Source organism: Xanthomonas maliensis (assembly GCF_009192945.1).
Classification (GTDB): domain Bacteria; phylum Pseudomonadota; class Gammaproteobacteria; order Xanthomonadales; family Xanthomonadaceae; genus Xanthomonas; species Xanthomonas maliensis.
In genome coordinates, this window is record NZ_NSET01000047.1 from 57,672 (window position 1) to 107,612 (window position 49,941).

Genomic DNA, 49,941 nt, shown 5'->3' on the forward strand with positions numbered 1-49,941 from the left:
CGCGATCAGTTGTTGGCCAGCGCGCGTGGGGAATTGTTCGCCCCCGACAGCGGCCGGCTGCCCAGCGATCCGATGTTGATGTTCGACCGCATCACCGAGATCAGCCAGGATGGTGGCCCGCATGGCAAGGGCATGGTGCGCGCCGAACTGGAGATCCGACCGGACCTATGGTTTTTCGACTGCCACTTCATCGGCGACCCGGTGATGCCCGGCTGCCTGGGCCTGGATGCGATGTGGCAACTGACCGGCTTTTTCCTCACCTGGCTGGGCGCGCCCGGTCGCGGCCGCGCGCTCGGCTGTGGCGAGGTGAAGTTCACTGGCCAGGTCTTGCCCAGCGCGCGCTTGGTGCGCTACGAGATCGACATCAGCCGGGTGATCAACCGCAAGCTGGTGATGGCGCAGAGCGATGCACGCATGCTGGTGGATGGCCGCGAGATCTATACCGCCAAGGATCTGCGCGTGGGCCTGTTCACTTCCACGGAGAATTTCTGATGCGCCGTGTCGTCGTCACCGGAATGGGCATCACCTCGTGCCTGGGCAATGACCTGGACAGCGTCTCGGCTGCACTGCGCGAGGGTCGCTCGGGCATCACCGCCCTGCCCGATCACGCCGCGGCCGGACTGCGCAGCCAGGTGGGCGGTGCCGTCGCGCTGGATCTGGACAGCCTGATCGACCGCAAGCTCAAACGCTTCATGGGCGACGGGTCGGCATACGCCTACCTGGCGATGCGCGATGCGATCGCCGATGCGGGGCTGGACGAAGCCCAGGTCAGCGATCTGCGCACCGGCGTGATCGCCGGTTCCGGCGGTGGCTCCAGCCAGTGGCAGGTGGAGACCGTCGACCTGCTGCGCGCACGCGGTGTGCGCAAGGTCGGGCCCTACATGGTGCCGCGCACGATGTGCTCGGCAGTGTCGGCGTCGCTGGCGACGGCGTTCAAGATCCGCGGCCTGAGCTATTCGCTGTCGGCAGCCTGTGCGACCTCGGCCCATTGCATCGGTGCTGCCGCCGACCTCATCCGACATGGCGCGCAGGATGTGATGTTTGCCGGTGGCGGCGAAGAACTGCACTGGTCCATGAGCGTGATGTTCGACGCGATGGGCGCGCTATCCACCGCCTTCAACGATCGCCCGGCGGTCGCCTCGCGCCCCTACGACACACAGCGCGATGGCTTCGTCATCGCCAGCGGCGGCGGCATCCTGGTACTGGAAGACTACGCGCATGCGGTGGCACGCGGTGCACGCATCCATGCCGAATTACTCGGCTATGGGGTCACCTCCGATGGCGCCGACATGGTGGCGCCCAGCGGTGAAGGCGCAGTGCGCTGCATGCACATGGCCATGCAAGGGCTGCAGCGTCCGATCGACTACCTCAACACCCACGGCACCTCCACGCCGCTGGGCGATGTCACCGAGCTGGGCGCGGTGCGCGAGGTATTTGGCAACGAGATACCGCCGCTGTCCTCGACCAAGGCGCTCTCGGGCCATTCGCTGGGTGCCGCCAGCGTGCACGAGGCGATCTTCAGCCTGCTGATGCTGCGCGATGGCTTCATGGCCGGCTCGGCGCATATCGAGCAACTCGATCTGCGTGCGGAAGGCTTTCCTATCCTGCGGCAGACACAGGACGCGACCTTGAACACGGTGATGTCCAATAGTTTCGGCTTCGGTGGCACCAATGCGGCGCTGGTGTTCGGCCGGGTGTGACGATCAACCGTCATCGCTTCCACGGGGATCGCCCTGTTGAGGCGATGGCGACAGCACAGGGCTAGCCGGCGCAATGCAGCTATAGCGTGGCGCGCAGGCTGCTTATACGGCATGCCAGTTGCGGCACGCCCATGGTGCGCGGTTAATGCGCCGGCAGGTGGCGCGTCCAGTGCATGCGTTTGCCGGCAGCTTAGCGATCGTCCCGGTCATGCGACTCCCGGTCTCGAACCGCTGCGTCGTAATCCCTTTTCGCGTCAGAGATACAGCTCTGCACGGCACTGTCCTCACTTCCCGAGCGTTCGCATCTTTTTATCGTGTCATCCCGCCTGACGGCGTCCAGCCGGTTTAGCGCAGCCCGATCAATCTCGGCCCGCTCGCGTTGGGTGCGTTCGTTCTCTGCACGCGTTTCGCGCTTGGCGCGTCCTGCCATGGACTGCGCTCCGTCCGCCGGGAAGTCATCGCCAGGTGCCAGCAGCTCCAATGGCAGCGAGTCCCCCGGCGTGTGATCGCGCCAGAAGACGCGCTCGCTCTCGATGGTCCATTCGCGGCCGCGATAATGCGTGTCCCAATAGGCGTCCAGCGAAAACTTCACTTTCGGCACCACGCGACTCAGGGCGCCGTGATTCAGCACGATCGACGTCGCAGGAAGCCAACCGCGCGCCTCCGGTGAACGCACATCGCACCAAGTGCCGCTATCGAGACAACCATAGACCTGCAGCGCATGGCCGGGCTGGACTTCGCCCACGCGGCGGTACTCTTCAGAAGGCCCGGCACGCAGGCCAGCCAACCTGCTGGCGTGACCGGCGTGTTGTGCCGCAACCGGCAGGGCCACGGCCAGCAACCCAAGCATCATCCATGACGAACGTCGTTGCATTGCGCTCTCCTTGTGCCCTGCCATTCGCACGCTGCGCCTCGCAAGGAGGCGTCACGTCGCGGTTATGAGACTGCTCACCTCAATGCAATGCGAACGCCATCGCGACCGCCGGTCGGTGACGCTTGCGCAACGGGCACCATCAGCCCGCCATTCCGTTGTGCCGCAATAGCGCGTCGATGGTCGGCGCGCGTCCGCGGAACGCACGAAAGTTCTCTGCCGCCGGACGACTGCCGCCACGCGCAAGCACCTCGGCGCGGAAGCGCTCGCCAGTCTGTTCCAGTTGGTCCGGTGCTTCCTCGAATGCTGCATAGGCATCGGCGCTGAGCACTTCGGCCCATTTGTAGCTGTAGTAACCTGCGGCGTAACCGCCAGCGAAAATATGGCTGAATTGGTGCGGAAAGCGATTCCATGCCGGCGGCCGATTGACCGCCACTTCGTCGCGCACACGCTCTATCAATTGCAGCACGCTGTCCTGCGACGGGTCGTAGGTGCTGTGCAGTTGCATGTCGAACAAGGCGAATTCCAGCTGACGCACGGTGAACATGCCGCTCTGGAAGTTGCGCGCCGCCAGCAGACGATCGAATAGATTGCGCGGCAAGGGATCGCCGGTCTGCACGTGCGCCGTCATCGACTGCACGCGCTCCCATTCCCAGCAGAAGTTCTCCATGAACTGGCTGGGCAACTCCACTGCGTCCCATTCCACACCATTGATGCCGGCCACGCCCAGCTCGCCGACCTGGGTCAGCAGCTGATGCAGGCCATGGCCCATTTCATGGAACAACGTGGTCACCTCGCCATGGCGGAACGTCGCCGGCGCATCACCACTGCCGCGACCGAAGTTGCACACCAGATAGACCAACGGCGTCTGCACGCCACGCGCGGTCTGACGGCGATTGCGGCAATCATCCATCCAGGCACCGCCGCGCTTACCCTCGCGCGCGTACAGGTCCAGATAGAACTGCCCCACCAGCGTGCCTTGCGCATCCTGCAATCGGTAGAAGCGCACGTCCGGATGCCAGACCGGGGCACGGTCCTCGCTTACCGTCAGTCCATACAGCCGCTGGATCACCTCGAACAAACCGGCCAGCACCTTGGGTTCGGTGAAGTATTGCTTCACCTCCTGCTCGGAAAAGCTGTAGCGCGCCTGCTTGAGTTTCTCGCTGGCATAGGCCAGATCCCAGGCTTGCAAGGTGTCCAGGCCCAGCGCATCGCGCGCGAACGCTTCCAATTCTGCACGGTCGCGCTGGGCGTAGGGCTTGGCACGCGCCGCCAGATCGCGCAGGAATCCCAGCACCTCGTCCGGACCCTGCGCCATCTTGGTGGCCACCGAGTACTCCGCATAGCTGGCAAAGCCGAGCAATTGCGCCAGTTCGGCACGCAAGGCCAGGATGCGGTCGATGTTGCCGCTGTTGTCCAAGGCCGGATCGCCGAACTCCGAGGCGCGCTCGGCATTGGCGCGGTACAGCCGCTCGCGCAACGCGCGGTTGTCGGCATCGCTCTGCACCGGCAGGTAGCACGGCATCTGCAAGGTGAACTTCCATCCCGGTACGCCGTCTTTCTCGGCAGCGGCGCGCGCGGCGGCGACGACCTCGGTCGGCAGGCCGGACAATTCCTCGGCGTTCTCGGTGACATAAGACCAGGCATCGGTGGCATCGAGCACGTTCTGCGAGAACTTGGCCGCCAGCGCAGACAGTTCTTCCTGGATCTGCGCGAAGCGTGCCTTGGCAGGCGCGTCCAGTTCGGCACCGCCGAGGCGGAAGTCACGCAATGCGTTGTCCAGCACCTTGCGCCGGGCGGCATCGTAATGCGCAGCCTCCGGCGAGGCGGCCAAGGCCTTGTACTGCGCATACAGCGCCAGATTCTGCGCCAACGCGCTGCCGAAGCGGCTCAGCTTGGGCAGGTTGCGGTTATAGGCCTCGCGCAGTTCCGGCGTGTTCATCACCGCCTGCAGATGCCCGACCTGGCCCCAGGCACGCCACAGCCGCTCGGTGGCGTCGTCCAGCGGCACCACGAAGCTGTCCCAGCTGACCGGCGCGACCTGCTCGGCATGTGCGACCGCCGCTTCGGCCTCGGCCAGCAACTGGTCGATCGCCGGCTCGATGTGTTCTGGGCGGATCGCATCGAAGGACGGTAGTCCGGAAAGGTCGAGCAACGGGTTGGTCATGCAAGGCTCCGACGGTGGACGGGATCGGGTGATGGGTACGATATGGCGATCATTCCAGCGCGGCACAAGGCAGCGCCGGCAACGCGGCACCGGCCACGGCCGCGGCAATCGCGGCATCGCTCGCCTCCACATCGATGTCCCGCGCGCGGTACCACGCCGGGTCGTAGTAGCTATGCGCGTAACGCTCGCCGGCATCGCACAGGATGGTCACGATCGAGCCCTGGCGACCTTCATCGCGCATGCGCTGCGCGGCCTGCAGCACGCCGACGAAGTTGGTACCGGTGGAGCCGCCGACACGGCGCCCCAGGGTGGCGCTCACATGCCGCATCGCCGCCAGGCTGAGGGCATCGGGCACCTTGACCATCGCATCCACGCAGCTGGCGATGAAGCTCGACTCCACCCGCGGACGGCCGATGCCTTCGATCCGCGAGCCGCCGGTGATGGCCAGCTCCTTGGGACACTGCCCGTCCACCGCACGGCAATACCCATCGAAGAACACCGACACTTCCGGGTCCGCGCACAGGATGCGCGTGGCGTAGCGCCGATAGCGCACATAACGGCCGAGCGTGGCGCTGGTACCGCCGGTACCGGGGCTGCAGACGATCCACTCCGGAATCGGATGCGGCTCTTCGGCCAGCTGCTTGAAGATCGATTCGGCGATGTTGTTGTTGGCGCGCCAGTCGGTGGCGCGCTCGGCGTAGGTGAACTGGTCCATGAAATGCCCGCCGGTCTCGCGCGCAAGCTGGTGCGAAGCGCTGTCCAGATCGCAGGCACGCTCGACCAGGTGGCAGCGCCCGCCCTGGAATTCGATCGCGGCGATCTTTTCCGGCGAGGTCGATGCCGGCATCACCGCAATGAAGGGCAGGCCGAGCAACCGGGCGAAATAGGCTTCCGAGACCGCGGTCGAGCCGCTGGAGGCCTCGATCACCGGGCGGCCCGGGTGCAGCCAGCCATTGGCCAGCGCGTACAGGAACAACGAGCGCGCCAGCCGGTGCTTGAGGCTGCCGGTGGGATGGCTGGATTCGTCCTTGAAATACAGGTCGATACCGGGATAGCCGGGCAAGGCCATCGGGATCAGGTGGGTGTCGGCCGAACGGTTGAAATCGGCTTCGATCTTCTGGATGGCGGCGGCCACCCACTGACGGTGCGACATGTTGGCAGGGATGCGACTCAGGGAGGTCGATTCTACCGCCCAGGCGCTGCTGGACTGGCCGTACCCCGCCAGCGGGCAGTCGCGACCGCCGGTGGTATGCTGGGGTCTGCCCTCGCCCGCTTCCCGGTCGCCCGTGTCGCATCGCCTGCTCCGCCTGCTGCTGTGCCTGTGCCTGATCGCCAATACGGCGGTCGGCGCGTGGGCGTCGGTCGGCATGGCAATGGCGGGATCGATGGCCTCCGCGCACGCCGCGCCAGCGGGTGCACACGCGCCTTGCCATCACATGGACGCGCACGCGAGCCCGCACGCGGCGGCACATGCGGGGCATGCCGCACACCCTGCGCCGGATTGCTGCGCCCTCGGCAGCTGCGAGTGCCTGCAACACGCCAGTCTGGCGCTGTTGAGCCTGCCGATGGTGCCGGCCACCCCGCAGGGCCGACCACTGCTGCCCCGCCCACTGACGGCCGGACGCAGCAGCCCGCCCCCCGAACAACCGGTCCGACCTCCCATCGCCTGATGCCGGGCGGCGCATGCCGCATCGGCCCCGCGCTTGGCGCGGGCGTGTTCATGACGCGTCACCGTGGATCGGTCGCGCGCTGGAGGTCCCATGTCCCTGGATTCCCCGTCCCCCGTCGGCCTGGGCCGACGCCGTTTTGTGCACGGCCTGGCGCTGGGTGGCGTGGCCGCCGCCACCGGCCTGTGGCGCCCCAACGCGCACGCCGCCGTCCCTGCGTTGGAGTTGCGCGGCAGCCGCCACACGCTGCAGATCGGCCGCCTGCCGGTGGCCATCACCGGCCGTGCGCGCACGGCCATCACCGTCAACCAGCGCCTGCCGGCGCCGATCCTGCGCTGGCGCGAAGGCGACACCGTGCGCATCCGGGTTCGCAACGCCTTGCCCGATCAAGCGACCTCGGTGCACTGGCATGGGCTGTTGTTGCCGGCCCGCATGGACGGCGTGCCCGGCCTGAGCTTCGATGGCATCGCGCCCGGCCAGGAGTATCTGTACGAATTCCCGCTGCGGCAGTCCGGCACCTACTGGTACCACAGCCACTCGCTGTTCCAGGAACAGTCCGGCCTGTACGGCGCGATCGTCATCGACCCGCTGTCGCCGCCGCCGTATCGCTACGACCGCGAGCATGTGTTGCTGCTGTCGGACTGGACCGACCTGGATCCGGCCGCGCTGTTCCGGCGTCTCAAGCAAATGCCCAGCCACGACAATTACGCCCAGCGCACGCTCGGCGACTTCGTGCGCGATGTGCGCCAGGACGGCTGGCGCGCCACCCTCGCCGACCGCGGCATGTGGGGGCGCATGCGCATGACGCCGACCGACCTGTCGGACGTCAATGCCAACACCTACACCTACCTGCTCAATGGCGTCGCACCGGCAGGCAACTGGACGGGTCTGTTCGTGCCCGGCGAAAAGGTCTTGCTGCGCATCATCAATGGCGCATCGATGAGCTACTTCGATCTGCGCATTCCCGGCCTGCGCCTGACCGTGGTGGCCGCCGATGGCCAATACGTGCATCCGGTCAGCGTCGATGAGCTGCGCATCGCCCCGGCCGAGACCTTCGACGTGCTGGTCGAGCCTACGGGGCAGGACGCCTTCCGCATTTTCGCCCAGGACATGGGCCGTACTGGCTTCGCCTGCGGCACGCTCGCGGTGCGCCACGGCCTGCAGGCGCCGCTGCCCGCGCTGGACCGGCGCCCGCTGCTGACGATGCAGGACATGGGCCATGGCACGGCTGGCGGACATGGCGGGATGCAGGGCACCCACGAGGGACATGACATGCAGGGCATGCAGCATGCGATGCCGATGCAGCACCAGCACGCGCAGGACGATGACGTGCAATCGTCTGCCAAGGCACCGCAGCACGCCGCCAGCGAACGCGGCAACCCGCTGATCGACATGCGCAGCGATGCCACCAGCCCGCGGTTGGATGATCCCGGCATCGGGTTGCGCGACAACGGCCGCCGCGTGCTGTGCTATGCCGATCTGCACAGCCTGTTCGACGATCCGGACGGACGCGAGCCGGGGCGCCAAATCGAATTGCACCTGACCGGGCATATGGAAAAGTTCGCCTGGTCGTTCGACGGCATCCCGTTCGCCTCGGCAGATCCGCTTCGTCTGCGCTACGGCGAACGTGTGCGCATCGTGCTGGTCAACGACACCATGATGCAGCATCCGATCCACCTGCACGGGCTGTGGAGCGATCTGGAAGACGCCGATGGCAGGTTCCAGGTGCGCAAGCACACCATCGACATGCCGCCGGGCACGCGCCGCAGCTATCGCGTTCGCGCCGATGCGCTAGGCCGTTGGGCCTACCACTGCCACCTGCTTTACCACATGGAAGCGGGCATGATGCGCGAAGTGCGGGTGGACGTATGAGCCGGCGCACCTCCCCCCTGACCTTGCTGGCGGCGCTGCTCACTTCCGGCGCAGCGGCCGCGCAGGACCATCCTCCCCCGCTGCCGGCATCGCAGGGCGTCGCGGTCGCGCCAGCGAGCGTCATCGGCACGCCGGCAGCGCCGCCCATCGCCGATCCGGACACCTCGGCGGACACATCCGCGATCGATGACGTCCATGCGCATACGGCGCAGATCCACACCCAGACCGATACGCCGACGGCGGCAACCGATCCCACCGACATGATGCACGCCGCGGACCACGGCGCGCAGGGGCATCCGCATGGCACCGCGATGGATGCGCCAGCCATCGATCACGCTGCGATGGGCCATGCCGGGCACGACATGCACGCGGCGGATACCTCCCCGCCGCAGTCCCCGGCGGCGATGGATCACGCAGCGATGGACCATTCCGACATGCAGCACGCGGGGATGGGCGAGGCTGCAATGGATCACGCCGCGCACGCGCATGCGGGGGCACACGGTAACGTATCGACAGCAGCCGAGGCACCGTCGTCGGCGCAGGCCTCACCGGCATCACCACTGCCCCCGCCCACCGCCGCGGACATTGCCGCCGCGTTCCCGCCGCTGCAACCACATGCGATGCATGCGCCCGCCATCAACCACTACGTGCTGCTGGATCGCCTGGAACATCATGACGATCGCGATGGCAGCGGCCAGGCGTGGGAAGCACGCGCCTGGATCGGTGGCGACATCGATCGTCTCTGGCTGCGCAGCGAAGGCGAACACCAGGCGGGAAGCGACACGGCAGGCTTCGTCGAAGCGTTCTACGGCCATGCCATTTCGCCGTGGTGGGATCTATTGATCGGCGGCCGCCAGGACGTCGGCGACGCTGCCCGCGGCCGTGCGGCCCTCGGCATACAAGGCCTGGCGCCCTACAAGTTCGAGACCGAAGCCACGCTCTATCTGGGCAGGGGCGGAGCCACCGCCCTGCGGCTGGAGGGCGAATATGATCTGTTGTTGACCAACCGGCTGATCCTGCAGCCGCGCGTGGAAGCCGATATCGCCGTGACCAACGACCGCCGACGCGGCATCGACAGCGGCCTGGAACAGGTCGAATTCGGGCTCAGGCTACGCTATGAGATCAATCGCCGTTTCGCGCCCTATGTGGGCTGGGTGCACCAGCGCGCTTACGGCGACAGCGCAAGGCGCGCAGCAGCACAGGGCGATGGACAACGCGACCAACAATGGCTCGTGGGGCTCAGACTCTGGTTCTGAACAGGGACTACCCACTGCAAGGTGGGTGTCCGTACCGCCTTGCGGTGTTGCCTTGCTCCGGCCACGCCGGGGCAGATCAAGGCAGTCCGTCGGCCACCGCCTCGCGCGGGCAGGCAGGCAGCGCGCGCTCGTTAGTGCTCGGCGCAGATGGTGGCCCCTTGCCTGGCCTGCAGCCGCGTCCTACGCCAGCGCTCCCGGATCAGTGCGTTGCAACGCGCAAACACGGCGATGACCGACGCCCGAGTAAACTGGGATGCAGGCGGGATCATGCCGCTTCTCTTCCCCTGTTTCAGGAGTTCCCCATGTCCTTGACCGAGCTGCAACACGTGCCCGGCGTCAGCCCCGCCCCCGCACAGACCCAGGGCTTCGTGTTCAACCACACCATGTTGCGCGTCAAGGATGCGCAACGTGCGCTGGACTTCTACACGCGCGTGCTGGGCTTCCGCCTGCTCGATGCGCGTCATTTCGAAGAAGCGAAGTTCAGCCTGTATTTCCTGGCCCTGCTACCGCCTGATGCCGCGGTGCCGGAGGACGATGCTCAGCGTCGTCTGTGGATGGCCGGCATCCCCGGTGTGCTGGAGCTCACCCACAACCATGGCACCGAGGCCCAGGAAGGCCCGGTGTACCACGACGGCAACAGCGATCCGCGCGGCTTCGGCCATATCTGCGTGTCGGTGCCGGACATCCACGCTGCCTGCGCACGCTTCGACAGCCTGGGCGTGTCGTACCAGAAGCGCCTGGAGGATGGCCGCATGAAGCATCTGGCCTTCATCAAGGATCCGGATGGCTATTGGGTGGAGATCATCTCCAATACGCCGTTGGCGTGACGCAAACGAAAGTGCCCGGGTTTCCCCCGGGCACTTTGATTCGACGCCGCATAGCATTGCAGAGACTCTATCCAGCTGTGCTGCCAGACCATCGCGGCAGCGGCGCACTCGTTGAAGGCAGCAACAGCGACCGGTACAGACGCATCTGGTGCCTGGGCGCGTTAGTTAGCCGCAACAGCTTCCTTGTCTGGGAACCACTGAGGCAGCTGCTCGGCGAATTTCGCTGCGCATTCGTCGCTATAGGCTTGTGCAGCTTCTTTGACCAACGCGTAGTCGTTAGCCTCCCATTCCTCGATCGACGCGGTGCGAGGAGTGGGCTGACAAGCCAAACTATACGGACTGGCTTTGCGCTTGAAGAACCCGCTTGACGACTCCCCACCGATATTGACTTGGTAGCGCAATTCGTAGGGAGACTTACCGTCGCTCAAGCTTTGATAGACCAGCCGCCATTCAGACATGAGCACCTGCATCGGAAAGCGATCGATCGGCATTGCGCCCGGCTTTGCGGTGAAATAACGCTTCAACTGCATGCTGATTGCATCGCGCTGCAATGCGTACCCAGGGTTGCGGATACTTTGTATCTCTTCGCCCTTCAACTGACGTTTGTCAAAGGTGAATCCACCCACCCTGCCGAAAATCGCGGCGGCCATCGCACTCCCAACCACCTGACCAGCGATGACTGCGCCGGTATGACCACGACGGATCACGTGCAACATTTCATCTCCGGCCGGCTGGCCGTTAGAGCTAACAATCATGCGTGTCTGTAATGGCAGCCGCAGGGCCCAGTCTGCAGGAAGCGACAGCGCAGCCGATGCAGCTCCGTCGGAGATGGCGGCCGGCTGTGCTGCAACCACAAGTGTTCCCGACTCAGCAGCAGCCGCATACGCAGTTGCCGTGGTGAAATCCCCGCCTGCAAACGCAGGTACCACCGTAGTGGCTTCCGTAACGCGAGCAGGCGTACAGAAGGTGCCCGCTGCCCGCATCTGTGCTTCATGGAAGCCGATGCCGGTTATCTGATGCACCAAGGGATCCTTGCCATACTGCGCGACCAGCTTGTCGATCACTGCATCGGATAGCGCTTGTTGTCCGCAGACCTTGGCGGCCGCGATACGCGACCAAGCGAATTGCAGCGCCGGATCCCAGCCCATGGCGTCTTCGCCAACGAAACCATGATCGTAGTGATAGGCGTAGATGGCAGGATCGATCTCCTGCAACGTCATGCCGCCGTGGCCGGCATAGCCGGGTGGTACATCTTGCGCGCTAGCGGCGCCGGACAGCGCCAACAGCGCTGCTGCAATCGAAACCTTCATTGATCCCTTCCGATGGATGATGGCGCCGCCAATGTCATTGCGCCGGGCGACGAAAAGCACCGCCCATCGCGAAGCGGATCGGCGGTCGACAGCGCAGTTCCTTGATGCAACGAGCAGCATGCTCCCCTGACACTTCGGCCTGCCCAGGCAGTGTGGCGGCCTGTCGCGCGGTTGACAGTCGGGTCGACCCCGACCTGCTGTCGCGGCCCACCCGGCCTACGCGCGCGCCACTCAAGCGTGCAAGATGCCGCCAGCGCCAGACTGCCAGGTTCTTGGCGGACGCAGCGCCGCCAAGGTGCGCACCAATTCGCGATAACTGCTGGCGAGGTCGGCGAATAATCCGGCATCGCTGCAGCGGGTGTCAGCGACTTCAGCGTAGGCGCCGCGCCCCAGATCGATGAAGTAGTCCAGGCTCAGCCGGCGGCGTTGCGCCACACCGGGAAACAAGCCGGCGATCAGCAGGCAACCATCGCCGACATCGCGCAAGGCATCGGCACGGACGCTACCGACCTGCTCCTGCGCATGCAGCCATGCCAGCGCCTGCGTACGCGAAAGCAGATGCGCATCGCGCTGAAAGCGCAGCAGCACGAACACCAGGTAGTGCTCGCGGGATTCGTCCAAAGGCCGGGCGATTCGCTGCCCTGCCTCGCGCACCAGCGCCTGCCACAATTCCGCCGGCGCCCCCTGTTTGAAAGACTCGTACATACGTCCTCCTGCGTGGTGTGACCCTCGCCAGGAGCTTATGCATATCGTGGGCCAATCGGTTGGCAGACCAACCCCGGGGCTGCCAATGCCCCGCTTATTCCACCGTCACCGACTTGGCCAGGTTGCGCGGCTTGTCCACATCGGTGCCGCGCGCCAGCGCGGTGTGATAGGCCAGCAACTGGACCGGGATGGTGTGGGTCACCGGCGAGAGTACGCCGGCATGGCGCGGCGTGCGGATCACGTGGACGCCGTCGGACTCGCTGAATTGACTGTCCTGGTCGGCGAAGACGAACAGCTCACCGCCGCGGGCGCGCACTTCCTGCATGTTCGACTTGACCTTCTCCAGCAAGCGATCGTTGGGCGCGATCACAACCACCGGCATGGTGGCATCGACCAGCGCGAGAGGGCCATGTTTCAACTCGCCGGCCGGGTAGGCCTCGGCATGGATGTAGGAGATTTCCTTGAGCTTGAGCGCGCCTTCCAAGGCGATCGGATAGTGCAGCCCGCGGCCGAGGAACAGCGCATTTTCCTTGCCGGCAAAGCGCTCGGCCCAGGCCGCGATTTGCGGCTCCAGGTTCAGTGCATGCTGCACGCTGCCAGGCAGGAAGCGCAGCTGCTCCAGATAATCGGCTTCAGTGTCTTCGTCAACCCGGCCATGCAGTTTGCCCAGTACCACGGTGAGCTGGAACAACACCGCCAGCTGGGTGGTAAAGGCCTTGGTCGACGCCACGCCGATCTCCGCGCCAGCGCGGGTGTAGCACACCAGCTGGCTGGCTCGCGGGATCGCACTCTCGGGGACGTTGCAGATCGACAGGCTGTGCCGGTGCCCCAGCGACTTGGCGTACTTGAGCGCTTCCATGGTGTCGAGCGTCTCGCCCGACTGCGAAATGGTGACGATCAGATGCCTGGGATTGGCATGCGCGGCGCGATAGCGATATTCGCTGGCGATCTCCACGCTGCAGGGCAGGCCGGCGATGGCCTCGATCCAGTAACGCGCAGTCATGCCGGCGTAGTAGCTGGTTCCGCACGCCAGGATCTGCACACCCTCGATGTCGCGCAACACCGCCTCGGCATGCGCACCGAACAATGTGGCCGGGAAGCCCTTGGCGTCGATGGCGGCCTCGATGGTGTCGGCCAGGGCACGCGGTTGCTCGTGGATTTCCTTCTGCATGAAATGGCGGAATGGCCCCAGCTCCAGCGACGCCAGCGACACGTCCGACAGATGCAGCGGCCGCTCCACGAGCGCATCGTTGCCATCGAAGAGGCGCACGCCGTCGCGCCGTATCTCGGCGGTATCGCCCTCTTCCAGAAAGATCACCTGACGCGTGGCCTGTACCACTGCCGACACGTCCGAGGCGACGAAGTTCTCGCCGTCGCCGATGCCGATCAGCAGCGGACACCCCATGCGTGCACACACCAAACGCTCCGGCTCGGCCTGGCTGACCACCGCCAGTGCGTAGGCACCGGTGAGTTCCTTGACGGTCCGCTGCAAGGCGGCCAGGAGATCGCCGGTGCTGCCGAGGTGGTGGTGGATCAGATGGGCGATGACTTCGGTGTCGGTCTGCGATTCGAACGTGTATCCCAGCGCGCGCAGGCTCTCGCGCTGCTCTTCGTGGTTTTCGATGATGCCGTTATGCACCAGCGCCACGCCGGCGCTGATATGCGGGTGCGCATTGGCCTCGGTGACTCCACCATGGGTGGCCCAGCGGGTGTGGCCGATGCCCAGCACCGCCTCGAACTGCTCGGCATGCGCCGCCTGCGCCATTTCGGCAACCCGTCCGGTGCGGCGTACGCGCCGGAGCTGGCTGCCGGCGAGCACGGCAATGCCGGAGGAATCGTAGCCCCGGTACTCCAGGCGCTTGAGCCCTTCGATCAGGACCGGGACCACATCGCGTCCGGCGATGGCGCCGACAATGCCGCACATAGGACACAACTCTCGCAAGGGAAGCTGTCCAGTCTAGCGATGTCCGTTCTTGTCCGCTGCATGACCGCGAGCGGACATGCTGTCCGCCAAGGTGTCCGCGGACACCGCGGACACTGCGTCGCCCTGAGAAAAACATTCAACATCAATGACTTAATAGTTGGCACGGGACCTGCTGTGATTCTCGCCATTCCACCCCGGCGACCCCGATGATCCGCGACACCTCCGCCCAGGACCAGATCCTTCGCCCCTCCTCCGGGACCGGCCGCGTCTGGCGCCGCTGGCTGCTGCCGGCGATCGGTACGCTTGCCCTGCTGGGCTGCATCGGCTGGGCCGTGTCCGCATGGAGCGCCGGCAGCCGATCCTTCGATGCCAGCCGCGTGCGGATCGGCACCGTGACCCGTGGCGATCTGGTGCGCGATATCGCCGCCGACGGCCGCGTCATCGCCGCCAACAGTCCGATCCTGTATGCCATCTCCGCCGGCAACGTGACCCTGAGCGTGGTCGCCGGCGACGTCGTCAAGCAGGGACAGGAGCTGGCGCGGATCGACAGCCCGGAACTGCGCAGCAAGCTGGCGCAGGAGCAGGCCACGCTGGCCGGCCTGGAGGCGGAAGCCAGCCGTACGGCGCTGGACGCCACCCTGGCGCGCGCCAATGCCAGCAAGCTTACCGACCAGGCCCAGATCGACCGGCAGGCCGCCGCCCGCGACCTGGAGCGGTATCAGCGCGGCTACGACGGCGGCGCGGTGCCGCAGGTGGAGCTGGCCAAGGCGCAGGACACCTTGCGCAAGACCGAGATCGAGCTGCAGCACGCCCAGCGCGATGCCGCCTTGAAGAGCGAGGGCGCGGATCTGGACGCACGCAACAAGCGCTTGCTCGCCGACCGCCAGCGCGCCGTGGTGACCGAGGTGCAACGGCAGGTGGATGCGCTGACCTTGCGCGCGCCCTTCGATGGACAGGTCGGCCAGGTCCAGGCTGTGCAGCACACTCAGGTCGCCGCCAATGCGCCCATTCTCGGCGTGGTCGACCTGTCCAAGTTCGAGGTGGAGATCAAGGTTCCGGAGAGCTTCGCCCGCGACCTGGCGATCGGCATGCCGGCCCAGCTGACCAGCGGCAGCGGCGAACCGTTCGCCGGTGCGATCTCGGCGGTATCGCCGGAAGTGGTCAACGGCGAGGTCAACGCACGCATCCGCTTCACCGACAGGCAGCCGCCTGGTCTGCGTCAAAGCCAGCGCATGAGCGCACGCGTGCTGCTGGATACGCGCCGCAATGTGCTCAAGCTCGAGCGCGGCCCCTTCGTCGAACAATCCGGCGGGCGCTACGCCTACGTCATGGACGGCAACACGGCGATCCGCCGCCCGGTCCAACTCGGCGTCACCAGCCTTGGCGAAGTCGAGGTCCGCTCGGGCCTGCAAGCTGGCGACCGCGTCGTGGTCTCCGGCAGCGATCTGTTCGCGGATGCTCCGCGTGTGACGGTGCATTAGGGCCGGGACCCGGGACCCGGGACCCGCAAAAGCAGTATCTGCACACGTTCACTGTTTGCTCCTGATCTACCGAGTCCCGCACAAACAACACCCACACACCTTTTGCCGTTTGCCTTTGATCTACCGGGTCCCGGGGCCCGGGTCCCGATTCCCGGCTCCACCATCCACAAGGAATTCCGCCATGCTCGAAATGCGCTCCGTCTCCAAGGTCTTCCGCACCGAACAGGTCGAGACGCATGCATTGCGCTCGTTGGACCTGCATGTCCGTGAAGGTGAATTCGTCGCCGTCACTGGCCCCTCCGGCTCCGGCAAGACCACCTTTCTCAACATCGCCGGTCTGTTGGAAACCTTCACCAGCGGCCAGTACCTGCTCGATGGGCAGGATGTCAGCCATCTCAACGACGACGCGCGCTCGCGCATGCGCAACCAGAAGATCGGCTTCATCTTCCAAGGCTTCAACCTGATTCCCGACCTCAACCTGTTCGACAACGTCGATGTGCCGCTGCGCTATCGCGGCATGGCGGCGGCCGAGCGCAAGCAACGCATCGAAGAGGCGCTGAGCCGGGTTGGGCTGGGCTCGCGTATGCGGCACTACCCGTCCGAACTCTCCGGTGGCCAACAACAGCGCGCGGCGATCGCGCGTGCGCTTGCCGGCAGCCCACGTCTGCTGCTGGCCGACGAACCGACTGGCAACCTCGACTCGCAGATGGCACGCGGCGTGCTCGAACTGCTGGAAGAGATCAACGCGCAAGGCTCGACCATCGTCATGGTGACCCACGATCCGGAATTGGCTGCGCGCGCGCAGCGTAACGTGCACATCGTCGACGGCCAGGCCACCGACCTGCAGCGCGAACCGGTACTGGCGCATGGCGGCAGCGATGCCGCAGCCGCGCGCTGACCGGCACGGCGACGGCATGCTCGGCTACTACCTCCAGCAAGCGTGGCGCAGCCTGCGCCGCAGCCCGGTGCTCACCGCGCTGATGGTGCTGTCCATCGCCGTGGGCATCGGCGCGGCGATGACCACGCTGACGGTGCTGCGACTGCTCTCCGGTGATCCATTGCCGGGGCGCAGCCAGCAGATCTTCTTCGCGCAACTGGATCCGCGCCCCAGCAACCGCGCCAACCAGAAGCCGTTCGACAAGCTCGACTACATCTCGGCCATGGACCTGTGGACGCGTGGGCGCGCCGATCGCCAGGCGATGGTCGCCGAGAGCCAGATCAAGGTGCACGCGCCGGACAGCGCCGCCCCGCCCTTGATGACCCAGTTGCTGATGACCCAGGCCGATTTCTTCCCGATGTTCCAGGTGCCGTTCGCCTACGGCAGCGGCTGGCGTGCACGCGAGGACGCGGACCGGGCGCGGGTGGCGGTGATCTCGTCCGATCTCAACGCCAAGCTGTTCCAGGGCCGCAACAGCGTCGGCCGCAGCCTGCTGGTGCGCGGCACCGCTGTGCGCATCGTCGGCGTGCTGGCGCCGTGGCGGCCCTCGCCGCTGTTCTACACCTTGGCCGGCGGCAGCTTTGCCCATGGCGATACCGCCAGCTTCTATGGTCGGACACAGGACGTGTTCATGCCGCTGTCCAGCAGCCTGGAGGTCAACGATGGCCACATCCAGCCGTGGACCTGCTTCAGCGAGGTAGCGTCCGCGATGGACCTGCGCAATGCGCCATGCGTTTGGCTGCAATTGTGGCTCCAGCTGGACACGCCTGCGAAGGTCGCCGACTACCGCCGGCTGCTGGCCGATTACGCGGCGCAGCAGCATGCCGCCGGGCGCATCGGCCGCGCCGACACCGCACGCCTGCTGTCGCTGCCGCAATGGCTGGACCACAACCGTGTGGTCCCCGGCGACGTGCGCCTGCAGAGCTGGCTGGCGCTGGCATTCCTGGGCCTGTGCCTGTTCAACAGCGTCGGTCTGCTGCTGGCCAAGTTCCTGCGCCGCGGCGGCGAGATCGGCGTGCGCCGCGCGCTGGGGGCATCGCGCCGCGCGATCTTCGCGCAGTGCCTGACCGAGGCCAGCGTGATCGGCTTGGTTGGTGGCACCGGCGGCTGGCTGCTGACCCTGCTGGGCCTATGGAGCGTGCGCCAGCAACCGACCGCGTACGCCGACTTGGCACACCTGGACCTGACGACGTTCGCCGGCACCTTCGCCTTGGCGATCGCCTGCAGCCTCGCGGCCGGCCTGTTCCCCGCCCTGCGCGCCAGCCGTATCGCGCCGGCCATGCAACTCAAGAGTCTGTAACCGGGGCCCGCGGCCATGCAAATCACGCCCATTCTCAGCGCGCTGTCGCGCCATCGCATTGCGGCCACGCTGATCGCGCTGGAAGTGGCGCTGGCCTGCGCGGTGCTGTGCAACGCCTTCTTCCTGATCGGTAACCGCCTGCAACTGGTGCACCTGCGCAGCGGCATCGACGAGGCCGCCCTCGGGCTGGTGTCGCTGTCCGGCTGCGACGGCTGCAACGCAACCGACGTCAACGCGCGCGCACTGGATGCGGTGCGCCGCACACCCGGCGTGCGTACGGCCGGCGTCGTCAACACCGTCCCGTTCGCACCGCCGGTGTTCAACAACGGGTTGTGCCTGGACCAGGACTGCAGCCAGATCGGCGGCGTGCCGCACTTCTACATGGTCAGCCCCGGTGCCGTGGCGGCGCTGGCGCTGAAGCCGGACAGCGGCCGCATGTTCGGAGATGCGGACTACCAGCCGCTGGACAATGGCATCCCGAGCGCGGCCGGCGTGTGGGTCACGCATGCGCTGGCCGCGCATCTGTGGCCGGGCCAAGATCCGCTGGGCAAGGAGTTCTGGGCCGGCGGGCACTTCCGCGTGATCGGCACGCTGGAGCACCTGGCGCGCCCCGATCCCGGCCGCAGCGAGGATGGCGTGATCGGCGGCGACTGGTCGGTGGTGATCCCGGTGCGCGAGGCCGCGCAGTCCGGAACCTACGTGCTGCGCGCCGATCCGCGCGAACTGCCGCGGGTGTTGGCGCAGGCGCGCGCCGCGGTGGCGCGTGCAGTGCCCGAAGCGGTGCTGGACAACGCCAACAGCAAGCCGCTGGACGAATTGCGCCAGACGTATTTTCAGAGCGACCGCGCGATGACCGGGCTGCTGCTCGCGGTGGTGGTGGCGATGCTGCTGGTGACTGCGCTGGGCATCATTGGCCTGGCCAGCTTCTGGGTGCAACAACGCACCAAGCAGATCGGCATCCGCCGCGCGCTCGGCGCCACCCGCCGCGACATTCTGGGTTACTTCCAGACCGAGAACCTGCTGCTGGTCGGCGCCGGCGTGGCCCTGGGCATGTTGCTGGCCTACGGCGGAAACCTGCTGCTGATGCAGGTGTTCGAACTGGAACGGCTGCCGGCCAGCTACCTGCCGGTCGGCGCGCTGCTGCTGTGCGCGCTGGGCCAGCTCGCCGTGCTCGCCCCGGCCCTGCGCGCCGCCGCCGTCCCTCCCGCCATCGCCACCCGTAGCGCCTGATCCGGAGTTCCCATGTTCGGCTATTACGTCCGCCTCGCCTTGCGCAGCTTTCGCCGCAACAAGATCCTGACCGCACTGATGGTGCTGGCGATCGCGTTGGGAATCGGCGCCAGCATGACCACCTTGACCGTGTTCTACGTACTCTCCGGCGATCCGATTCCGCACAAGAGCGATCGTCTGTTCTACGTGCAGGTGGATGCGCAGCCCAAGGCCGGCTATCAACCCGGTGAAGAGCCCGATAGCCAGAGCACGCGCTACGATGCCGAGGCCTTGCTGCGCGAAAAGCATGCCAAGCGTCAGGCGATGATGACCGGTGGCGAAGCCGCGATCCAACCCCTCTCAAGCGGCCTGAAACCCTTCAAGTCCCACGTCCGCTTCACCTCGGCCGACTTCTTTCCGATGTTCGAGGCGCCATTCCTGTATGGCCACGCCTGGACCGCCACGGAAGACCAGCGTCACGAGCGCGTCGTCGTCATCAGCAAGCAGCTCAACGAGAAGCTGTTCGACGGCGCCGACAGCGTCGGCCGCGAGCTGCGCATGGACAAGAACACTTTCCGCATCCTCGGCGTGCTCGACAGCTGGGAGCCCAGCCCGCGCTTCTACGATGTCACCGATACCTATGGGTCCGACGAGCAAGCCTATCTGCCGTTCTCGGTCGCAATGGATCTGCAGATGTCACGCAACGGCAGCATGAATTGCTTCGGCGATGCCAACGGCGATCAAACCGCGCTCAACGCGCCCTGTAGCTGGGTGCAGTATTGGGTAGAGCTGCAACAGCCATCGCAGGCCGCCGACTACCTGGCCTATCTGGAGAACTACTCCCAACAGCAGCGCACCGCCGGCCGCTTCCAGCGACCGAACAACGTGCGCCTGCGCAACGTGATGCAATGGCTGGATCATAACGAAGTGGTCCCCGGCGACGTCCGCCTGCAACTCTGGTTGGCGATGGGGTTTCTGTTGGTCTGCCTGCTCAATACCGTCGGCCTGCTGCTGGCCAAGTTCCTGCGCCGCAGCGGCGAAATCGGCGTGCGCCGGGCGTTGGGCGCCTCGCGCTGGGCGATCTTTGCGCAGTGCCTGGTGGAAGCCGGCGCCATTGGCCTGGCTGGCGGCATCGCCGGGCTCGGGCTGGCCATGGTCGGACTATGGGCGGTCCGCCAGCAGCCTGCCGACTACGCCAAGCTCGCCCATCTGGATCCGGCGATGCTGGTACTGACCTTCGTCATGGCCTTGGTCGCAAGCCTGCTCGCCGGTGTCCTGCCGGCCTGGCGCGCCATCCAGATCGCCCCGGCGCTGCAGCTCAAATCCTCTTGACGACCGTGCCCGCCGCGCCGCGGCGGGCGGACCGCAACCCAGGTTACGCACAAGGTTACCGCCATGGATATCCGACCCATCCTTTCCACCCTACGCCGGCACAAGACTGCTGCCGCGCTGATCGTGCTGGAAATCGCGCTGGCCTGCGCCATCGTCTGCAATGCCCTGTTCCTGATCGACAACCGCATCGAAACCCTGCACCGGCCCAGCGGCATCGCCGAATCGGAACTGGTGACGGTGTCGCTGGGCGGTATTGGCCAGCAGGTCAATGCTGCAGCACGTACCCGCGAAGACCTGGCCGCGTTGCGCGCGCTACCCGGCGTGCGCAACGCGACCGTGCTCAATCAAATGCCATTCGTGCGCTATTCCTGGAACACCAGCCTGGGACTGACGCCCAACCAGGAGCGACCCACGCTCAACGCCGCGCAATACATGGCCGACGAAGGCACGCTGAAGACTCTGGGATTGCGCTTGGTGGCCGGACGCGACTTCACGCCCGACGAATACATCGACCTGCAGGACGCACAGACCAGCCACAGCGTGCGGGAAAAAGGCACGGCGATCATTCTCAACCGCGCGACCGCCGAAAAGATGTTTCCTGGGCAAAACGCCTTGGGCAAGAACGTATACACCGGCTCGGTGGCCGCGCGCGTCGTGGGCATCGTCGAGCCGCTGGCGCGGCCGAATGCAAATGGCAACCTGGGCGAAATCGACTACGCCATGTTGCTGCCGCTGCGCATGACGTATGCCGATGGCCTGTACGTGCTGCGCGTCACCGATCCCGCACGGCGCCAGGAGGTGCTGAACGCCGCCGCAGCGGCGCTGATGAAGGTCGACAGCAGTCGCCTGGTGCTCAAGCAAGAAACCTACGAAGAGATCCGCGGCAACTATTTCCAGGGCGACCGCGCGATGGTGTGGCTGCTCGGCGCGGTCTGCATTGCGCTCTTGGTGGTGACGGCACTGGGCATCGTGGGACTGGCCAGCTTCTGGGTGCAGCAGCGCACCAAGCAAATCGGCATCCGCCGCGCACTCGGCGCCACCCGCGGGCAGATCCTGCGCTATTTCCAAACCGAGAACTTCCTGCTGGCCAGCACCGGCATCGTGCTCGGCATGCTGCTCGCCTACGCCATCAACCAATGGCTGATGGGCAAGTACGAGCTGCCGCGACTGCCGGTGTCCTACCTGCCGATCGGCGCAGTGACGCTGTGGCTGCTCGGGCAGATAGCCGTGTTGGCGCCGGCACGGCGCGCGGCCGCTGTCCCCCCGGCGGTGGCCACCCGCAGCACTTGAAGCCTCTGCTCGACCGGCATCATGCCGACCTTCTTCTCAGGACTCCTGCATGTTCGGCTATTACTGCAAACTGGCGCTGCACAGCTTCGGCCGCAACCGGCTGCTCACCACCTTGATGGTGCTGGCCATCGCCATCGGCATCGGCATCGGCGCATCGATGACCACGCTGACCGTGTTCCATGTCTTGGCCGCCGATCCGATCCCGGGCAAGAGCACGCGGCTGTTCTACGTGGAGATGAACGTCTATCCGGACGAAAGTTACGAACCCTCCAGCGAGGCGCCGTTGCAGCTGACCCGCCGCGATGCAGAGGCGTTGTTGCGCGACAGGCGCGGCGACCGCCAGGCGATGATGTCCGCCGGCGGCGTCACCGTGGTGCCGGCGCGCGCGACCCAGACTCCGTTTTCTGTCGAGGCGCGCTACACCAGCGCCGATTTCTTCCCGATGTTCGCCGTACCGATGCGTTACGGGCACGCCTGGACCGGCGAGGACGATCGCCGCCGCGCGCGGGTCGCAGTCATTTCGCGGCATCTGAACGAACAACTGTTCGGCGACATCGACAGTGTCGGCAAGGACCTGCAGATCGGCGACACGGCGCTGCGCATCGTCGGCGTGGTTGACGATTGGAGCATGAATCCGCGCTTCTACGACATGACCAACGAGACCTACGCCGACAGCGAGGACGTATTCGTCCCGTTTTCGACCTCGCGCGAACTGGAACTCGGCTCCCGCGGCACGATGGATTGCTGGGGAGACAGCCCGAATGGCCCGACTGGCGAAAACGCCCCCTGCGTGTGGATCCAGTACTGGGTCGAGCTGGGCGATGCCGGCAAGCAGGCCGCCTATCGCGACTACCTGGAAAGCTACGCCCGCCAGCAGCACGACAGCGGACGCTTCAGCCATTCGGCCGACAACCGGCTGAGCGACGTGATGACGTGGCTGGATAGAAATCACGCCGTTCCTGCCGACGTGCGCCTGCAACTTTGGCTGGCGTTGGTCTTCCTGGGCATCTGCCTGCTCAATACCGTCGGTCTGATGCTGGCCAAGTTCCTGCGCCATGGCGGCGAAATCGGCGTACGCCGCGCCCTCGGCGCCTCGCGCCGCGCGATCTTCGCCCAGCATCTGGTCGAGGCCGGAATGATCGGTGTGGCGGGCGGCGCGATCGGTCTGCTGTTCGCCTGGATCGGCCTGTGGCTGGTGCGGCGGCAACCGGCCGACTATGCCTCGCTGGCGCACATGGACGGCAGCATGCTGCTGGGCACGCTGCTGCTGGCCTTGTGCAGCAGCCTGCTCGCCGGCGCACTGCCGGCGTGGCAGGCCATGCGCGTGCAGACCGCGCTGCAACTCAAATCGCAATGACGCCCCGCGCCCGCCCTTTCCTTCAGGACCATCAGCCGTGCACATCCGCCCCATTCTCTCCAGCCTGCGCAAGCACAAGATCGCGGCACTGCTCATCGTGCTGGAGATCGCCTTCAGCTGCGCGGTGGTGTGCAACGCGCTGTTCCTGATCAACCTACGCCTGGAACGCATGCAACGCCCCACTGGCGCGGTCGAGCAGCAACTCGTGCAAGTGCGCATCCGCAGCGTGACCAAGAACGACAACAGCATCGCGCTGACGCGCGAAGATCTGGATGCCCTGCGTCGCATTCCCGGCGTGAGCCAGGCCAGCGTCGTCAATCAACCGATATTCGGCAGCACGGTCAGCTCTAGCGGTATCTCGCTGCGCGCCGACCAGCAACGCAGCACCCTGCGCGCCACCAACTACTTCGGCGACATGCAGCTGCTGGACACGCTCGGGCTGACCCTGGTCGCCGGCCGTCGGTTCCAACCTGACGAATTCCTCGACTACGCGCGGCTGCAGAACCCCAACGATACCGGCACGCTGCCGTCGGTCATCCTGAGCCAGGCGCTGGCGCAGCGCCTGTTCCCCGACGGTACCGCGCTGGGCCGCAGCATCCATGTGTTCGGCGAGCACCGCATCGTCGGCATCGTGCAGCGCCTGGTGCAGCCGCGCGACTTCGGCACGTCCGCCGACTACGAGGACGCGATGCTGTTCCCGGTCAACATGCCCTACACCAACGGTACCTACCTGCTGCGGGTGACCGATCCGGCACAGCGCGAAGCGGTGCTGCAGCAGGCGCGAACTGTGCTGTTGGCGCACGGGCCCAAGCGCATGATCCAGGACAACGGCACGATGACCGTGCAGCAGGCGCGCGCGGGCTACTACCGCAACGACCATGCGATGGCCTGGCTGTTGGTCGGGGTGTGCGCGATGCTGCTGCTGATCACCGCGCTGGGTATCGTCGGCCTGGCCAGCTTCTGGGTGCAGCAGCGCACCAAGCAGATCGGCGTGCGCCGCGCGCTCGGCGCCACCCGCGGCCAGGTGCTGCGCTATTTCCAGCTGGAAAACCTCCTGCTCGCCAGCGCCGGAATCGTCCTGGGCATGCTGCTGGCCTACGCCGCCAACCTGTATCTGATGAGCGCTTACGAACTGCCACGACTGCCACTGTGGTACTTGCCCGTCGGCGCACTGGCGTTGTGGCTGCTCGGCCAGCTCGCGGTACTCGGGCCGGCGCGGCGCGCCACCCGCGTGCCGCCGGCGGTCGCCACGCGCAGCGCCTGACTGTCCGGTGGGTGCACGACAAGCCGCGCGCGCGCTGCGATGATGCACCTGGTCCGCTTCCATTCGCTGGCACACCCACTCGCGCCCAAGGTCCCTGATGCCCTGCCTGCTGATCATCGACGACAACCCCGCCGTCGCCACCGCGCTGGAAGTCCTGTTCTCCCTGCACGACATCGACACCGTCCATGCCGACAGCCCGCAGGCTGGTCTGCAACGTCTGGCCGAGGGCGACATCGACCTGGTGCTGCAGGACATGAACTTCACCGCCGATACCACCTCCGGCGAGGAAGGCGTGGCCTTGTTTGCGGCGATCCGCGCGCAATACCCGGATCTGCCGGTGGTCCTGCTGACCGCCTGGACCCAGCTCAGCAGTGCGGTGGAGCTGGTCAAGGCCGGCGCCGCCGACTACCTGGCCAAGCCGTGGGACGACCGCAAGCTGCTGACCACCGTCAACAACCTGCTGGAATTGGCCGAGACACGTCACGAACTGGAGCGCCGCCGCGATGGCGAGCGCCGCCATCGCGCACAGTTGGCCCAGCGCTACGATCTGCGTGGCGCGGTGTTCGCCGACCCTGCCAGCGAACGCGCCATCGCCCTGGCCTGCCAGGTGGCCCGCTCGCCGCTGCCGGTGCTGATCACCGGCCCCAACGGCAGCGGCAAGGAGAAGATTGCCGAGATCATCCAGGCCAACTCGGCGGTGCGCCATGGTCCGTTCGTGGCCTTGAACTGCGGCGCAATTCCTGCCGACCTGATCGAGGCCGAGTTGTTCGGCGCCGAGGCCGGTGCCTATACCGGTGCCAACAAGCTACGTGAGGGCAAGTTCGAAGCCGCCGATGGCGGCACGCTGTTCCTGGACGAAATCGGCAACCTCTCGCTGAGCGGGCAAATGAAGTTGTTGCGCGTGCTGGAGACCGGACGCTTCGAGCGGCTGGGCTCCAATCGCGAACGTCAGGCCAAGGTGCGGGTGATCAGCGCCACCAACGCCGATCTCACTCAGATGATCCGCGAGGGCACGTTCCGCGAGGACTTGTACTACCGACTCAACGCGGTGGAGCTGTCGCTGCCCGCGCTGGCCGAGCGCCCCGGCGACATCGTGCCGCTGGCCGAGCATTTCCTGTCCGGCGACAAGCGGCTGTCCGCCGGCGCCCGGCAGGCGCTGCAGCGCCACAGCTGGCCAGGCAATGTGCGCGAACTGCGCAACGTGGTCCAGCGTGCGGAGTTGCTGGCCGACGGCCCGCAGATCGAGCCCACCGACTTCAACTTTCCCAGGTCCATGCCGGTCCGCAGTGTCAGCGTCGCGGTCGCCGAGCCCGACCGCGAGCGTATCGTCGCGGTGTTGGCACGTGCCAATGGCGTCATCGCGCAGGCCGCTTCGGAGTTGGGCATGAGCCGGCAAGCGCTATACCGACGCATGGACCGCTACGGTATCCCGCGCGAATGAAACTGCGCCGCTCCTTCACCGTGTCGCTGTTCCTGCGCCTGCTGCCGGTGCTGGCCCTGGCCGCCGCATTGCCGTGGCTGCTGGCCTACTGGATGGACCGCGGCTGGGAGGTGGTAACGGCATCGGCAGTCGTGCTGCTGGCGCTGATGTGGTGGACGCTGCGGCGTGCCACCGCGCCGATGCGGTCGCTGTTCCGGGCACTGGCTGGCACCGTCAGCAGTTACCGCGACGGCGAATACAACTTCGGTGTGCATTGGCGTGGCGACGATGAACTCGGCGAAATGGTCGCCGCCCACGCGCAATTGGGCGAGATCCTGCGCGAGCAGCGTCAGGGCCTGGCGCAGCGTGAATTGATGCTCGACACCATGGTGCAGAACACCCCGGTGGCGATGCTGCTGATCGCCAAGGGCGGCGACGGCTTGCGTCGGGTGGCGTTCTCCAACCTGGCCGCACGCAAGCTCCTGCACGGCGGCTGGAAGCTGGAAGGCCAGCGCCTGGACGATCTGTTGCTGAGTCTGCCGGCGCCCTTGCGCGAAGCGATCGCCCGTGGCGGCGACAGCCTCTTCGTCACCGAAGGCGACGATTCCGACCCGGAAGAAGAACAGATCTATCACCTGTCGCGGCGGCGCTTCCATCTCAATGGACGCCCGCATGAGTTGCTGTTGATCCGCCTGCTCACCGCCGAGTTGCGCCGTCAGGAGGTGCATACCTGGAAGAAGGTGATCCGGGTCATCAGCCACGAGCTCAACAACTCGCTGGCACCGATCGCTTCATTGGCGCATTCCGGCGCCGAACTGGTGCGCCGGCAGAAATTCGACCGCCTGGAAGAAGTGTTCGGCACCATCGAGGAGCGCGCCCGACACTTGGAGGGCTTCATCCGTGGCTATGCGCGCTTCGCCAAACTGCCGCAGCCGCAGCTGCAAACCGTGCAGTGGGCGCAGTTTCTGGCTGGGTTGCAGCAACAGATCCCGTTCGCGCTGGAGATGGAGGCGCCCGACTTGCATAGTCGTGTCGACCCGGCGCAACTGCAGCAGGCCTTGCTCAACCTGGTCAAGAACGCGCACGAATCCCTGCCGGAGGGCCAGACACCAAGCGAGGACGTGCGCGTGCGCGTGTCAACGCGCCCGGACTGGCTGCGCGTGGAGGTGATGGATCGCGGCAGCGGCATGAACGAGGCGGTGTTGCACAACGCACTGATGCCCTTCTATTCGACCAAGCGCAACGGCACCGGCCTGGGCCTGGCCTTGACGCGCGAAATCGTCGAAGCGCACGGCGGCCGGCTGTCGTTGCATAACCGCGACGGCGGCGGCCTGTGCGTGACGCTTGCGCTACCGCTGGCCGCATCGCTCGACGACGGCGCTTAAGGTGTACTACGCGCACGTTGAGGTGAGTGCGGAGTGTTTTGTACCGTGTGAGACAAAAGGTGCTGCGGCCCAGGCTGCCGTGGGCAAGGCCCGCAACCCGGTCTCGGCGCGCCATAGGACGCTCAACGGAGGGTGGGCCGTCAGCGGCACGGAACGTGCGCCGCGCCGCTTGCCTTGACTACAGCCACGCAGCACCCGCTCCGCCCCGCTGACGGCCAACGCATCTCAGCTCAAAGTGCGTAACACGCTCTAGAACCGAGCGACAACGCGACCATCGCCTGCTGGCCGTGCTCAGTCTTTCTTGCCCGGGCGTTCCCAGCTGTCGATGGTGTCCTGCCGGGCGCGGGTCAAGGTCAATTTGCCTGGCGGCGCACTGCGGGTGATCACCGATCCTGCGCCGATGGTGGCGCCAGCGCCGATCTCCAGCGGCGCGACCAAGGCGCTGTTGGAGCCGATAAACGCGTTGTCGCCAATGGTGGTCTGCGACTTGTTCACGCCATCGTAGTTGCAGGTGATAGTGCCGGCGCCGATGTTGACCTTGCTGCCGATCACCGCATCGCCGAGATAGGTCAGGTGGTTGGCCTTGCTGCCAACGCCCATGACGGCTTTCTTGGTCTCGACGAAGTTGCCGATGTGCACGCCATCGGCGAGCACCGTGCCCGGGCGCAAGCGTGCGAACGGCCCGATCTGCACCGCGCCTTCGGTGACCACGCCCTCCAGGTCGCAGTGCGCACGCACCTGCGTTCCCGGCCCCAGCCTGACATCGCGCAGGCGGACGAACGGCCCGATCTCCACCCCATCGCCGAGCACCACCTCGCCTTCGAGGATCACGTCGATGTCCAGCTGCACGTCCCGTCCTACCTGCACGCTCCCACGCTGCTCCACGCGCGCCGGATCGGCCATGCGTACGCCCTGCTGGCACAACGCGCGCGCCGCACGCAGCTGCCAGGCACGCTCGAGCTGAGCGAGCTGCCACGGATCGTTGGCGCCCTCGACCTCCGTCGGGTCGGCGACATGCACCATGTCCGCAGGGGTGAACTCGGCGGCGGCGCTGGCGAATACATCGGTCAGATAGAACTCGCCTTGCGCATTGGTGTTGGAAAGACGCCCAAGCCAACGACGCAAGGCGGTGGACTCGGCGGTCAGGATGCCGGTGTTGATGGTGCGGATGCGTCGCTGCTCATCGTCGGCATCCTTCTGCTCGACGATCGAGGCGACCTTGCCCTCCGGATCACGCACGATGCGCCCGTAGCCGGTGGGATCGGCCAGATCGGCCACCAGCACCGCGATGCGGCCAGGCGACTGCAGCAACGCTTGCAGGCTTTCGGCACGGATCAGCGGCACATCGCCGTACAGCACCAGGACCGTCGCGGCATCGGGAATGGCCTGCATCGCCTGCGCAACCGCGTGGCCGGTGCCGAGTTGTTGCCGCTGCTCGGCCCACTGCAGATCGCTCTGCGCGGCGAACGCCGCCTGCACCTGCGCACCGCCATGGCCATGCACGAGGTGGATCGCTGCCGGCTGCAACTGCCGGGCGGTAGCGATCACATGCGCCAGCATCGGCTGCCCGGCTACCGGCTGCAGTACCTTGGGCAGGGACGAACGCATGCGCTTGCCTTCGCCGGCAGCCAGGATCACGACATGGAGAGGCAGATGCATCGCGTGCTTCCAAGGACACGGGGCGTTCGATTTTACCGCTGCGCCGTGGCGACGTCGCTCACGGCGACCGCATGGCGGCCGATGACACCTTCTTACGCGCGGCTGCGGCTAGCATGTGCGCCCATGAAGCACCGCCCCTCCACCAGCCTGGTCCGCCAGGGCAGCCAGTTCGCGGTCATTGGCGCAATCCAATTGGCGGTGGACTGTACGATCTTCATCGCCGCCACTGCCGCCGGTCTGCCAGCCATCCCGGCCAATCTGCTGGGACGCGTCAGTGGCGCCACGTTGGGCTTCTGGCTCAATGGCCGCTTCACCTTTGCGCAGGCCGGCGATGCACGCCTGGGATGGCAGCGCTTCGCACGTTTCGCGGTGATGTGGGTCGGCCTGACCGTCATCAGCACCTGGCTGCTGGCAGCGACGGTGGATCTGGTCGGCCTGCGCCAGGCCTGGCTCGCCAAACCCATCGTCGAGGGCGGGTTGGCGGTGATCTCGTTCTTCCTGGGCCGCCACCTGGTCTATCGCTAGCAGCGCCCGGTCATCGGCCTGGGCAGCGACGCCGGGCGCTGCGGGTCATGCGCCGGCGCAAGAAGAAGAACGCTTGCTCTCCGGGCGACCGTCGCAGCGCAGCGTTGCACGACGGTGGCCTCGACAAGCGCTGCGCCTACCGCGCAACCGCCTGCCACGGAACGCCTGCCGCGATGCCCCCACGGCAAGCGCACCGCCGCCTCCATCAGGGCTGGCGACAGAAATCGCCCATGCTGCGGACCAGGGCGGCGTGATGGACCGCATCCAGTTGCCACTGCGCCGCGTAGTGCGAGACCGCGCGCGCCGTCGCCCGCGGGCACTCCGGTTCGGCGCGCGCAGCGGCCGCTTGCGCCAGCGCATCCAGCAGTTGGCCCTGCAACTGATCCAGTCGCGCGCGCAATGCCGTCAGGTCCGGCCGCGCGGTATCGGGCGCCCGGCCCCGCTCGCGCCAACGTTGCAGCAAGGCATACTGCACGCTCTTGTTGGCTTCGATCTGCGCGGCAAAGAAACGCGCCGCATCGTCGGCATCCACGCCATGCGCCGGCGCCTGGTCGCGTACGCTTTGCAGCACCGCCGCTTCGCGCGCCTGGTCGAGCACTGGCTTGCCGCTATCCCATTTGCTCAGCGCCACTTCGTCGCCGATCGCGTTGCGCTCGACCACCCGGTCCAGCAACGGATCCAGCGCGGGCGTGCTGCGTGCCGGCAGCGCACACCCCAAAAGTACTGCCATGCAGGCCGCACCCAATACCTGTTTGTGCAACACCGCGCTCAGACCGGCCATCGCTTGCTCCTCGTACGAATGGATACACCGCCGCGCCTGGGTGGGGTCAACCAACCCCGACAGCAGCACCGTCGCCAGTGTCGCAGACGCATCTTTGCAGGCACGTGGCAGGTGGACAACGCCATCGCCGAAAACGAAAACGCCGACCATGGGCCGGCGTTTTTGTGCTGCGCAGCGATTGGCTCAATGCTTGAGCGTGCGGCGCAGGCGCTCCAGGGCCTGCAACTGGACGGTCGCTTCGGCGAGCTGACGCTGCGCCTGGGCCACGTCTACCGCATCGCCGCGGTTGGCCAGCAAGCGCTCGGCCTCTTCCTTGGCCTTGCGGACCGCCGCCTCGTCGATGTCCTGCGCACGCACCGCGGTATCGACCAGCACGGTCACCACTTGCGGCTGCACTTCCAGAATGCCGCCGGAGATGGCGAAGTCCAACTGCTCGCCACTGGCAGTGGTCACCACCACCTTGCCCGGCTTGAGGCGGGTGATCAGCGGCGCATGCTTGGGCGCGATACCCAGCTCGCCCAGCTCACCGGTGGCCACGACCAGCGTCGCCTCGCCGTGGAAGATCTCCTGCTCGGCGCTGACGATGTCGCAACGGATAGTGCTCATACTGCCTCACTTGAATGACGCGGGACCCGGGGCCTGGAAACCGGGTGCTGGAGCGCGGCCGTCATAGCGCGCTCCCTTCCCGATGTGTGCGGCCCCGGAGGCCCACCTTGACGGTTCTGCTGCCAGTGGGCCGTCCCACTGGCAGTAAGGATCGCCGACCAGGAGGTCGGCGGCCCGGCTGTTAGGCCTTCTCAGCCATCTTCTTGGCCTTCTCGACCGCTTCTTCGATGCCGCCGACCATGTAGAACGCCTGCTCCGGCAGGTGGTCGTATTCGCCGTCGCAAATCGCCTTGAAGCCGCGGATGGTGTCCTTCAACGACACGTACTTGCCCGGCGAGCCGGTGAACACTTCGGCGACGTGGAACGGCTGGCTGAAGAAGCGCTCGATCTTGCGCGCGCGCGACACGGCCTGCTTGTCCTCTTCGCTCAACTCGTCCATGCCGAGGATGGCGATGATGTCCTTCAGCTCCTTGTACTTCTGCAAGGTCTGCTGCACGCGCTGGGCGGTGTCGTAGTGCTCGTGACCGATCACCAGCGGGTCCATCTGGCGGCTGGTGGAGTCCAACGGATCCACTGCCGGATAGATACCCAGCGAGGCGATGTTACGGCTCAGCGTGACAGTGGAATCCAGGTGGGCGAAGGTGGTCGCCGGCGAAGGGTCGGTCAGGTCGTCCGCGGGCACGTACACGGCCTGGATCGAGGTGATCGAACCGCTCTTGGTCGAGGTGATGCGCTCCTGCAGCACGCCCATTTCCTCGGCCAGGGTCGGCTGGTAGCCCACCGCCGACGGCATGCGGCCGAGCAGCGCGGACACTTCGGTACCGGCCAGGGTGTAGCGATAGATGTTGTCGACGAACAGCAGCACGTCCTTGCCCTTGCCCGACGCATCCTTCTCGTCACGGAAGTACTCGGCCATGGTCAGGCCGGTCAACGCCACGCGCAGACGGTTGCCCGGCGGCTCGTTCATCTGGCCGTACACCATCGCCACTTTGTCCAGGACGTTGGAGTCCTTCATCTCGTGGTAGAAGTCGTTGCCCTCGCGGGTACGCTCGCCCACGCCGGCGAACACCGACAGACCCGAGTGCGCTTTGGCGATGTTGTTGATCAGTTCCATCATGTTGACGGTCTTGCCGACGCCGGCACCGCCGAACAGGCCGACCTTGCCGCCCTTGGCGAACGGGCACATCAGGTCGATCACCTTGATGCCGGTTTCCAGCAGTTCGGTGGTCGAAGCCTGGTCCTCGTAGGACGGGGCGCTACGGTGGATTTCCCAATGATCGGACGCCTGCACGTCGCCGGCTTCGTCGATCGGGCGACCCAGCACGTCCATGATGCGGCCCAGGGTACCGGCACCGACCGGCACCGCGATCGCGCGCTCGGTGTTGACGGCGACCAGGTTGCGCTTGAGGCCGTCGGTGGAACCGAGCGCAATGGTGCGCACGACGCCGTCGCCCAGCTGCTGCTGCACTTCCAGGGTGATGGCGGTGCCTTCGACCTTCAGCGCGTCGTACACCTTCGGCACTTCATTGCGCTGGAACTCGACGTCGACGACCGCGCCGATGATCTGAACGATCTTGCCCTGACTCATTTTGCTGCTCCGGTTAGCTTAATGCGATCGACCGACGCGTCGGCCCTTCAATATCCGTGATTCGGGAGTTCAGACCCGCCAGGATGCGTAAAGCGCACGTGCTGCTTCTGCGCATCCCGACTGCCCGCTCCCGCGACCGTCGTCAGACGGCCGCTGCGCCGCTGACGATTTCCGAGATTTCCTGGGTGATCGCCGCCTGGCGCGCCTTGTTGTAGACCAACTGCAGCGTGCCGATCATCTTGCTTGCGTTGTCGCTGGCCGCCTTCATCGCCACCATGCGCGCTGCGTGCTCGGACGCCACGTTTTCCAGTACCGCCTGATAGACCAGCGACTCGATATAGCGCGTCATCACGTGCTCCAGCACGGTCGCGGCATCGGGTTCGTATAGGTAGTCCCAATCGTGGGAAGCGACCTTGTTCTCGGCGGCAGGCAGCGGCAGCAACTGCTCGAAGCTGGCCTTCTGCGTCATCGTGTTCACGAAGCGGTTGTAGACCAGATAGACGCGGTCCAGCTTGCCCTCGACATAGGCGTCGAGCATCACCTTGATCACCCCGATCAACTGCTCGACCCGCGGGCTGTCGCCCAGGTGGGTGACGCTGCCGACCATGTTGACCTTGATGCGACGGAAGAACGCCGACGCCTTCTGGCCGATGGTGACCACGTCGATCTCGGCGCCCTTGTCCTGCCAGGGACGCACTTCGGCCAGCATCTTACGGAACAGGTTGTTGTTCAGACCACCAGCCAGGCCGCGATCGGAAGACACCACGATGTAGCCAACCCGCTTGACCTGTTCGCGCTCGACCAGGAAGGGATGGCGGTAGTCGGTGCTGGCCTGCGCCAGGTGACCGATCACCTGCTTCATCGCCTGCGCGTACGGACGCGAGGTCTTCATGCGGTCCTGCGCCTTGCGGATCTTGGAGGCCGAGACCATTTCGAGCGCGCGCGTCACCTTGCGGGTGTTCTGCACGCTCTTGATCTTGGTTTTGATTTCGCGTCCGCCTGCCATTTCTCTTCTCGGGACTCGGGACCCGGGACCCGGGACCGATAAGGCCCTGAATCACGGTTCGTTATTGTCACCCGGCGCCCAGGCCAGGGGTCCACGGACTCCGCTTTCGCGGGTCCCGGACCCCGGGTCCCGGGTCCCGGCTCTTACCAGCTACCCGTGGTCTTGAACTCTTCGATGCCCTTCTTGAACGCGGCTTCGATGTCGTTGTCCCAGGCGCCGGTGCTGTTGATCTTGCTCACCAGCTCGCCCTGGGTGTTGGCGAAGTGCGCGTGCAGACCGTCTTCGAACGCCAGCAACTTATTGACCGGCACTTCGTCCAGGTAGCCCTCGTTGACCGCGTAGATCGACAGCGCCTGGTTGGCGATGGACATCGGCGCGTACTGCTTCTGCTTCATCAGTTCGGTGACGCGCTGGCCGCGCTCGAGCTGCTTGCGGGTCGCTTCGTCCAGATCCGAGGCGAACTGTGCGAACGCCGCCAGTTCACGGTACTGCGCCAGCGAGATGCGGATGCCGCCGGACAGCTTCTTGATGATCTTGGTCTGCGCCGAACCACCGACGCGCGACACCGAAATACCGGCGTTGACGGCCGGACGGATACCGGCGTTGAACAGGTCGGTTTCCAGGAAGATCTGGCCGTCGGTGATCGAAATCACGTTGGTCGGCACGAACGCGGACACGTCGCCGGCCTGGGTCTCGATGATCGGCAGCGCGGTCAGCGAACCGGTCTTGCCGGTCACCGCACCGTTGGTGAACTTCTCCACGTACTCCTCGGACACGCGCGCAGCGCGCTCCAGCAGGCGCGAGTGCAGATAGAACACGTCGCCCGGGTAGGCTTCGCGACCCGGCGGGCGCTTGAGCAGCAGCGAGATCTGGCGATAGGCAACGGCCTGCTTGGACAGATCGTCATAGACGATCAGCGCGTCTTCGCCGCGGTCCATGAAGAACTCGCCCATGGTGCAGCCAGCGTAGGCGCTGATGTACTGCATCGCAGCCGATTCGGACGCGGTGGCGGCGACCACGATGGTGTGGGCCAGCGCGCCGTTCTCTTCCAGCTTGCGCACGATGTTGGCGATGGTCGACGCCTTCTGGCCGATCGCCACGTACACGCACTTGATGCCGGTGCCCTTCTGGTTGATCACCGCATCGATCGCCATCGCGGTCTTGCCGGTCTGGCGGTCGCCGATGATCAGCTCGCGCTGGCCGCGGCCAATCGGGATCATCGCATCGACCGACTTGTAGCCGGTCTGCACCGGTTGATCGACCGACTTGCGCCAGATCACGCCCGGAGCGACGCGCTCTACCGGAGCGGTCTGGGTGGCGCCCAGCGGGCCCTTGCCGTCGATCGGCTCGCCGAGTGCGTTGACCACGCGGCCCAGCAACTCGTGACCGACCGGCACTTCCAGAATGCGGCCGGTGGTCTTGGCCACGTCGCCTTCGCGCAGGTGCTCGTAATCGCCCAGCACCACCGCGCCGACCGAATCGCGCTCCAGGTTCAGCGCCAGGGCGAATGTATTGTTCGGCAGTTCGATCATTTCGCCCTGCATCACGTCGGCCAGGCCGAAGATGCGCACGATGCCGTCGGACACGCTGGTCACGGAGCCTTCGTTGCGCGACTCCGCGGACAGCTTGACCGTTTCGATGCGGGTCTTGATCAGGTCGCTGATTTCGGAGGGGTTGAGCGTGGTTGCCATCGTTCAGTCCTAGGTGCCGGCCACATGGGCCGTGCGTTCAAGTGAATTCAGTGGGCGAGCGAGCTCTGCAAACGTGCGAGCTTGCCCTTCAGCGAGCCGTCGATGACCATGTCGCCGGTGTCGATCACCGCACCGCCGATCAGCGACGCATCGACAGCGGTGGTGATGTCCACCTCGCGACCGAAGCGCTTCTTCAGCGCAGTGGCGATCGCGTCCAGTTCGGCCTGGCTCATCGCGGTGGCCGAGGTCACCGTCGCCTTGACGACGTGCTCGGCTTCGGCCCGCAGTTGTTCGAACAACCCGGCCACTTCCGGCAGCAGCGGCAGCCGCTGCGCTTCGGCCAGCAGTGCGAGGAAACGCAGGTAGTCCTCGCCGGCCGCCTGCGGCGCCAGCAGCGTCACTGCCTGGTCCTGGCGCAGCGCCGGATTCAGCAGCAACGCCGCAACGCGCGGATCGCCGGCGACCTGCGCGGAAAACGCCAGCGCATCGGACCAGGACGCGAACTTGCCGCCCTCGCGCGCAATTGCGAACGCGGCACGGGCATACGGACGGGCAAGCGTAAGGGCCTGGCTCATCGATTAGATCTCCGCCGCCAGCTCGTCGAGCAGCGCCTTGTGTGCAGTGGCGTCGATCTCGCGCTTGAGCAGCTTCTCGGCACCGCTGACCGCCAGCACCGAGACCTGCTTGCGCAGTTCCTCGCGGGCACGGGTGGCCGATGCGTCGATTTCCGCCTGCGCCAGGTCCTTCTGACGGTTGGCTTCGGCAATCGCCTCGAGCTTGGCCGCTTCGATGATCTGGTTGGCGCGCGCGTGGGCCTGGTCGATGATCTCGTTGGCCTTGGTGCGTGCGTCCTTCAGCGCCTCGTTGACCTTTTCCTGCGCCTGCGCCAGGTCCTTCTGACTACGGTCGGCCGCAGCCAGACCTTCGGCGATCTTCTGCTGACGCTCTTCGATCGCCTTCAACAGCGGCGGCCAAATCTTGGTCGCGACGATCCAGATCAGACCGGCAAAGGCCAGCGCCTGGGCAAAGATGGTAAGGGTGATGTCCATGGGTCGCTCAATCGCTCTGTAGGGGTGAAAGCGCCGCCGCACGGCGACGCTTTCCGACCTTCATCCGTGGATGCGCCCCGGCAGGGACGGCATCCACATGCTGCTACCGCTGGATCAACCAGCCAGCGCCTTGGCGGCGGCGCTGGCGAACGCGGCGGACAGCGGGTTGGCGAAGGCCAGCAGCAGGCCGACCGCGACCGAGATGATGAACGCGGCGTCGATCAGGCCGGCGGTGATGAACATGCGGACCTGCAGCACCGGGATCAGTTCCGGCTGGCGTGCGGCCGATTCCAGGAACTTGCCGGCCATGATGGCCAGACCGAGACCGGCGCCCAGCGCGGCGAGGCCGATCATGATGCCGACGGCAAGGGCGGTGGAGCTCTGGATCTGGGCGAAGTTGGTCAGGACGGCAAGGTACATGGTGATCTCCGAACGAAAGTTTCTAAGGGTGATGGATGAATCGGGTAAAGCGGATAAAGGGTGAAGCGAACTTTAGTGACTGTCTTCCGACAGGCTCAGATACACGATCGACAGCATCATGAAAATGAAGGCCTGCAGCGGAATCACCAGCAGGTGGAACAGCATCCAGCCCAGGCCGAATGCGCCGCCGGCGACCATGCCGGCGATGCCTGCACCGCCCAGCACCCAGATCAGCAGGAACACGATCTCGCCGCCGAACATGTTGCCGAACAGTCGCATCGCCAGCGAAATCGGCTTGCTCAGCCACTCGACGGTATTCAGGATCAGGTTGAACGGCACCATCCACTTGCCGAACGGCGCGGTCAGGAATTCCTTGGTCATCCCGCCCACGCCCTTGGAGCGCAGCGAGAAGAAGATCATCAGGAAGAACACGCTGATCGACATGCCCAAGGTGGCATTGACGTCGGCGGTCGGCACCGGCTTCCAGGCATGGATGCCTGCCCAGCCCAGCGGGATGGCGATGAAGTCGGCCGGGATCATCTTGATGAGGTTCATCAACAGGATCCAGAAGAACAGCGTGATGGCGATCGGGGTCACCAGCTTGCTGGTGCCATGGTAGGTGTCCTTGGCCTGCCGGTCGACGAACTCCAGGCATATCTCCACGAACGCCTGCCACTTGCCCGGCACGCCAGAGGTGGCCTTGCGGGTCGCCAACCAGAACGCGAACACCATCAGCAGGCCCATCAACACCGCCGTGACCAGGGTGTCGACATGGATGGTCCAGAACGTGCCACCGCCTTCCCGCACCGGGTAGACCAGGTTCTGCAGGTGGTGCTGGATGTAGGAGGTAGGTGTTGCTGCCTCGCCCGCCATGTGTCCGGAGCCCTTTAAGTTCGAATCAACGTCTGGCCAGGGCCAGAACCTGAAAAGTCAGCCCAATGGCGATACCCGCCAACAAGGCCAGAGAAGGCAACCGCCACAGGGCAAACCCTAGTGTCAGCGCCGCGAAAACCAACACCCACTTCAGCACCATCGCCAGGATCAGCCGCATCATGGCCGAACCTGCCGCCTGCACTCCACCGCCCAGCGCTGTGCGCGCCGCTACCCATCCGCCCGCCACCGTCGCCACCCCGGTCAATGCCACACCGGCAGCGTAACGGGGCCCGAGCAGGAGCAGCCCCAGACTGGTTATAGCTACCGCAGCAAGCGGATATACCGCAGCGCGCAGCATCAACCGCCGACCCGCGTCAACGGAGTTCAGCACTACGGGGTCCTTGCGTCTGGATGGGTGGGAAGCGCAGTCGCGCCTCGTCGAGCCGCGAAAGTATAGCAATTGGACAAATTGCGAGACAACCGGGACAAGTCATACGGCTGCTGCGGCGCAGCAGAGCGCCTCCGATGACCCTGCGGAACTTTGCCACAGTCGAACGGTCAGAACCCACGAGGCCTGCACATCCTCGTCGAAAGGTACCGCCGCAGGTCGCGTCTGGGAGCCCTGGGTCGCCGGGGCTCCCGTTTTTCTAGCGTCTGCCGACGCCGCCCCACCTTCCCACGTCTGGTCCAATCCTGGTCACTGCTGCGATGTGTCGCACGCTGCAACAGGCGACACGTGGCGTGCGTTGCACTCCGGACCGTTTTGTCCGATTGCTATCCGATGCTTCACTTATGTTGGACAGATTGTTCACTTCTGTTGGACGCGCCGTTATCGATAGTGCGCACCACAGGCGTACACGCCTGCCTTTCACGATGACGGAGCTCCCCATGAAACATCTGCTCGCACTGGCCATCCCGTGCGTCCTGGCAGCAGCGTACGCTGCGCCTGCACACGCCGAAGATACCGACGACCGGTTCCAGATCCGCCTCGGTGCGATGAACATCGACAACGACAACACGCTGCGCGGCAACACCTTGATTGCCGGCAATAACGTGTCGGTCAACGAAGATTTCCGGCTCGGCGGCAAGGAATGGGAGCCCCGCGTCGACGGCGTGTTCCGCATCAGCACCCGTCAGCGCCTGATCTTCGACTACTTCAAGTACGACAAAGATCGTCGCGAGACGCTGAGCCAGGACATCAGCGGCGGCGGCGTGACCATTCCTTCCGGCAGCTTCATCAAGGGCGAACTCAAGTATCAGGTCGCCAGCCTGGTGTACGACTACTCGGTGATCGACACCCCGCAGTTCAGCATGGGCCTGCAGATCGGTGCCGAGTACGCCAAGGTCGAGGCCAATGCCTACGCCGACCTGGGCAGCGTGTTCCAGGGCGATGTGCTGGACGAGAGCGAAGACGGTGCGGCTCCGGTGGTCGGCGTGCGCTTCACCGCCCGTCCCAGCGAGCACTGGCTGTTCAACATCCAGGGCCAGTACCTCAACACCAGCTGGGGCGACTTCGGCGACTACGACGGCGACTTGAGCCGTGCCAATGCAATTGCCGAATACCGCTTCACCAAGAACTTCGGCATCTTCGCCGGCTACGACTGGTTCAAGCTCGACGTCGACCGCGAGGGCAGCGACGGCCTGGTTGGCCTGAAGCAGGAGTTCAAGGGCCCGGTCGCCGGCGTGACCTTCGCCTTCTGATCCGATCAACGACGCATTTCCGGACTTGCAAGCACGCTTTTCTTGGCCCGGCGATAGTTCAGCGCTATCGCCGGGCTTTTTCTTTTGCATTGGACCGCGAGCAGGCCAACGCGCATGCTGATCCAGCCTTCCCTCTGCCATCGGCGGCACGTATGTATCTCTTCGGTCTCACGCCACGTACGCCACTGTCGTTGCAGCTGCAGCGCCCTTCTCACCCTCGCCCTGCGCCTGGCCGAATGACCGCGCTGGATCGGTGCATCGCCCTGCTGGCGGGTTGGACGCGGCACCGCCGTGCGGTGCGGGCAGCGCTGCTGGAGCGGCTGATCCCTGCCGGCTGATGGGTGTGCGGGCAGCGCTGCGACCGCTGGGGCGCGCACGCGGCGAAACGCGACTCGTGCCTAGACAATAGGGCGTGTCCGGCACCCGACCCGCGCAGCGCAGCCAGGCCTGATAGCACGCGTGCCCTTTCGTCGTAGCGCTGGCGGCAGTGCCGTGATCACCAACAGGCCGCATCAGCCGCACTGTGCTCGGGCTTGGGCAGGATCATGAGCAGCGCGCCCACGCGACTGCCTTCGGCACACACGACGCCCCCGGCCAGGGCCGGGGGCGCTGGGATCACTTCTTCTTGGGGATATAGAGATCGGTGATGGTGCCGTCGTAAACCTCGGCCGCCATGCCGACCGATTCGCTCAAGGTCGGATGGGCGTGAATGGTGTGGCCGATATCCTCGGCTTCGGCGCCCATCTCGATCGCCAGGCCGATCTCGGCGAGCAGATCACCGGCATGCACGCCGACGATGGCGCCACCGATGACGCGGTGGGTGTCTTCGTCGAAGATCAGCTTGGTGAAGCCTTCGGTGCGACCGATGCCGATGGCGCGGCCACTGGCCGCCCACGGGAACTTGGCCACGCCGACCTTCAGCCCCTTGGCCTTGGCTTCGGTCTCGGTCACACCGACCCAGGCAATTTCCGGGTTGGTATAGGCGACCGATGGGATCACCCGTGCCACCCACTCCTTCTTCTCGCCCGCAGCCACTTCAGCCGCCAGCTTGCCCTCGTGGGTGGCCTTGTGCGCCAGCATCGGGTTCCCGACGATGTCGCCGATGGCGAAGATATGCGGCACGTTGGTGCGCATCTGCCGGTCCACCGGAATGAACCCACGCTCGGTGACGCTGACCCCGGCCTTCTCGGCAGCGATCTTTTTGCCGTTGGGCGCGCGGCCCACGGCGACCAGCACACGATCGTAGGTGGTCGCATCCAGCGCCGGCTTCTCGCCCTCGGCCGCCGCTTCGAAGCCGACGGTGATGCCCTTCTTCTCGGCCTTGACCTGGGCCGCCTTGGTCTTGAGATAGACCTCTACGCCCTGTTTCTTCAAGCGATCGGCCAACGGCTTGACCAGGTCCTTGTCGGCGCCCGGCATCAGTTGATCCATGAACTCGACCACGGTGACCTTGCTGCCGAGCGCGCTGTACACGGTGGCCATTTCCAGGCCGATGATGCCGCCGCCGACCACCAGCAGGGTCTTGGGGATGTCGTGCAGTTCCAGCGCGTCGGTGGAGTCCATCACGCGCTTGTCATCCCACGGGAAGTTCGGCAGCTTCACCGCCTGCGAGCCGGCGGCGATGATGCAGTGCTCGAAGCGCAGCAGCTGGGTCTTGCCATCGGCACCGACGATTTCCAGCTCGTTGGGCGACACGAAGCTGGCCACGCCGGTGACGGTACGCACCTTGCGCTGCTTGGCCATGCTGGCCAGACCGCCGGTGAGCTTGCCAACCACCTTTTCCTTGTAGCTGCGCAGCTTGTCCAGCGCGATCTTGGGCTTGCCGAAGTCCACGCCGAACTCGTCGGCGTGCGCCACTTCGTCGATCACCGCAGCGGCATGCAGCAGCGCCTTGGAGGGGATGCAGCCGACGTTGAGGCAGACCCCGCCGAGACTGGCGTAGCGCTCGATCAGCACCGTATCCAGGCCCAGGTCGGCGGCACGGAAGGCAGCGGTATAGCCGCCCGGGCCGGCACCGAGCACGACCATCTTGCACTCGATATCGGCCGTCTTGCCGCTGGCCAGTGCCGGCTTCGGCGCGGCCGGTTCGGCCGGCGCGCGATGCGAGGGGGTGACCGGCGGCTTGCTGCCGGGCGCGCCGGCAGAGGCTGCCGCGGGAGCGGTGTCGGCCTTGGCCGCCGGTGCCGGCGCCGCCGCCTCGCCTTCGCTCTCCAACAGCAACACCACCGCCCCTTCGGACAGCGTATCGCCCACCTTGACCTTGAGTTCCTTGACGACGCCGGCGGCCGAGGACGGCACCTCCAGCGTGGCCTTGTCCGATTCCAGCGTCACCAGGCCCTGATCCTTGGCCACGTGGTCGCCGACGGCGACCAGCACTTCGATGACGGGGACGTCGCTGTAGTCGCCGATATCCGGAACCTTGATTTCAATGACCGCCATTTGCTTCTCCTGTTGCTCAACCGGCCATGCCGGCTAGCGTCTGCTGGAGTTCATCCAGCGACGATTCGATTTGGGTCCAGCGCTTGTCGCGCTTCTTTTCCTTGCCTTCGCTGGCTTCGATCAGTAGCGCGGCCTGGCGCATCAGCAATTCGCCGGCGCCACAACTGGGACGCGCGCCGCTGTAGCGCACACCATCGACCTGGAAGGACACCACCTCGCCTTCGTTGACCGGCGCACTGCGCTCGGCCGGGGCGAGCTGGGCCAAGGCCGTGCTCCAGCTGCTGAGCAAACGCTTGGCGAGCGGCGCGGGGATCGGCACTTCCACCGTCTCCGGCGTCTGCGCGGTGCGGAACTGCACGCTGCCGCGATCGGCCTGGCTGACCCAGCTATAGACGCGTTCGTCGGCACGGCTGTAGCGCACCGTCCAATCCGCACCGTCCTTGCCCGGCATCAGCGACACACCGCTTTCCACCCCGCGGGTGGGCAATGTCAGTGCCGACAGCACCGGCGCCGCAGAACCGTCCAGCAGACCACTGACCGCAGTGCCGTAGTTGCCGACACCCGGCGGCCAACCGCGTCCCAGCGCGCTGTCACATTCGCGCGCCAGTGCGCAGGTCCACGGCGATGCGCCCAGCAGCGCGATCGTCAGCAAGGCGATCCTCACAGCAGGACGCGCCGCATATCCGCCAACACCTGGCTGAGATAGGTGGTGAAGCGCGCGGCCAGTGCGCCGTCGATGACACGATGGTCGTAGCTCAGCGACAGCGGCAGCATCAGCTTGGGCGCGAACTCCTTGCCGTCCCACACCGGTTGCATCGCCGACTTGGAGACGCCCAGGATCGCGACTTCCGGCGCATTGATGATCGGCGTGAACGCCGTACCACCGATGCCGCCGAGCGAGCTGATGGAGAAACAGCCGCCGCTCATGTCGGCCGGGCCCAGCTTGCCGTCGCGGGCTTTCTTGGCCAGCTCGCCGCTTTCCTGCGCGATCTGCAGCACGCCCTTCTTGTCGACGTCGCGGATCACCGGCACGACCAGGCCGTTGGGCGTATCGGCCGCAAAGCCGATGTGGAAATACTTCTTCAGGGTGAGGTTTTCGCCAGCGGCATCCAGCGAGGCGTTGAACTCGGGGAACTTCTTCAGTGCCGCGGCACTGGCCTTGATCAGGAATGCGAGCATGGTCAGCTTGATGCCGGCCTTCTCGTTTTCCTTGTTGAGCGCCACGCGCAGAGCTTCCAGGTCGGTGATGTCGGCCGACTCGAACTGGGTGACGTGCGGAATCATTGCCCAGTTGCGGGCCAGGTTGGCACCGGAGATCTTCTTGATGCGCGATAGCGGCTGGGTCTCGGTCTCGCCGAACTTGCTGAAGTCCACCTTCGGCCAGGCCAGCAGGTTCAAGCCATTGCCACCACCAGCCGGCGCGGTACCCGTCGCGGCAGAGGCGCCGCCACTGAGCGCGGCCTTGACGAAGCGCTGCACGTCTTCGCGGGTGATGCGGCCACCCTTTTCGCTGCCCTTGATCTGGTTCAGATCCACACCCAACTCGCGCGCGAACACGCGCACCACCGGGCTGGCATACGGCACCTTGGACGGCAGCACGCTGTCGGCGTCGAAGGTCACCGGCGGGCTGCTCGGGTTGCCCGCCGAGGGCTGACCCGCCTGCGCTGCCTGCGTGCCGGCGCCGGACCGCGCGCCCTGCACCTGGGCGATTTCACGCTGGGCCAGCTTGTCCGGCTCTGCCGGCACGGCGACCGGCTCGACCTTGCCCGCAGTCTCGGCGGTGTCGGTGGTGGGCTTGGCCGGCGACTGCGCTGCGCCGGCGCCGGCATCGCTGGCGGCGATGATCGCCACCACGTCGCCCTGCGACAGGCCATCGCCGATCTTCACCTTCAATTCCTTGACCACGCCGGCCACCGACGACGGCACTTCCATCGTCGCCTTGTCCGATTCCAGCGTGACCAGGCTCTGGTCCTTGGCCACGGTATCGCCAACGGCCACCAGCACCTCGATGACCGGCACACCGCTGTAGTCGCCAATGTCCGGCACACGCGCTTCGACCAGGCCACCCTGCGCCCCACCTGCCGCGGTGGCAGGCTCGGCCTTGGCAGCCGGTGCCGGTGCCGCGGCAGGCGCCGGCTTGGCGGCCGCAGGTGCGGCGGCGGCCGGCTTGGCGGACTCGCCCCCCCCCTCGGCGACCTCGATCAAGGCCACCAGCGCGCCTTGCGACAAGCTGTCGCCGACCTTGACCTTGATCTCCTTGACCACACCGGCCACCGACGACGGCACTTCCATCGTCGCCTTGTCCGATTCCAGCGTGACCAGACTCTGGTCCTTGCTGACCGTATCGCCGACCGACACCAGCACCTCGATTACCGGGACGTCGCTGTAGTCACCGATATCGGGGACAAGTGCTTCCTTGATTTCGGCCATACGGGAACTCCGGCAACAGAATGGGGAAACCCCTATTGTGGCCGGCCGGGGGCCGCAGCGCCAACCATTGGCGCGGAAAAAGTCGCGCCCGCCGCAGGATGCAGCGTTCGCAGCGGGGCTCCCGCTCTAGTGCTCGGAACGTCGATTGACTTGCAACAGCTGCAATGGCGCGCCCGTCGGCAAACGATACGCCAGCGCATTGTCCAAGGCGTCCAGCGCCTCCATCTGCGTGCACAGCTGCTGCGCGCGCGGCCGCAGTGCGCGCGCCTGCGGCTCGACCAGGCGTTCGATGCGCTGATCCAATCCGTCGAGCGAGCGCAGCTGCGCATCGCTGCCGGTCATGGCCGCCTGGACCGTACTGGCGACCACATCGCCGATCAGCTGCGGCAGCGTGTCTGCCACCAGGTCGCCGATCTCGTCATCGATCTCCACCGGGGTCAGCTGCGGCCTGCTGAAGCTCTGCTGCAGGCGCAAGTCGACCTGGTCGCGCACGCGGGCCAGCTGTGTCCGGGTCGCCGCCGGGTCGCGGCTGAAGCCGACAGCCACTTCGCCGAGCGCATTGAGGGCGATATCGGCCGCCGCGCGTGCAACGTCCTGCGCCAGCGGCACGATCGCCCGGGTCCGCTGCTCGAACTCCGCCAGGCGATGGCGATCCTCTGCACTGAGGTCGACCCAGCGGTCGTCGACGAACAATGCTCCCTGGCGCATGACCAGGCGATGCGGCGTACCGCTGTCGCGGATCAGGATCAGGCTACGGTCGTTGAGCGTCAGGTCGTAGTCGCTGCTGACGTTGCAGTGCAGGTCGTCAGCGGCGGCCGCCTGGCCACTCCCGAACGCGGCACTGCTTACCGCCAGCCCCAGCACCAAGATCTTTGCGTGGATGCGTCCCATGGCTGCTTCCTCCGGATGTGTGCGGCTTCCATCATCTGCGTCGCCGCCACGGCGAGCCTGTGCTTAAGGCAGGGATGACTTCTGGCGGAGATAGTCTGCATCGCCGGCCACGCGCGGCACACGCGTCTTAATCGAGCGCGGCACGCAGCGGTTGCCAGGCCTCGATCAGCCGTGTCAGCGACCACGCGGCATTGGCCGGACTGGTCGACGGCAGTGCCAGCAACGGCAGGTTCAGCAGCCCAGGCGACAGGCTGGGCTGCACCTGCCGCTTCCAGGCCTGCGCAGCGGCGGCACCATTGCAGATCACCGCACGCAAGTGCGGCAGCCCGGGCAAGACGGTCGCGAACGGATTGACTTCGATGCTGGCGGCGACGATCGCTGCATCCAGACTACCGACGCGCTCGCAGCGGGCGATCACATCCCACAGCCCGACGCCGCGATCGGCCAATGCCTGCATCCGGCTCGCGTACGGCGCCTGCGCGTCGATCTGCAGCACACCTTGCATCACGGGCCAGAAGCGATTGCGTGGATGTGCATAGTAGGCATGCGCTAAAAGTGAGGCATCGCCAGGCATCGAGCCCAGCACCAACGCGCGGCATTCCACTGGCAAATGCGCGGGCAAGCCATTTCGTGGCGCAGATTTCGTCACGACAGCCGCATCTGCGTGAACGTCGCGCACTTCCGTCGTATTGCAACCACGGCCTTCTCGCGGAATTACCTGAACAAACGAAATCTTAGCGCCTTTCAGGTCGGCGGGGATTCAGATTTTCAGGAATAGCTTTGGCGCGGCCCACCCGATGGGTCCAACAAGAAAACGAGGAGACCCTCATGCGTACCATTTCCATCCTGAGCCTGGCTGCCGTATCCGCACTTGCGATTGCTCCGTCCGCGTTCGCGCAGGACGCCACCTACACCAGCGACACCTCCTCCTCGATGAGCACCAGCGCCGACAGCGCCTCCGGCAAGCATTGGGCGGTGGTTGGCGGCGTGGCGCTGCTCAACCCCAAGAACAACCCGGCTCCGGGCCTGGACGTCGATGGCGGCCCGGCACCGACGCTGAGCGCCAGCTACTACATCAACGATAACTGGGCCCTGGAACTGTGGGGTGCAGCCGACAAGTTCAATCATCGCGTCACTGCCGACGGCGTCGGCAAGGTCGGCACGGTCGAGCAGCAGCCGATCGTCATCAGCGGCCAGTATCACTTCGGTCAGGCCGATAACGTGTTCCGTCCGTTCGTGGGCGTGGGCTACTACGAGTCGAACTTCAGCAACGAGAAGATCGACGCCGCCTCCACCACCGGCGACCACGTCGGCCTGTCGACCGCCAAGGGCGTGATCGGCACCGTCGGCGTCGACATGAACATCAATTCGACCTGGTTCGCCCGTGCCGATGCGCGCTACATGCGTTCGCGTCCGGAACTGCGTGTCGGTGGCGCCGGTACCGGCAGCGATCTGGAACTGGATCCGTGGACCGTCGGCTTCGGCATCGGCGCACGCTTCTAAGACCAACGCGTGCGCTGCAAAGAGAACGGGCCTGATGGCCCGTTTTCTTTTTGGCGCCAGGCTCAACGGCGCTAGGCCCGAGATGGCAGCCGGCGCTCAACGCCAATACACACTGCCGTAGCGCTGCGCACGCCGCCAGCGCCACCACAGCAGGCCCGCATAGGCCAGCGCATACCCGAGTACCACACCGGCAGCGGCCAGCAGACTGGCATGACTCAGCCAGCCCTCCGTCGGCCATGGCGCGTGATGCCAGACGCTGCGCCAGCCTTGCAAGAGGCCTGCCAGCACGCGCACCACCACCAGCAGCGCCAAAGACGCCACCAGCCATAGATTGGATCGGTAGAACAGGCCTTGTGCGGTGCGCTCGAAGCGGGTCAGATGCAGCCCCAGCACGCCAAGCGCCAACCCGCATCCCCAGCCGATAGCGGCCTGGGTGAGCGCTCCTGGCCAAAAGGCGGCAGCGATCAAGGCGGAGACCGCGAACAGCACGCAGGACAGCGCTGCCGATGCCAATTGGATCAGCAGCCATCCAGCGCGCGCCTGTCGGCGGGAGGTGCCGACTCGGAAACGGTGCAGCAACGACAGTGGAAACAGCACCGCAAACACCGCCAGCGCGATGATCACGGCCAGCGGAATGAGCAGCAGCAGCGGCATCGACGCGACTGGCTCAGAACGCCGGCAAGACCGCGCCCTTGTACTTCTGCTCGATGAAGGCCTTCACTTCCGGGCTGGTCAATGCCTTGGCCAACTTCTGCACGCGCGGATCGTCCTTGTTGTCCGCACGCGCCACCAGGAAGTTCACATACGGCGAATCCTTGCTCTCGATCGCCAGCGCATCGCGGGTCGGATTGAGCCCGGCATCGAGCGCGTAGTTGGTATTGATCAGCGCCAGGTCGACCTGGTCCAGCACGCGCGGCAACATCGCCGAATCCAGTTCGCGGAATTTCAGCTGCTTGGGGTTGTCGACGATGTCGCGTTGCGTCGACAGCGCGTTGCTGGCGTCCTTGAGTTTGATCACCCCGGCCTTGTCGAGCAGGATCAACGCGCGGCTGTTGTTGCTCGGATCGTTGGGGATGACGACATCGGCCCCGGTCGGCAGATCGGCCAAGGATTTGAAGCGGCGCGAATAGGCACCGAACGGCTCGATGTGCACGCCCACCACGGTCACCAGCTGACTCTTGCGGTCGCGGTTATACGCGTCCAGATAGGGCTCGGTCTGGAAATAGTTGACGTCGATCTGCTTCTGCACGACTTGATCGTTGGGCTGCACGTAGTCGTTGAACACCCGCACGTCCAGGCGCAGCCCCTGCTTTTTCAGCATCGGCTCGACCACCTCGAGGATCTCGGCATGCGGTACCGCAGTGGCTGCCACGCTCAAGGTGTCGCCACCACCGCTGCCGCCGCTGCCGCCACCGCAGGAGGCCAGTGCCAGGGTGGCGACCAGCAGGAGGGTTCGAAACGCAACTGTGCTCATGAACGCAGGATCCGGAAATGGGGGGAGAACGGCGCGGCCGCAGATGGCAAACCTAACAGACCGGCAGTCATGCAGCGATGTGGTGGGCGCGGCAGCGCGGCCGACAGCCGGACAGTCGACCGCCGCCGTCGGTCAGCGCCGGCTATAGCGCGCGACCAGGCGGTCGCCGAGCATCTGCAGCAGCTGCACCAGGATCAGCAAGGCCACCACGGTCACCAGTGCCACGTCCGAGTGCGAGCGTAGATAGCCCTCGCGGTAGGCGACATCGCCCAGGCCGCCGGAACCGATCGCACCGCCCATCGCGGTAAAGCCGATCAGCGCGATGGTGGTGACGGTGGCACCGGCGATCAGCCCGGGGCGGGCTTCCGGCAGCAACACGCGCAGCACCAGCTGACCGATGGTGGCACCCATCGCCTGGCTGGCTTCGATGATGCCGCGATCGACCTCGCGCAGCGCCGTCTCCACCAGACGCGCGTAGAACGGCGCGGCGCCGACGACCAACGGCAGGATCGCACCACGCACACCCAGCGAGGTCCCCATCACCATCAGCGTAAGCGGGATCATGGCGATCATCAGGATGATGAAGGGCACCGAGCGCAGCAGGTTGATCACCAGCGCCAGCACGCCGTATAGCAGCGGCCGACGACGCAGTTGCGGCGCACCGCACAGAAACAGCGCCACGCCCAGCGGCAAGCCGATCAAAAGGGTCAGCGGCAAGGCGCCGGCGAGCATCAGCAAGGTGTCCAGGGTCGCCTGGCCGATGTCGCCCCATTTGGCGGCATCGAGATTGCGGAAGAAGCCTTCTGCAGCGGCAAACAGCGGCAGGTTCATGCGCGCAGATCCTCCACCTGCACACCGGCGGCCACGAAGCCGGCACGTGCGGCGTTTTGGTCGCCCCCGGTCAACGCCACGGTCAGTTGCCCGTAGGGAGTGTCCTTGATGCGGTCCACTCGGCCGGAGAGGATGTTGTAGTCCACTCCGGTCTCGCGCGCGATGCGGCCCAACAGCGGCTCATAGGTGGCGTCGCCGACGAAGGTCAGGCGGACGATACGCCCGCCCACCGCGGCGAAGTCGCGGTGCAGCGCGGCCTCGTCGACGTGCTCGGCCTCGGAGACGAAGCGCCGGGTGGTGGGATGCTGCGGATGCAGGAACACCTCGGTGACCGGGCCGGTTTCCACCAGCCTGCCGGCATCCAGCACCGCCACGCGGTCGCAGACGCGCCGGATCACGTCCATCTCATGGGTGATCAGCACGATGGTCAGGCCCAGCTCGCGGTTGATCTGTGCCAGCAACTGCAGCACCGAGGCGGTGGTCTGCGGATCCAGCGCACTGGTGGCTTCGTCGCACAACAGGATCTGCGGCCGCGTCGCCAGGGCGCGGGCGATGCCCACCCGCTGCTTCTGGCCACCGGACAGCTGCGCTGGATATTTGCCCGCGTGCGCCTCCAGCCCGACCCGTGCCAACAACTCGTCCACGCGGGCATCGATCTCGGCACGCGGCGTGCCGGCCAGTTCCAGCGGAAAGGCCACGTTGCCGGCGACTGTGCGCGAGGACAACAGATTGAAGTGCTGGAAGATCATGCCAATGCGCCGCCGCAGTGCGCGCAGGCCCGCCGCGTCCAGCGCAGTGATGTCCTCCTCGCCGATCAGCAGACGCCCGCCACTGGGTTCCTCCAGCCGGTTGATCAGCCGGATCAGGGTCGATTTGCCGGCGCCGGAATGGCCAATGATGCCGAACACCTCGCCCGGGCCGATCCGCAGGTCGAGCGGATGCAGCGCCACGACCTCGCGGCCGGCGACGGAGTATGACTTGTGCAGGCGCTGGAACTGGATCACCGCGCATGACCAGATGGGGGGGCGTGAAGCCTACCAGTCAATGTTTACGGGCGTTATTCCATTCGGTTCTAAGAGCGGCTAACAAAACGTAGCGAGCAGCCGTCAGGTGGACGCGGACGGCGCGCAGGAACCGCAGTGTACGAGTGGTCCATGAGGATTCCGAGCACCGGCCGCGCCCGCCTGACGGCTGCGCAGT

The 49,941-nt window shown here is 65.9% G+C and carries 45 protein-coding genes and 1 other RNA gene (1 of these 46 cut by a window edge); 19 read left to right on the forward strand and 27 right to left on the reverse strand.

Annotated features, from left to right (window positions below; all coding sequences use genetic code 11):
* Positions 1 to 492, forward strand: partial view of a 3-hydroxyacyl-[acyl-carrier-protein] dehydratase FabA gene (gene fabA / locus CKY51_RS14745; protein ID WP_022973542.1) — the 3' portion only. Its footprint begins 24 nt before the window's first position; the window shows 492 of its 516 coding nt (coding positions 25-516); the start codon falls outside the window, past its left edge; it ends in the stop codon at positions 490 to 492.
* Positions 492 to 1,700, forward strand: a complete 1,209-nt coding sequence (gene fabB / locus CKY51_RS14750) for a beta-ketoacyl-ACP synthase I (protein WP_022973543.1) — start codon at positions 492 to 494, stop codon at positions 1,698 to 1,700. Before fabA ends, fabB begins: the two co-directional genes overlap by 1 nt.
* 190 nt (positions 1,701 to 1,890) lie before the next feature.
* Here the strand turns inward: fabB and CKY51_RS14755 are convergent, their stop codons facing one another.
* The 3 genes from CKY51_RS14755 to CKY51_RS14770 all read right to left on the reverse strand — a co-directional run bounded on the left by CKY51_RS14755 (position 1,891) and on the right by CKY51_RS14770 (position 5,891).
* A complete protein-coding gene (locus tag CKY51_RS14755) occupies positions 1,891 to 2,574 on the reverse strand; it encodes an SH3 domain-containing protein (protein WP_152249441.1) in 684 nt (227 codons plus the stop codon).
* Between the two features lie 139 nt (positions 2,575 to 2,713).
* A complete protein-coding gene (locus tag CKY51_RS14765) occupies positions 2,714 to 4,738 on the reverse strand; it encodes a M3 family metallopeptidase (RefSeq protein ID WP_022973545.1) in 2,025 nt (674 codons plus the stop codon).
* Between the two features lie 49 nt (positions 4,739 to 4,787).
* Positions 4,788 to 5,891 (reverse strand): PLP-dependent cysteine synthase family protein, encoded by a 1,104-nt coding sequence (locus tag CKY51_RS14770; protein WP_022973546.1) that lies wholly within the window; start codon positions 5,889 to 5,891, stop codon positions 4,788 to 4,790.
* Positions 5,892 to 6,024: 133 nt separating this feature from the next.
* Here CKY51_RS14770 and CKY51_RS14775 point away from each other — a divergent pair, with 133 nt between their 5' ends.
* The 4 genes from CKY51_RS14775 to gloA all read left to right on the forward strand — a co-directional run bounded on the left by CKY51_RS14775 (position 6,025) and on the right by gloA (position 10,360).
* Positions 6,025 to 6,408 (forward strand): CopL family metal-binding regulatory protein, encoded by a 384-nt coding sequence (locus tag CKY51_RS14775; RefSeq protein WP_052172291.1) that lies wholly within the window; start codon positions 6,025 to 6,027, stop codon positions 6,406 to 6,408.
* 90 nt (positions 6,409 to 6,498) lie between these two features.
* On the forward strand, positions 6,499 to 8,277 hold the full coding sequence (locus tag CKY51_RS14780; protein WP_022973548.1) for a copper resistance system multicopper oxidase: 1,779 nt from the start codon (positions 6,499 to 6,501) through the stop codon (positions 8,275 to 8,277).
* Between the two features lie 260 nt (positions 8,278 to 8,537).
* On the forward strand, positions 8,538 to 9,533 hold the full coding sequence (locus CKY51_RS14785; protein ID WP_425479900.1) for a copper resistance protein B: 996 nt from the start codon (positions 8,538 to 8,540) through the stop codon (positions 9,531 to 9,533).
* A 302-nt stretch (positions 9,534 to 9,835) separates the two neighbouring features.
* Positions 9,836 to 10,360, forward strand: coding sequence for a lactoylglutathione lyase (gene gloA, locus CKY51_RS14790; RefSeq protein ID WP_152249443.1), 525 nt, complete (start codon positions 9,836 to 9,838; stop codon positions 10,358 to 10,360).
* A gap of 161 nt (positions 10,361 to 10,521) precedes the next feature.
* Here the strand turns inward: gloA and CKY51_RS22490 are convergent, their stop codons facing one another.
* The 3 genes from CKY51_RS22490 to glmS form a co-directional block, all read right to left on the reverse strand.
* On the reverse strand, positions 10,522 to 11,670 hold the full coding sequence (locus tag CKY51_RS22490; RefSeq protein WP_170292335.1) for a hypothetical protein: 1,149 nt from the start codon (positions 11,668 to 11,670) through the stop codon (positions 10,522 to 10,524).
* 231 nt (positions 11,671 to 11,901) lie between these two features.
* Positions 11,902 to 12,375 (reverse strand): hypothetical protein, encoded by a 474-nt coding sequence (locus tag CKY51_RS14805; RefSeq protein ID WP_022973552.1) that lies wholly within the window; start codon positions 12,373 to 12,375, stop codon positions 11,902 to 11,904.
* 94 nt (positions 12,376 to 12,469) lie between these two features.
* Positions 12,470 to 14,299 carry a glutamine--fructose-6-phosphate transaminase (isomerizing) gene (glmS, locus tag CKY51_RS14810; RefSeq protein ID WP_022973553.1) on the reverse strand — a complete coding sequence of 610 codons (1,830 nt, stop codon included), beginning with the start codon at positions 14,297 to 14,299 and terminating at the stop codon, positions 12,470 to 12,472.
* 206 nt (positions 14,300 to 14,505) lie between these two features.
* Between glmS and CKY51_RS14815 the strand changes: the two genes are divergently transcribed.
* The 10 genes from CKY51_RS14815 (at position 14,506) to CKY51_RS14860 (ending at position 27,274) form a co-directional block, all read left to right on the forward strand.
* On the forward strand, positions 14,506 to 15,780 hold the full coding sequence (locus tag CKY51_RS14815) for an efflux RND transporter periplasmic adaptor subunit (RefSeq protein WP_022973554.1): 1,275 nt from the start codon (positions 14,506 to 14,508) through the stop codon (positions 15,778 to 15,780).
* 181 nt (positions 15,781 to 15,961) lie between these two features.
* Positions 15,962 to 16,678, forward strand: a complete 717-nt coding sequence (locus tag CKY51_RS14820) for an ABC transporter ATP-binding protein (protein WP_152249444.1) — start codon at positions 15,962 to 15,964, stop codon at positions 16,676 to 16,678.
* 16 nt (positions 16,679 to 16,694) lie between these two features.
* Complete coding sequence (locus CKY51_RS14825) at positions 16,695 to 18,017, forward strand: ABC transporter permease (RefSeq protein ID WP_031340423.1); 1,323 nt, start codon at positions 16,695 to 16,697, stop codon at positions 18,015 to 18,017.
* Positions 18,018 to 18,032: 15 nt separating this feature from the next.
* Positions 18,033 to 19,247: an ABC transporter permease gene (locus CKY51_RS14830; RefSeq protein ID WP_022973557.1), complete on the forward strand. Its 1,215-nt coding sequence runs from the start codon at positions 18,033 to 18,035 to the stop codon at positions 19,245 to 19,247.
* A gap of 12 nt (positions 19,248 to 19,259) precedes the next feature.
* A complete protein-coding gene (locus tag CKY51_RS14835; protein ID WP_152249445.1) occupies positions 19,260 to 20,558 on the forward strand; it encodes an ABC transporter permease in 1,299 nt (432 codons plus the stop codon).
* A gap of 63 nt (positions 20,559 to 20,621) precedes the next feature.
* Entirely contained in the window at positions 20,622 to 21,848 is a 1,227-nt protein-coding gene (locus CKY51_RS14840) for an ABC transporter permease (RefSeq protein WP_022973560.1), read from the forward strand.
* 49 nt (positions 21,849 to 21,897) lie between these two features.
* The gene (locus tag CKY51_RS14845) at positions 21,898 to 23,205 is read left to right on the forward strand and encodes an ABC transporter permease (RefSeq protein WP_022973561.1); all 1,308 of its coding nucleotides are present in this window, start codon (positions 21,898 to 21,900) and stop codon (positions 23,203 to 23,205) included.
* Between the two features lie 37 nt (positions 23,206 to 23,242).
* The gene (locus CKY51_RS14850) at positions 23,243 to 24,469 is read left to right on the forward strand and encodes an ABC transporter permease (protein WP_022973562.1); all 1,227 of its coding nucleotides are present in this window, start codon (positions 23,243 to 23,245) and stop codon (positions 24,467 to 24,469) included.
* Between the two features lie 97 nt (positions 24,470 to 24,566).
* The gene (locus CKY51_RS14855; RefSeq protein WP_022973563.1) at positions 24,567 to 25,910 is read left to right on the forward strand and encodes a sigma-54-dependent transcriptional regulator; all 1,344 of its coding nucleotides are present in this window, start codon (positions 24,567 to 24,569) and stop codon (positions 25,908 to 25,910) included.
* Positions 25,907 to 27,274: a sensor histidine kinase gene (locus CKY51_RS14860; protein WP_022973564.1), complete on the forward strand. Its 1,368-nt coding sequence runs from the start codon at positions 25,907 to 25,909 to the stop codon at positions 27,272 to 27,274. The genes CKY51_RS14855 and CKY51_RS14860 overlap by 4 nt, the downstream gene beginning before the upstream one ends.
* A 291-nt stretch (positions 27,275 to 27,565) precedes the next feature.
* Here CKY51_RS14860 and glmU read toward each other — a convergent pair whose 3' ends face one another.
* Positions 27,566 to 28,933 carry a bifunctional UDP-N-acetylglucosamine diphosphorylase/glucosamine-1-phosphate N-acetyltransferase GlmU gene (gene glmU / locus CKY51_RS14870; RefSeq protein ID WP_022973565.1) on the reverse strand — a complete coding sequence of 456 codons (1,368 nt, stop codon included), beginning with the start codon at positions 28,931 to 28,933 and terminating at the stop codon, positions 27,566 to 27,568.
* 123 nt (positions 28,934 to 29,056) lie between these two features.
* On the opposite strand from glmU, the gene CKY51_RS14875 reads away from it, so the two are divergent.
* Complete coding sequence (locus tag CKY51_RS14875; RefSeq protein WP_022973566.1) at positions 29,057 to 29,458, forward strand: GtrA family protein; 402 nt, start codon at positions 29,057 to 29,059, stop codon at positions 29,456 to 29,458.
* 205 nt (positions 29,459 to 29,663) lie between these two features.
* Here the strand turns inward: CKY51_RS14875 and CKY51_RS14880 are convergent, their stop codons facing one another.
* The 10 genes from CKY51_RS14880 to CKY51_RS14925 all read right to left on the reverse strand — a co-directional run bounded on the left by CKY51_RS14880 (position 29,664) and on the right by CKY51_RS14925 (position 37,863).
* Entirely contained in the window at positions 29,664 to 30,239 is a 576-nt protein-coding gene (locus CKY51_RS14880) for a chorismate mutase (protein ID WP_031340424.1), read from the reverse strand.
* Positions 30,240 to 30,422: 183 nt separating this feature from the next.
* On the reverse strand, positions 30,423 to 30,845 hold the full coding sequence (locus tag CKY51_RS14885) for a F0F1 ATP synthase subunit epsilon (RefSeq protein WP_022973568.1): 423 nt from the start codon (positions 30,843 to 30,845) through the stop codon (positions 30,423 to 30,425).
* 181 nt (positions 30,846 to 31,026) lie between these two features.
* Positions 31,027 to 32,433, reverse strand: a complete 1,407-nt coding sequence (gene atpD, locus CKY51_RS14890; protein ID WP_152249446.1) for a F0F1 ATP synthase subunit beta — start codon at positions 32,431 to 32,433, stop codon at positions 31,027 to 31,029.
* A 142-nt stretch (positions 32,434 to 32,575) separates the two neighbouring features.
* On the reverse strand, positions 32,576 to 33,439 hold the full coding sequence (gene atpG, locus CKY51_RS14895) for a F0F1 ATP synthase subunit gamma (protein ID WP_152249447.1): 864 nt from the start codon (positions 33,437 to 33,439) through the stop codon (positions 32,576 to 32,578).
* Positions 33,440 to 33,582: 143 nt separating this feature from the next.
* Entirely contained in the window at positions 33,583 to 35,130 is a 1,548-nt protein-coding gene (atpA, locus tag CKY51_RS14900; RefSeq protein ID WP_022973573.1) for a F0F1 ATP synthase subunit alpha, read from the reverse strand.
* Positions 35,131 to 35,177: 47 nt separating this feature from the next.
* On the reverse strand, positions 35,178 to 35,705 hold the full coding sequence (locus CKY51_RS14905) for a F0F1 ATP synthase subunit delta (RefSeq protein ID WP_022973574.1): 528 nt from the start codon (positions 35,703 to 35,705) through the stop codon (positions 35,178 to 35,180).
* 3 nt (positions 35,706 to 35,708) lie between these two features.
* The gene (locus CKY51_RS14910; RefSeq protein ID WP_022973575.1) at positions 35,709 to 36,179 is read right to left on the reverse strand and encodes a F0F1 ATP synthase subunit B; all 471 of its coding nucleotides are present in this window, start codon (positions 36,177 to 36,179) and stop codon (positions 35,709 to 35,711) included.
* Between the two features lie 114 nt (positions 36,180 to 36,293).
* Positions 36,294 to 36,599, reverse strand: coding sequence for a F0F1 ATP synthase subunit C (gene atpE / locus CKY51_RS14915; RefSeq protein WP_022973576.1), 306 nt, complete (start codon positions 36,597 to 36,599; stop codon positions 36,294 to 36,296).
* Between the two features lie 72 nt (positions 36,600 to 36,671).
* Complete coding sequence (gene atpB / locus CKY51_RS14920) at positions 36,672 to 37,472, reverse strand: F0F1 ATP synthase subunit A (protein WP_022973577.1); 801 nt, start codon at positions 37,470 to 37,472, stop codon at positions 36,672 to 36,674.
* 25 nt (positions 37,473 to 37,497) lie between these two features.
* On the reverse strand, positions 37,498 to 37,863 hold the full coding sequence (locus tag CKY51_RS14925) for a hypothetical protein (protein ID WP_022973578.1): 366 nt from the start codon (positions 37,861 to 37,863) through the stop codon (positions 37,498 to 37,500).
* A gap of 497 nt (positions 37,864 to 38,360) precedes the next feature.
* Here CKY51_RS14925 and CKY51_RS14930 point away from each other — a divergent pair, with 497 nt between their 5' ends.
* Entirely contained in the window at positions 38,361 to 39,173 is an 813-nt protein-coding gene (locus CKY51_RS14930; protein WP_170292336.1) for a hypothetical protein, read from the forward strand.
* Between the two features lie 615 nt (positions 39,174 to 39,788).
* Here the strand turns inward: CKY51_RS14930 and lpdA are convergent.
* From lpdA to CKY51_RS14955, 5 genes are all read right to left on the reverse strand, one after another.
* Positions 39,789 to 41,612 (reverse strand): dihydrolipoyl dehydrogenase, encoded by a 1,824-nt coding sequence (lpdA, locus tag CKY51_RS14935; protein ID WP_152249448.1) that lies wholly within the window; start codon positions 41,610 to 41,612, stop codon positions 39,789 to 39,791.
* Positions 41,613 to 41,628: 16 nt separating this feature from the next.
* Positions 41,629 to 42,276 carry a hypothetical protein gene (locus CKY51_RS14940; protein WP_031340433.1) on the reverse strand — a complete coding sequence of 216 codons (648 nt, stop codon included), beginning with the start codon at positions 42,274 to 42,276 and terminating at the stop codon, positions 41,629 to 41,631.
* Complete coding sequence (locus CKY51_RS14945; RefSeq protein ID WP_152249449.1) at positions 42,273 to 44,042, reverse strand: dihydrolipoyllysine-residue acetyltransferase; 1,770 nt, start codon at positions 44,040 to 44,042, stop codon at positions 42,273 to 42,275. Before CKY51_RS14945 ends, CKY51_RS14940 begins: the two co-directional genes overlap by 4 nt.
* A gap of 126 nt (positions 44,043 to 44,168) precedes the next feature.
* Positions 44,169 to 44,933 (reverse strand): DUF2884 family protein, encoded by a 765-nt coding sequence (locus CKY51_RS14950; RefSeq protein ID WP_022970814.1) that lies wholly within the window; start codon positions 44,931 to 44,933, stop codon positions 44,169 to 44,171.
* 127 nt (positions 44,934 to 45,060) lie between these two features.
* Positions 45,061 to 45,612: a DNA-deoxyinosine glycosylase gene (locus tag CKY51_RS14955; protein ID WP_031338403.1), complete on the reverse strand. Its 552-nt coding sequence runs from the start codon at positions 45,610 to 45,612 to the stop codon at positions 45,061 to 45,063.
* Between the two features lie 149 nt (positions 45,613 to 45,761).
* Here CKY51_RS14955 and CKY51_RS14960 point away from each other — a divergent pair, with 149 nt between their 5' ends.
* Positions 45,762 to 46,436 carry an OmpW/AlkL family protein gene (locus CKY51_RS14960; RefSeq protein ID WP_022970812.1) on the forward strand — a complete coding sequence of 225 codons (675 nt, stop codon included), beginning with the start codon at positions 45,762 to 45,764 and terminating at the stop codon, positions 46,434 to 46,436.
* A 96-nt stretch (positions 46,437 to 46,532) separates the two neighbouring features.
* Here CKY51_RS14960 and CKY51_RS14965 read toward each other — a convergent pair whose 3' ends face one another.
* The 5 genes from CKY51_RS14965 to CKY51_RS14985 form a co-directional block, all read right to left on the reverse strand.
* A complete protein-coding gene (locus tag CKY51_RS14965; RefSeq protein WP_022970811.1) occupies positions 46,533 to 47,090 on the reverse strand; it encodes a CcdC protein domain-containing protein in 558 nt (185 codons plus the stop codon).
* 13 nt (positions 47,091 to 47,103) lie between these two features.
* Positions 47,104 to 47,910 carry a MetQ/NlpA family ABC transporter substrate-binding protein gene (locus CKY51_RS14970; RefSeq protein ID WP_152249450.1) on the reverse strand — a complete coding sequence of 269 codons (807 nt, stop codon included), beginning with the start codon at positions 47,908 to 47,910 and terminating at the stop codon, positions 47,104 to 47,106.
* Positions 47,911 to 48,042: 132 nt separating this feature from the next.
* Positions 48,043 to 48,741, reverse strand: a complete 699-nt coding sequence (locus CKY51_RS14975) for a methionine ABC transporter permease (protein ID WP_022970809.1) — start codon at positions 48,739 to 48,741, stop codon at positions 48,043 to 48,045.
* Complete coding sequence (locus tag CKY51_RS14980; RefSeq protein ID WP_022970808.1) at positions 48,738 to 49,745, reverse strand: methionine ABC transporter ATP-binding protein; 1,008 nt, start codon at positions 49,743 to 49,745, stop codon at positions 48,738 to 48,740. The genes CKY51_RS14975 and CKY51_RS14980 overlap by 4 nt, the downstream gene beginning before the upstream one ends.
* Positions 49,746 to 49,821: 76 nt before the next feature.
* Positions 49,822 to 49,897: non-coding RNA, sX9 sRNA (locus CKY51_RS14985), on the reverse strand.
* Positions 49,898 to 49,941 lie beyond the last annotated feature (44 nt).

What these genes read in the sequence shown, in the direction of transcription:
- fabB (WP_022973543.1), top strand. Translation starts at nt 492, where the DNA reads ATGCGCCGTGTCGTCGTCACCGGAATGGGCATCACCTCGTGCCTGGGC.
- CKY51_RS14755 (WP_152249441.1), bottom strand. Translation starts at nt 2,574, where the DNA reads ATGCAACGACGTTCGTCATGGATGATGCTTGGGTTGCTGGCCGTGGCC.
- CKY51_RS14765 (WP_022973545.1), bottom strand. Translation starts at nt 4,738, where the DNA reads ATGACCAACCCGTTGCTCGACCTTTCCGGACTACCGTCCTTCGATGCG.
- CKY51_RS14770 (WP_022973546.1), bottom strand. Translation starts at nt 5,891, where the DNA reads ATGTCGCACCGTCAGTGGGTGGCCGCCGCCATCCAGAAGATCGAAGCC.
- CKY51_RS14780 (WP_022973548.1), top strand. Translation starts at nt 6,499, where the DNA reads ATGTCCCTGGATTCCCCGTCCCCCGTCGGCCTGGGCCGACGCCGTTTT.
- CKY51_RS14785 (WP_425479900.1), top strand. Translation starts at nt 8,538, where the DNA reads ATGATGCACGCCGCGGACCACGGCGCGCAGGGGCATCCGCATGGCACC.
- gloA (WP_152249443.1), top strand. Translation starts at nt 9,836, where the DNA reads ATGTCCTTGACCGAGCTGCAACACGTGCCCGGCGTCAGCCCCGCCCCC.
- CKY51_RS22490 (WP_170292335.1), bottom strand. Translation starts at nt 11,670, where the DNA reads ATGAAGGTTTCGATTGCAGCAGCGCTGTTGGCGCTGTCCGGCGCCGCT.
- CKY51_RS14805 (WP_022973552.1), bottom strand. Translation starts at nt 12,375, where the DNA reads ATGTACGAGTCTTTCAAACAGGGGGCGCCGGCGGAATTGTGGCAGGCG.
- glmS (WP_022973553.1), bottom strand. Translation starts at nt 14,299, where the DNA reads ATGTGCGGCATTGTCGGCGCCATCGCCGGACGCGATGTGGTCCCGGTC.
- CKY51_RS14815 (WP_022973554.1), top strand. Translation starts at nt 14,506, where the DNA reads ATGATCCGCGACACCTCCGCCCAGGACCAGATCCTTCGCCCCTCCTCC.
- CKY51_RS14820 (WP_152249444.1), top strand. Translation starts at nt 15,962, where the DNA reads ATGCTCGAAATGCGCTCCGTCTCCAAGGTCTTCCGCACCGAACAGGTC.
- CKY51_RS14825 (WP_031340423.1), top strand. Translation starts at nt 16,695, where the DNA reads ATGCTCGGCTACTACCTCCAGCAAGCGTGGCGCAGCCTGCGCCGCAGC.
- CKY51_RS14830 (WP_022973557.1), top strand. Translation starts at nt 18,033, where the DNA reads ATGCAAATCACGCCCATTCTCAGCGCGCTGTCGCGCCATCGCATTGCG.
- CKY51_RS14835 (WP_152249445.1), top strand. Translation starts at nt 19,260, where the DNA reads ATGTTCGGCTATTACGTCCGCCTCGCCTTGCGCAGCTTTCGCCGCAAC.
- CKY51_RS14840 (WP_022973560.1), top strand. Translation starts at nt 20,622, where the DNA reads ATGGATATCCGACCCATCCTTTCCACCCTACGCCGGCACAAGACTGCT.
- CKY51_RS14845 (WP_022973561.1), top strand. Translation starts at nt 21,898, where the DNA reads ATGTTCGGCTATTACTGCAAACTGGCGCTGCACAGCTTCGGCCGCAAC.
- CKY51_RS14855 (WP_022973563.1), top strand. Translation starts at nt 24,567, where the DNA reads ATGCCCTGCCTGCTGATCATCGACGACAACCCCGCCGTCGCCACCGCG.
- CKY51_RS14860 (WP_022973564.1), top strand. Translation starts at nt 25,907, where the DNA reads ATGAAACTGCGCCGCTCCTTCACCGTGTCGCTGTTCCTGCGCCTGCTG.
- glmU (WP_022973565.1), bottom strand. Translation starts at nt 28,933, where the DNA reads ATGCATCTGCCTCTCCATGTCGTGATCCTGGCTGCCGGCGAAGGCAAG.
- CKY51_RS14875 (WP_022973566.1), top strand. Translation starts at nt 29,057, where the DNA reads ATGAAGCACCGCCCCTCCACCAGCCTGGTCCGCCAGGGCAGCCAGTTC.
- CKY51_RS14880 (WP_031340424.1), bottom strand. Translation starts at nt 30,239, where the DNA reads ATGGCCGGTCTGAGCGCGGTGTTGCACAAACAGGTATTGGGTGCGGCC.
- CKY51_RS14885 (WP_022973568.1), bottom strand. Translation starts at nt 30,845, where the DNA reads ATGAGCACTATCCGTTGCGACATCGTCAGCGCCGAGCAGGAGATCTTC.
- atpD (WP_152249446.1), bottom strand. Translation starts at nt 32,433, where the DNA reads ATGAGTCAGGGCAAGATCGTTCAGATCATCGGCGCGGTCGTCGACGTC.
- atpG (WP_152249447.1), bottom strand. Translation starts at nt 33,439, where the DNA reads ATGGCAGGCGGACGCGAAATCAAAACCAAGATCAAGAGCGTGCAGAAC.
- atpA (WP_022973573.1), bottom strand. Translation starts at nt 35,130, where the DNA reads ATGGCAACCACGCTCAACCCCTCCGAAATCAGCGACCTGATCAAGACC.
- CKY51_RS14905 (WP_022973574.1), bottom strand. Translation starts at nt 35,705, where the DNA reads ATGAGCCAGGCCCTTACGCTTGCCCGTCCGTATGCCCGTGCCGCGTTC.
- CKY51_RS14910 (WP_022973575.1), bottom strand. Translation starts at nt 36,179, where the DNA reads ATGGACATCACCCTTACCATCTTTGCCCAGGCGCTGGCCTTTGCCGGT.
- atpE (WP_022973576.1), bottom strand. Translation starts at nt 36,599, where the DNA reads ATGTACCTTGCCGTCCTGACCAACTTCGCCCAGATCCAGAGCTCCACC.
- atpB (WP_022973577.1), bottom strand. Translation starts at nt 37,472, where the DNA reads ATGGCGGGCGAGGCAGCAACACCTACCTCCTACATCCAGCACCACCTG.
- CKY51_RS14930 (WP_170292336.1), top strand. Translation starts at nt 38,361, where the DNA reads ATGAAACATCTGCTCGCACTGGCCATCCCGTGCGTCCTGGCAGCAGCG.
- lpdA (WP_152249448.1), bottom strand. Translation starts at nt 41,612, where the DNA reads ATGGCGGTCATTGAAATCAAGGTTCCGGATATCGGCGACTACAGCGAC.
- CKY51_RS14945 (WP_152249449.1), bottom strand. Translation starts at nt 44,042, where the DNA reads ATGGCCGAAATCAAGGAAGCACTTGTCCCCGATATCGGTGACTACAGC.
- CKY51_RS14950 (WP_022970814.1), bottom strand. Translation starts at nt 44,933, where the DNA reads ATGGGACGCATCCACGCAAAGATCTTGGTGCTGGGGCTGGCGGTAAGC.
- CKY51_RS14960 (WP_022970812.1), top strand. Translation starts at nt 45,762, where the DNA reads ATGCGTACCATTTCCATCCTGAGCCTGGCTGCCGTATCCGCACTTGCG.
- CKY51_RS14965 (WP_022970811.1), bottom strand. Translation starts at nt 47,090, where the DNA reads ATGCCGCTGCTGCTGCTCATTCCGCTGGCCGTGATCATCGCGCTGGCG.
- CKY51_RS14970 (WP_152249450.1), bottom strand. Translation starts at nt 47,910, where the DNA reads ATGAGCACAGTTGCGTTTCGAACCCTCCTGCTGGTCGCCACCCTGGCA.
- CKY51_RS14975 (WP_022970809.1), bottom strand. Translation starts at nt 48,741, where the DNA reads ATGAACCTGCCGCTGTTTGCCGCTGCAGAAGGCTTCTTCCGCAATCTC.